The organism is Bartonella sp. AA23NXGY, from assembly GCF_042197165.1.
Lineage (GTDB): Bacteria > Pseudomonadota > Alphaproteobacteria > Rhizobiales > Rhizobiaceae > Bartonella.
This window is the reverse complement of record NZ_JBHIRO010000001.1, coordinates 1-57671: the sequence shown is the minus strand read 5'-3', so window position 1 is coordinate 57671 and position 57671 is coordinate 1. Positions and strand designations below refer to the sequence as shown.

The 57671-nt window shown below is 36.5% G+C and carries 45 protein-coding genes, 1 tRNA gene and 6 pseudogenes (1 of these 52 running past the window's edge); 20 read left to right on the top strand and 32 right to left on the bottom strand.

What is annotated here, in order from left to right; translation table 11 throughout:
* Positions 1 to 7, top strand: partial view of an HlyD family type I secretion periplasmic adaptor subunit gene (locus tag ACFINY_RS00260; protein WP_375637417.1) — the 3' portion only. It extends 1319 nt beyond the left edge of the window; only the last 7 of its 1326 coding nucleotides appear in the window; the start codon falls outside the window, past its left edge; it ends in the stop codon at positions 5 to 7.
* The gene (locus tag ACFINY_RS00255; protein WP_375637418.1) at positions 7 to 471 is read left to right on the top strand and encodes a toxin-activating lysine-acyltransferase; all 465 of its coding nucleotides are present in this window, start codon (positions 7 to 9) and stop codon (positions 469 to 471) included. Before ACFINY_RS00260 ends, ACFINY_RS00255 begins: the two co-directional genes overlap by 1 nt.
* Before the next feature lie 229 nt (positions 472 to 700).
* Here the strand turns inward: ACFINY_RS00255 and ACFINY_RS00250 are convergent.
* Positions 701 to 775: transfer RNA gene (locus tag ACFINY_RS00250), tRNA-Gln, on the bottom strand.
* An 870-nt stretch (positions 776 to 1645) separates the two neighbouring features.
* Here ACFINY_RS00250 and ACFINY_RS00245 point away from each other — a divergent pair.
* Positions 1646 to 2248: a superoxide dismutase gene (locus tag ACFINY_RS00245; RefSeq protein WP_273791618.1), complete on the top strand. Its 603-nt coding sequence runs from the start codon at positions 1646 to 1648 to the stop codon at positions 2246 to 2248.
* A gap of 82 nt (positions 2249 to 2330) precedes the next feature.
* Here ACFINY_RS00245 and ACFINY_RS00240 read toward each other — a convergent pair whose 3' ends face one another.
* Positions 2331 to 4424 (bottom strand): S9 family peptidase, encoded by a 2094-nt coding sequence (locus tag ACFINY_RS00240; RefSeq protein ID WP_375700746.1) that lies wholly within the window; start codon positions 4422 to 4424, stop codon positions 2331 to 2333.
* Positions 4425 to 5279: 855 nt separating this feature from the next.
* On the opposite strand from ACFINY_RS00240, the gene ACFINY_RS00235 reads away from it, so the two are divergent.
* A complete protein-coding gene (locus ACFINY_RS00235) occupies positions 5280 to 5717 on the top strand; it encodes a MucR family transcriptional regulator (RefSeq protein WP_012754848.1) in 438 nt (145 codons plus the stop codon).
* Between the two features lie 98 nt (positions 5718 to 5815).
* Here ACFINY_RS00235 and ACFINY_RS00230 read toward each other — a convergent pair whose 3' ends face one another.
* Both ACFINY_RS00230 and ACFINY_RS00225 read right to left on the bottom strand, forming a co-directional pair.
* Positions 5816 to 6226 (bottom strand): SufE family protein, encoded by a 411-nt coding sequence (locus ACFINY_RS00230; protein WP_375611146.1) that lies wholly within the window; start codon positions 6224 to 6226, stop codon positions 5816 to 5818.
* 108 nt (positions 6227 to 6334) lie between these two features.
* Positions 6335 to 6710: pseudogene (locus ACFINY_RS00225) on the bottom strand (DUF5330 domain-containing protein).
* Between the two features lie 1050 nt (positions 6711 to 7760).
* Between ACFINY_RS00225 and ACFINY_RS00220 the strand changes: the two are divergent.
* Positions 7761 to 8594, top strand: coding sequence for a peptidoglycan-binding domain-containing protein (locus ACFINY_RS00220; protein WP_375611145.1), 834 nt, complete (start codon positions 7761 to 7763; stop codon positions 8592 to 8594).
* 1765 nt (positions 8595 to 10359) lie between these two features.
* Here ACFINY_RS00220 and ppdK read toward each other — a convergent pair.
* From ppdK to ACFINY_RS00205, 3 genes are all read right to left on the bottom strand, one after another.
* A complete protein-coding gene (gene ppdK / locus ACFINY_RS00215; protein ID WP_375611144.1) occupies positions 10360 to 13026 on the bottom strand; it encodes a pyruvate, phosphate dikinase in 2667 nt (888 codons plus the stop codon).
* Positions 13027 to 13200: 174 nt separating this feature from the next.
* Complete coding sequence (locus ACFINY_RS00210; RefSeq protein ID WP_375611143.1) at positions 13201 to 13857, bottom strand: DsbA family protein; 657 nt, start codon at positions 13855 to 13857, stop codon at positions 13201 to 13203.
* An 82-nt stretch (positions 13858 to 13939) separates the two neighbouring features.
* Positions 13940 to 14440, bottom strand: coding sequence for a DUF721 domain-containing protein (locus ACFINY_RS00205; protein ID WP_375611142.1), 501 nt, complete (start codon positions 14438 to 14440; stop codon positions 13940 to 13942).
* 203 nt (positions 14441 to 14643) lie between these two features.
* On the opposite strand from ACFINY_RS00205, the gene mutY reads away from it, so the two are divergent.
* Positions 14644 to 15702 carry an A/G-specific adenine glycosylase gene (gene mutY, locus ACFINY_RS00200; RefSeq protein ID WP_375620664.1) on the top strand — a complete coding sequence of 353 codons (1059 nt, stop codon included), beginning with the start codon at positions 14644 to 14646 and terminating at the stop codon, positions 15700 to 15702.
* A 756-nt stretch (positions 15703 to 16458) separates the two neighbouring features.
* Here mutY and ACFINY_RS00195 read toward each other — a convergent pair.
* Entirely contained in the window at positions 16459 to 17547 is a 1089-nt protein-coding gene (locus ACFINY_RS00195; protein WP_375613050.1) for a site-specific DNA-methyltransferase, read from the bottom strand.
* A 370-nt stretch (positions 17548 to 17917) separates the two neighbouring features.
* On the opposite strand from ACFINY_RS00195, the gene ACFINY_RS00190 reads away from it, so the two are divergent.
* The 7 genes from ACFINY_RS00190 to ACFINY_RS00160 all read left to right on the top strand — a co-directional run bounded on the left by ACFINY_RS00190 (position 17918) and on the right by ACFINY_RS00160 (position 28754).
* A complete protein-coding gene (locus ACFINY_RS00190; RefSeq protein WP_375620663.1) occupies positions 17918 to 18613 on the top strand; it encodes an HAD family hydrolase in 696 nt (231 codons plus the stop codon).
* 1982 nt (positions 18614 to 20595) lie between these two features.
* The gene (locus tag ACFINY_RS00185) at positions 20596 to 20952 is read left to right on the top strand and encodes a hypothetical protein (RefSeq protein ID WP_375611139.1); all 357 of its coding nucleotides are present in this window, start codon (positions 20596 to 20598) and stop codon (positions 20950 to 20952) included.
* Positions 20953 to 21140: 188 nt separating this feature from the next.
* Complete coding sequence (locus ACFINY_RS00180) at positions 21141 to 21506, top strand: hypothetical protein (protein WP_375611138.1); 366 nt, start codon at positions 21141 to 21143, stop codon at positions 21504 to 21506.
* 209 nt (positions 21507 to 21715) lie between these two features.
* Positions 21716 to 22078, top strand: coding sequence for a hypothetical protein (locus tag ACFINY_RS00175; protein ID WP_375611137.1), 363 nt, complete (start codon positions 21716 to 21718; stop codon positions 22076 to 22078).
* 637 nt (positions 22079 to 22715) lie between these two features.
* Positions 22716 to 24113: a threonine synthase gene (gene thrC, locus ACFINY_RS00170; RefSeq protein WP_375611136.1), complete on the top strand. Its 1398-nt coding sequence runs from the start codon at positions 22716 to 22718 to the stop codon at positions 24111 to 24113.
* An 83-nt stretch (positions 24114 to 24196) separates the two neighbouring features.
* Complete coding sequence (locus ACFINY_RS00165; protein ID WP_375611135.1) at positions 24197 to 25471, top strand: M16 family metallopeptidase; 1275 nt, start codon at positions 24197 to 24199, stop codon at positions 25469 to 25471.
* A 397-nt stretch (positions 25472 to 25868) separates the two neighbouring features.
* Positions 25869 to 28754 carry an EAL domain-containing protein gene (locus ACFINY_RS00160; protein ID WP_375678078.1) on the top strand — a complete coding sequence of 962 codons (2886 nt, stop codon included), beginning with the start codon at positions 25869 to 25871 and terminating at the stop codon, positions 28752 to 28754.
* Between the two features lie 42 nt (positions 28755 to 28796).
* Here ACFINY_RS00160 and ACFINY_RS00155 read toward each other — a convergent pair whose 3' ends face one another.
* Complete coding sequence (locus tag ACFINY_RS00155) at positions 28797 to 29381, bottom strand: YqgE/AlgH family protein (protein WP_375611134.1); 585 nt, start codon at positions 29379 to 29381, stop codon at positions 28797 to 28799.
* Positions 29382 to 29452: 71 nt separating this feature from the next.
* Here ACFINY_RS00155 and ACFINY_RS00150 point away from each other — a divergent pair, with 71 nt between their 5' ends.
* Positions 29453 to 30331, top strand: a complete 879-nt coding sequence (locus ACFINY_RS00150) for a protein-disulfide reductase DsbD domain-containing protein (protein WP_375611133.1) — start codon at positions 29453 to 29455, stop codon at positions 30329 to 30331.
* A gap of 26 nt (positions 30332 to 30357) precedes the next feature.
* Here the strand turns inward: ACFINY_RS00150 and rnhA are convergent, their stop codons facing one another.
* From rnhA to cyoE, 4 genes are all read right to left on the bottom strand, one after another.
* A complete protein-coding gene (rnhA, locus tag ACFINY_RS00145; RefSeq protein ID WP_375611132.1) occupies positions 30358 to 30825 on the bottom strand; it encodes a ribonuclease HI in 468 nt (155 codons plus the stop codon).
* A gap of 5 nt (positions 30826 to 30830) precedes the next feature.
* Entirely contained in the window at positions 30831 to 31790 is a 960-nt protein-coding gene (locus tag ACFINY_RS00140; protein WP_375611131.1) for a homoserine kinase, read from the bottom strand.
* The gene (ispH, locus tag ACFINY_RS00135; protein ID WP_375611130.1) at positions 31790 to 32845 is read right to left on the bottom strand and encodes a 4-hydroxy-3-methylbut-2-enyl diphosphate reductase; all 1056 of its coding nucleotides are present in this window, start codon (positions 32843 to 32845) and stop codon (positions 31790 to 31792) included. The genes ACFINY_RS00140 and ispH overlap by 1 nt, the downstream gene beginning before the upstream one ends.
* A gap of 182 nt (positions 32846 to 33027) precedes the next feature.
* Entirely contained in the window at positions 33028 to 33963 is a 936-nt protein-coding gene (gene cyoE, locus ACFINY_RS00130; protein WP_375611129.1) for a heme o synthase, read from the bottom strand.
* A gap of 343 nt (positions 33964 to 34306) precedes the next feature.
* Here cyoE and ACFINY_RS00125 point away from each other — a divergent pair, with 343 nt between their 5' ends.
* A complete protein-coding gene (locus tag ACFINY_RS00125; protein WP_375611128.1) occupies positions 34307 to 34846 on the top strand; it encodes an invasion associated locus B family protein in 540 nt (179 codons plus the stop codon).
* Between the two features lie 110 nt (positions 34847 to 34956).
* On the top strand, positions 34957 to 36381 hold the full coding sequence (gene tldD / locus ACFINY_RS00120) for a metalloprotease TldD (protein WP_375611127.1): 1425 nt from the start codon (positions 34957 to 34959) through the stop codon (positions 36379 to 36381).
* Between the two features lie 558 nt (positions 36382 to 36939).
* On the opposite strand, the gene ACFINY_RS00115 is transcribed toward tldD, so the two are convergent.
* The 8 genes from ACFINY_RS00115 to ACFINY_RS00080 form a co-directional block, all read right to left on the bottom strand.
* Entirely contained in the window at positions 36940 to 38193 is a 1254-nt protein-coding gene (locus tag ACFINY_RS00115) for a class I SAM-dependent RNA methyltransferase (RefSeq protein WP_375611126.1), read from the bottom strand.
* Positions 38190 to 38933, bottom strand: a complete 744-nt coding sequence (locus tag ACFINY_RS00110) for a TlyA family RNA methyltransferase (protein ID WP_375613026.1) — start codon at positions 38931 to 38933, stop codon at positions 38190 to 38192. Before ACFINY_RS00110 ends, ACFINY_RS00115 begins: the two co-directional genes overlap by 4 nt.
* A gap of 16 nt (positions 38934 to 38949) precedes the next feature.
* Positions 38950 to 40857 (bottom strand): 1-deoxy-D-xylulose-5-phosphate synthase, encoded by a 1908-nt coding sequence (gene dxs, locus ACFINY_RS00105; protein WP_375638050.1) that lies wholly within the window; start codon positions 40855 to 40857, stop codon positions 38950 to 38952.
* Between the two features lie 241 nt (positions 40858 to 41098).
* On the bottom strand, positions 41099 to 41353 hold the full coding sequence (locus ACFINY_RS00100; protein WP_375611123.1) for an exodeoxyribonuclease VII small subunit: 255 nt from the start codon (positions 41351 to 41353) through the stop codon (positions 41099 to 41101).
* Between the two features lie 7 nt (positions 41354 to 41360).
* Positions 41361 to 42464, bottom strand: a complete 1104-nt coding sequence (ribB, locus tag ACFINY_RS00095; RefSeq protein ID WP_375688813.1) for a 3,4-dihydroxy-2-butanone-4-phosphate synthase — start codon at positions 42462 to 42464, stop codon at positions 41361 to 41363.
* 15 nt (positions 42465 to 42479) lie between these two features.
* A complete protein-coding gene (aroC, locus tag ACFINY_RS00090; protein ID WP_375652325.1) occupies positions 42480 to 43568 on the bottom strand; it encodes a chorismate synthase in 1089 nt (362 codons plus the stop codon).
* A 147-nt stretch (positions 43569 to 43715) separates the two neighbouring features.
* A complete protein-coding gene (fabI, locus tag ACFINY_RS00085) occupies positions 43716 to 44534 on the bottom strand; it encodes an enoyl-ACP reductase FabI (protein WP_273787904.1) in 819 nt (272 codons plus the stop codon).
* Between the two features lie 127 nt (positions 44535 to 44661).
* Positions 44662 to 45567 carry a DnaJ C-terminal domain-containing protein gene (locus tag ACFINY_RS00080; protein WP_375620646.1) on the bottom strand — a complete coding sequence of 302 codons (906 nt, stop codon included), beginning with the start codon at positions 45565 to 45567 and terminating at the stop codon, positions 44662 to 44664.
* A gap of 325 nt (positions 45568 to 45892) precedes the next feature.
* Here ACFINY_RS00080 and pdxH point away from each other — a divergent pair, with 325 nt between their 5' ends.
* Positions 45893 to 46516, top strand: coding sequence for a pyridoxamine 5'-phosphate oxidase (gene pdxH, locus ACFINY_RS00075; protein ID WP_375700745.1), 624 nt, complete (start codon positions 45893 to 45895; stop codon positions 46514 to 46516).
* Between the two features lie 237 nt (positions 46517 to 46753).
* Here the strand turns inward: pdxH and ubiA are convergent, their stop codons facing one another.
* Positions 46754 to 47758 (bottom strand): 4-hydroxybenzoate octaprenyltransferase, encoded by a 1005-nt coding sequence (gene ubiA, locus ACFINY_RS00070; protein WP_375611118.1) that lies wholly within the window; start codon positions 47756 to 47758, stop codon positions 46754 to 46756.
* Positions 47759 to 47848: 90 nt separating this feature from the next.
* On the opposite strand from ubiA, the gene purD reads away from it, so the two are divergent.
* Positions 47849 to 49123, top strand: a complete 1275-nt coding sequence (gene purD, locus ACFINY_RS00065; RefSeq protein ID WP_375700744.1) for a phosphoribosylamine--glycine ligase — start codon at positions 47849 to 47851, stop codon at positions 49121 to 49123.
* Between the two features lie 1084 nt (positions 49124 to 50207).
* On the opposite strand, the gene ACFINY_RS00060 is transcribed toward purD, so the two are convergent.
* The 3 genes from ACFINY_RS00060 to ACFINY_RS00050 form a co-directional block, all read right to left on the bottom strand.
* On the bottom strand, positions 50208 to 50735 hold the full coding sequence (locus ACFINY_RS00060) for a DUF6101 family protein (protein WP_375628324.1): 528 nt from the start codon (positions 50733 to 50735) through the stop codon (positions 50208 to 50210).
* 144 nt (positions 50736 to 50879) lie between these two features.
* Positions 50880 to 52289: an FAD-binding oxidoreductase gene (locus tag ACFINY_RS00055; protein ID WP_375700743.1), complete on the bottom strand. Its 1410-nt coding sequence runs from the start codon at positions 52287 to 52289 to the stop codon at positions 50880 to 50882.
* Positions 52290 to 52291: 2 nt separating this feature from the next.
* Complete coding sequence (locus ACFINY_RS00050; protein WP_375613034.1) at positions 52292 to 53254, bottom strand: L-threonylcarbamoyladenylate synthase; 963 nt, start codon at positions 53252 to 53254, stop codon at positions 52292 to 52294.
* Positions 53255 to 53532: 278 nt separating this feature from the next.
* On the opposite strand from ACFINY_RS00050, the pseudogene ACFINY_RS00045 reads away from it, so the two are divergent.
* A pseudogene (locus ACFINY_RS00045) lies at positions 53533 to 53813 on the top strand (type II toxin-antitoxin system RelB/DinJ family antitoxin).
* A 9-nt stretch (positions 53814 to 53822) separates the two neighbouring features.
* Entirely contained in the window at positions 53823 to 54095 is a 273-nt protein-coding gene (locus ACFINY_RS00040; protein WP_375700762.1) for a type II toxin-antitoxin system YafQ family toxin, read from the top strand.
* A 61-nt stretch (positions 54096 to 54156) separates the two neighbouring features.
* Here the strand turns inward: ACFINY_RS00040 and ACFINY_RS00035 are convergent, their stop codons facing one another.
* From ACFINY_RS00035 to ACFINY_RS00005, 7 genes and pseudogenes are all read right to left on the bottom strand, one after another.
* Positions 54157 to 54375, bottom strand: coding sequence for a hypothetical protein (locus ACFINY_RS00035; RefSeq protein ID WP_375611113.1), 219 nt, complete (start codon positions 54373 to 54375; stop codon positions 54157 to 54159).
* Positions 54368 to 54574 carry a hypothetical protein gene (locus ACFINY_RS00030; protein ID WP_375611112.1) on the bottom strand — a complete coding sequence of 69 codons (207 nt, stop codon included), beginning with the start codon at positions 54572 to 54574 and terminating at the stop codon, positions 54368 to 54370. The genes ACFINY_RS00035 and ACFINY_RS00030 overlap by 8 nt, the downstream gene beginning before the upstream one ends.
* Positions 54507 to 54733, bottom strand: a pseudogene (locus ACFINY_RS00025) (hypothetical protein). The gene ACFINY_RS00030 and the pseudogene ACFINY_RS00025 overlap by 68 nt, the downstream one beginning before the upstream one ends.
* Positions 54730 to 55084: pseudogene (locus ACFINY_RS00020) on the bottom strand (glycoside hydrolase family protein); the annotation flags it as partial. The pseudogenes ACFINY_RS00020 and ACFINY_RS00025, both read right to left, overlap by 4 nt.
* Positions 55079 to 56091 (bottom strand): annotated as a pseudogene (locus ACFINY_RS00015) (hypothetical protein); the annotation flags it as partial. The pseudogenes ACFINY_RS00015 and ACFINY_RS00020, both read right to left, overlap by 6 nt.
* 727 nt (positions 56092 to 56818) lie before the next feature.
* A complete protein-coding gene (locus tag ACFINY_RS00010; protein ID WP_375611111.1) occupies positions 56819 to 57295 on the bottom strand; it encodes a hypothetical protein in 477 nt (158 codons plus the stop codon).
* A gap of 180 nt (positions 57296 to 57475) precedes the next feature.
* A pseudogene (locus ACFINY_RS00005) lies at positions 57476 to 57671 on the bottom strand (hypothetical protein); the annotation flags it as partial.

Below are 57671 nucleotides of genomic sequence, written 5' to 3'. Positions count from 1 at the left end.
AAGATGATGTCTGTAAATGAAAATCCATCACCATCACTCATAGATCCTCTTACGGCTTTGGGTGCCATGGTTGTTTTAATGCTTACATCTCCCTTATACCGCCGCTGGCGAATCTGGGATATTGAACGCAACATAGGACCCGCCTTACAGACTGGGCAATACAAACTCTATAAAAATGAACGTGGAGAATTTTGTGCCTTTATCACTTGGGCTTTTTTAGATGAGAAAAATCATCAATCTATGCTTGAAAAGGGAGAGCTTTTACCCGATGTCAATTGGCAGAATGGAAAATACGTATGGTTTATTGATTGTGTAGCACCCTATGGCCATACTGCTCATATTGTACGCGATATGCAACGAAATATATTTCCTGATCAGCGTTATTGTTATGCTGTACGACGTAATGAAGATGGTGGAATACGAAAAATTGCACGCTGGTGTTGCTATAGAGCGCAAAATCCAGCCAAATAGTTTTTCTAAAGCAAGTGCGCATAAATCATTTACCCCTCGTCTTATAGAAAAGAATCTTTTAAAAGAGTTCTTTGAGCGATAGCTATAGCAAGAGAACCTTACCATATTTAGAGCTAACCCGCTACAAATAGGTACTTTTCAGCTTACCAGACTTGCTATGAATAGCAATAGATGGTTAAGAGGGCTAATCCACTCTCAAGCTGAACTTTGATTAACATTTTACCAGAATTGGCTGGGGTACCTGGATTCGAACCAGGGAATGCCGGTACCAAAAACCGGTGCCTTACCGCTTGGCTATACCCCAAAAAGACACGCTCTATAGCGACTCTTGCACCTTATAGCGATTCCTGTGATTGGACGCAATATCTGAAAATCAAAGACCTTACTTTTTTATCATAAAATTTCTGAGTCTTGTATGGCATTGCCATCGATACAAATTCGTAGCAGAAACTGATATACAGTTGTGATTTTAACATAAGAAGGAACCATTTATCCATCAATTATTTTGCTCTTTGTATTGATTTTCTAGGAACAGAAAATGAAAATCTTGCAGTTTACTCATTCTAATAAATTTGCATATGATTTACTTTTCTTGATATCTAAAATCTCATCTTGCTCAATTAAGATAAAAGCTGTCACCACATTGGCAACCGGTAAGTGTATGATAGTGCTGCTGTGCTCTTGCATTAAGCATAAAGATGGTAATGTCCACTAATTTTTACATTATATTATTCATGGGTAGCACCATAAAATAAAATCAAGCACATTGAAAAATATTTCCTAAAAAATAACACTTATTATTCTGTTGAAAACATTATGATACACCAATAAACTGGAAGAGTTTTGCAAAAATTAAAAACATTTTATATGGTATTTGAAAAAATAGAGATACAAAAACAAGGAATAATAGCTATTTCCATTTACTTTTTATTCAAACGATAATGATATTTATTACCCACTCATAGATGTAAAAAATCTTCAGAAGCAATCTTGATGTAGACCAATACCCTTTTTGATTGATGAATATACATTTCCTAAAAGCTTCTTTTACAAAAAGAGAGACATTAAAACTATTTCATACAAACTAGGTATTCAACATTTGCTTTTAAATGCGGTAAATGGCAAATTAGGCTTATGAAATAAGCTTAACAATTAGAATCGAGGAGATTTTTAAATGGCTTTTGAATTGCCCCCATTGCCTTATGATTACGATGCCCTTTCGCCTTATATGTCACGCGAAACGCTTGAATATCATCATGATAAGCATCACCTCGCTTATCTTACCAACACCAATAATTTTGTGAAAGAGTTAGGCTTAGAAAATGAAAGCCTTGAAGATATTGTTAAAAAAAGTTTTGGAAAAAATATTGGTTTGTTTAATAATGCAGCGCAGTATTACAATCATAACCACTTTTGGCTTTGGATGAAAAAAAATGGTGGTGGCCAAAAACTTCCTGAAAAGTTAGCAAAAGCTATTGACGCTGATCTAGGTGGTTACGACAAATTCCGCGCTGATTTTATTGCTGCTGCTAGTGCCCAATTTGGTTCTGGATGGGCGTGGGTTGCTGTTAAAAATGGCAAGCTTGAAATTATGAAAACGCCTAATGGCGAAAATCCCTTAGTGCACAATGCTCGACCTATTTTGGGTGTCGATGTGTGGGAACATTCCTATTACATTGATTATCGCAATACTCGACCGAAGTACCTCGAAGCCTTTGTAGACCATTTAATTAATTGGGACTATGTTTTGAAACTTTATGAAGAATGTGAATTTTAAACTGTCTCAATAATTTTTTAGTGTATGAAAGTCCCTATAATCCAATAAATTATCGGAGACTTTCATACAGAGGTATTATGGATTAGCAAAAGTCTTTTCCTGCTATCTTTAGAATATATGCATAGATATAGGCAACTTCTTCTAGCTTTGAAAAACGTCCAGCTGCACCAGCGTGCCCTGAATCCATATTAATACGTAATAAAATTGCATTATCGTCTGTTTTTAGGTCTCGTAATTTTGCCACCCATTTTGCAGGCTCCCAGTAAGTTACACGAGGATCTGTTAATCCTGCCATCACAAGTATAGGGGGATAGTTTTGAGCTTTGACATTATCGTAAGGGGAATAGGAAGCAATAAGCTTATAATCTTCTTCTGATTCAAGAGGATTCCCCCATTCGGCCCATTCTGGAGGAGTGAGTGGCAATGAAGCATCTAACATTGTCGCTAAGACATCAACAAAAGGCACATTTGCTACGATCCCAGCAAAATCCTGTGGAGCTATATTGGCAATGGCTCCCATCAACATCCCCCCTGCTGAACCACCATGAGCAATCAGCCGGTCGTGAGAAGTGAATTTATTGTTTACAAGGTAACGCCCACAAGCAATAAAATCTGTAAATGTATTGTACTTAAAGAGATGTTTTCCTTTCTCATACCATTCTACTCCCTTTTCTTTTCCTCCGCGAATATGAGCAATAGCGTAAATAAAACCTCTGTTTACTAGAGAAAGTACATTACTATTGAAACTGGCAGGTATAGAGATCCCATAAGCACCATAACCGTAAAGCAGACAAGGCGCACCACCATCAAGGGGAGTATTTTTGTGATAAAAAAGTGAAATAGGAATCTTCTCACCATCGTCTGCTATTGCTGTAATACGTCGTGTTATATATGCATCTTTATTATGCCCAGAGGGAATTATTTGCGTTTTTAAAAGCATCCGTTTACAACTTTTCATCTCATAATCAAACACTTGATCAGGTGTTGTCATAGACGAATAGGAAAAACGAATAGTTGGACTGTTATATTCTGCAACTCCTTGCAGACCTAAAGAATAAGCCTCTTCAGTAAAAGCGATGGAATTAACTTGTTTAGTGGTACGTTCCATTACTTTTATACGTGGAAGCCCCTCAAAACGTTCGATCCAGACAAGAAAATCTTGATAAGCATCATGGGATAATATTAGGCACCCAAGCTGATGTGGAACAAACTCAGACCAATTTTCTGATTGTGGAGATGTATATGGCGCTACCATAATTTTGAAATCTTTTGCATTATCTAAATTGGTTAGAATATAAAAGACATCACCACCCTCTGTAAGTAAATATTCAATACCTTTTTGTCGTTTCCGTACACATTGGGGAACAGTAAAAGGCGCCTCAGCAGGAATTAACCAGATCTCGGATGTTTCATGATCATGAATATTAATATAAATAACATCATTAAGCTTAGAACCGCTTACATCTAAGAAAAAACCTGGATTGTCTTCACGAAAAATAAGCTTATCTTGTGATTGATCTGTGTTTAATTGGTGATAATAGAGCTCTGAAGGTCGGTGGTTTTTATCCATCTTAGTATAGAAAAAACCTTCAGATCTAGCATCCCATACAATTTGACCAGATGTATCAGTAATTATGTCCGTACAGTCAGACAATGTCTCAAAATTACGAATTTTAGCTGTATAGAACTCTGATCCTTTGTCATCATAGGTCCATACCACATGTGTATGGTCAGGAGATTCTTGAACTGAACCAAATTTAAAATATTCTTTGCCTTCTGCCAAGACATCACCATTAAGGTACACGTTTTTTTCTCCGCCATTCCTTGGTGTCCGAAAATAATGTGGTTGTTGGCCTCCGGTAACATAAGAGAATCCGTAAGCAAAAGGGCCATGTTTTATAGGAACAGAACTATCATTCTCTTGGATCCTGTTTTTCATTTCGATAAAAAGCAAATCTCGTAATGGTTTTGTATCAGCCATTTGAGCTGATTGATAAGCATTTTCTTTTTCAAGATAATGTCGAATATTGGGATCAAGACAGTTAGGATCTTTAAAAACATCTTGCCAGTTAGACGCACGTAGCCAATGATAGGGATCATCACGAAAAATACCATGATATATTTCCTTATGAGTGATTCTAGATGCTTTGGGAGGAATTGCAAAAGTGCGAGTCATACACAATCCTATATTAAAATATGTTAATAGCTTCGTTTATATGCTAGAATCACAATGATTGATGCAAGTGTAAAAACCTATAAGTTCTATTCACTTGCAAAAATAGCACCATGATAATTTTTAAAACTAATACCTTTCTGTTCATTACATATCACAGCTATTGTTTTCTAGGGATATAACACCACTTTTATAATGAAAGTGACTGGTAAAACAATTAAACTATTAGAAAAAGAATTGATTTTTTTTGAAACAGTATAATCGCATAATTTTACAGAAAGGAATAAATATATCTAAAATATTATTATTACTGTATAAAAAATAAAAATGTCCTATCTCCTTTTAATGAATAGTTTTATATTATAAATAATACTATTATGTCATATTTATAATATATCATGTTTTTTATTATTAAATTTTATAAATATAAATAATAAAAACAAATTTAAAACTTATTAAACATAAACTTACTAAACTATAAGTATTCAAAACAAAATATAATAATTTATATATTATATTTTTATAATTAGTAATTTTATTTTTACGTTCTCAAAAAAAATAAATAAATTTTATCATATATTTTTTTATATTTGTGATGTATTATATATTATGTATGATATGTTATAGGGTAAAAATATATTTTAGCATGTAATAATTTCGTTTTTCTTATTGTATATTATGACAAAAAATAGGTATTTATTTGATTTTTTTGTGTTTTGGCAATTTTATAGAATAATTGAATTGACAAAAAAGATTTTTGTACAATATGAAACTCATGTGCATGAGATCTTTATATCATGAGTATATGCACTATATCTCGATTTTGAATTACTCAATTTTAAATTAAAGGAAACAAGAATGGAACATCGTGCAGTCTTAGAGACTGAAAGCAATTTAGTTATTACATTGGTTGCTGATATTGTTGCTGCCTACGTGAGTAATAATTCTATTCGACCGACTGAAGTGCCAAGTTTAATTGCTGATGTCCATGCTGCTTTTCGTAAAGCAGGGAATCTAGAGTTAACAGAAGTCGAAGTTGAAAAACAAAGGCCTGCCGTTAATCCGAAGCGTTCAGTATTTCCTGATTATCTCATTTGCCTTGAAGATGGAAAGAAGTTTAAATCTCTAAAGCGTCATCTCATGACACATTATGGAATGTTGCCAGAGGAATATCGTGAAAAATGGCAGTTAGATAGTTCTTACCCTATGGTGGCGCCTAATTATGCAAAAACACGATCGGCTTTGGCCAAAGAAATGGGGCTTGGACGCAAAAGCAAACGGAAAAAAACTAAATAATCTTATTTTGCGAAAAAATGGTTTCGTGCATAAAGTTGATTTTAGTATACATGTTTTGTGTGAAGCTTTTGTATATATAGCAATTTCTACCAAGGGGATTACATATAGCTTTCGTTACGAATCCGTTTAATCATTGATTTCAAACCATTTGATCGTTGTGGTGTAAGATTTTCATTTAAACCAAGTTTTTCAAAGAGCTCTTGAGCATCAGAATTGCGAATTTCAGAAGCTTTTTTGCCTGAATAAAAAGCAAGAAGTATGTAAATGAGTCCACGCACAATATGAGCATCGGAATCACCTTGAAACGTCAATATTGGATCTTTTGAGTTATTACGTGAAGATAGAAGCCACACTTGGCTAACACAACCAGGAACTTTGTGAGCATCGTTTCGAGCGCTTTCTGGAAAAGGTGGCAATTCATAGCCAAGCTCGATGACATAACGATAACGATCTTCCCAATTATCCAAAAGCGAAAAGTTCTCTATAATATTACCGATTGTTTCCGCCATTATTTTAGTCCTGTTTCGTTTGAATAATCATTCTTGAATACACTTATAAAAAATAAATATTTATTCTTCCTAACATAAATAACACGAAGAACGTTAAAAATCCTTATTTCAAGATAACATTGCATGGTTTTGTAAGAACTCTTGTATTTCGATTTTGTAAGAAACATTAGGGGAAGTCTCTGATATTATTTTTGTTTCCTAATATGTTCCCTAAATATTCATAAGCAGCTCTTGCACCGTAATATGCGCGCTCACCAAGTGAACTTAAAAAGGATTTTCCTACTTTGCAGGTTTTTATATTACGGTCACAAAATGCGCCTAAGTCATTTAAGGCTTCCTTAAAAGCAACAATCACATCGCTCGTTGTTGTCTCATTATTTTGGGGGCTAGAAGAATGGTTACTGCTTGGATCTGCTACAAAAAATGAAATAATGACAAAAATAAAAAATAAAAAAAATGATAATTTGATTAAAAAACGTATCATGGACAATCAATGTACCGCAGTGGTAAATACAATAAAAGGAGCATTTTATACACTGTTGCTTTATAAACAATTTATAAAATGTGTTTTTTATAAAATTGAGTATTCATGTATTGGATCTATATCATTGGCTTTTTTATAAATATGGCACAATTCCGCTGTATAAAATGGGATACATTGTCTATTCAGTAAAAAAATAACATCAAAATTATACACTTACAAGCTGGTCATGTTAATGAACATACTATGATAAAAAATGAGAGAGATAATCGTGTTGTGTACATAATTATTTTAAATAATAGTCCACCATCTTAGCTTAGTTGAAAAGGCTAAAAAAAGTAAACTCTGTTATTCTGACTCTAGTGTCGATAAAATATTTATATTATCTATAAAATTTTTACTGAAATGTTATGAAAATGGTCAACCTGTCGATAAAAACATCAAAAAACAATTGCATCTCTTACGATTACATCTCAAGCCAGTTTTTTCTATAACATTGTAAACATCAATTTAATTAATACTTATGAAAATTATTTAATAGAAGGAATTTATACCAAAATATAATAATATTAAGAGATAATTATTATTACCAAACCGTTTATGGATAAGTAACCATCTATATGTAAATTATAAAGAATAGATAATGATTGTCATCTTTTTAGCGTTATAGGCAAATATTTTCAATTTTATTTTAAATAATAGGCAAACATATGCCCCAAAATGAAGAATAACGTGGTATTATTGTTTAGATAATTATATGTGATAATGTAGTTTGCAAACACCAAAATGATCTTGAATGCTAATCATTTGGTGCTCTCTTTATACACATTAAAGATTTGTATAAAATAAAATGAATAAACGTTGATAAGAACTCTTGTTGATTTATCAACTTATAAATTGATATAATGAAGCTGCTCATTCTAGGAGTTTGAAAGGAAAAATCAATAATGTCAATGCACTTCTCTCTGGCTGGAAGTAAAAACTGTTTCATATTCGTTTCCTAATTTATATTTGTTTCTTTGTAAAAAATAAACGCAACTGAAAATAAAAGTAATGGCAACAAAACGAAAGACCTACCGAAAAAAAACTGTAAAACACCGTAAATACTATAGTAGTATTGTTATAACACTTCTTCTTATAATTTTTCATTTTATTTTTTGGAGTGCAAAAACTATTTATTTCTATACACGAAAAAATACTTTATTTTTTGTTGGATCTTTTCTTTTTAGCATTAGTTTTTTATTTGTTTCATTTAATGCTTTATTTTCGCAAATGACAACGCATCAAAATATTTTAACTCAAATGAAATTTTCCTCTGTTCAAAGTATAGGTAAGAGCTCTACTTTATCGGAAAAAGAAGAAAAATCACAAGAACTCTCCCGTGTAACTTCTGTACATTCTCAAAGTCATAAGTACACAAATTCACCTTTACCCTCTCAATCAGCAAGCATGCTGGAAAAGCAAAAAGAACTAGCAAAATTAGGACTTTATGATGGACCATTAGATGGACTGGAAGGACCTAAAACACGCCGAGCCATCACTTTGTGGAAACAGCAAACTGCTCAGAGAATGCAAAAGAATGTTCTATCTAATCCCGCAGCAGATGAAATCGCGATATTAATTAAGCAAAGCGAAATAGAAACAAACAATACAAAAAATATGACACACTTAAAAGAAGCTATTTCAGAGCCTTCTGTTGAAGATATTATACAAGTGCAAAAAGCTTTACATATTTTTGGGAATGAGGAGGTTATTGTCACAGGAATAGAAGATCAAAAGACGATAGAAGCCTTAAAACAGTTTCAAAAAATATTTGATCTTCCTGTAACAGGTAAAATTAATCACACAATTTTAATGAAAATGCGTGAAATTGGTTTATTAAATTGAAGCTAATCATAATAATCTCTTAATTTATAATGATAATTCATCTTTCGTTTGTTTAATGCTCCCCTCAAACATTCCTTCATCTCAAGCCCTCTTATTTTCAATCAATCAGAATGGTTTTCTTACACATTACATATTGAGCCGTATAATTTGCTTCAAAAAAACCACAACCGATTGCAGAAAAAAGAATATTGCAAAATAGCAAACGCGCTTGTTCTAGCATTTTTATTGCCTCTGATGATAAAAGGACACGAAATTTTTGTAGTATCACGTAAACCTTTCATATTATCGAACCACGAATTGTCCATATATTATCGTCAATTTGATCTTTATAAATATGATGCAAAGAATTTGTGCAAACACCTGTAAGGATAAGTAGACGTAAAGCTAATTGTGTTATGGTTGTTGTTTTGCAAAGTGTCTGATAAAAAACCGGCCTTCTCTCTAATCTATTGCTGGAAAGTTATGTGTTTTATGACATTGTCTTCTTAAGAGAGCGTGTGCGTTTAGTATTGTCTATAAATCAACATCCAAACTTACCGCAGCAGTATGTTTGAAAAAAATGTTAAGACAGTTTAGTACTTCTCTCAGCTGTTATAGCTTTTATATGCCAAATGGAGGCAAGAATATTGCGCATCTCTGTTTGTATAATCTCTTAAAACAGGAAAACAGCCTAATTTGGGAAGAATATGAAATTTTAAGGTAAACACCATTTTTCATCTTTGCCATTTCCTTTTAATTCAGCTTTACGCCTTTCAAAGACATCTAAAGCAATATCTTTAAAATAACGGAAATTACCTATTGCCTCATGCTCTTACTTTATCACATGTCTTTTTGGTCTCACTCCCCCTCACCTAAAACAAAATGTCCCAAACGGAATATACTTGGATTGCCATTCACGGGCTTTCTTAAAAAACATCTCTAAAGCACCCAAAACCACTTTGCAACAACGCCCGTGAATAATAATAGCAGGCCCCCTCCCACAACAACTGCGCGACAGCGTACATCATCTTTACGCTTGTGAAGAAGCAAGCCGGCACCATTACACACTGTACCTACCTTCAATTTGTGATAGCTCTCACTTGAGACGTTTCATAAGAGGCATATCCTTGCTTTATTTTTTTACCTACAGACGCTCATCCCGCCTGTAACATACAAAAAACATGGTTTTGATTGATTCATTATAAAAGAAGTCGAAATAAGAAGATCTTATGATATTTACAGCTTTCATTCAATATGAGAAATAAAAAATTATCTTTATAAATCAATAGATTGTGTAACTTTGATATTCCTTTATAAATGTAAAGATGGGAGTGCATAATGGAGTTTATAAATTTTGGGAAGATTTTTATAAACTTACGGGGAGTTTTACATAATCCCCATTCCACGAATATCAATGTAAAATGGGGCATCCATTGAGAAATGTCTATCTCAAACAGCATGATGCGCAAAAAAAATGCATTTGTTTGGAGCATTCTATTTTGCGTGAGGAGCTCATTCCCCTATAAAAAAGCAAACGCGTAAATTGACTGCACAATAACACGTTTCTCTCTATCAAGAGGTTCGCCAATAAAAAGTGCATTAATAATACATCTTTGTCTATCCTGTGCTTTATATTTTCTTTCATAAACCTCTAAAAAAACACTTTCTCGCGTAACACAACTTATCGTGCATTTTAGAAGCATTTTTATTCCCTTTATTAAAGAAAATAAAAGAATATATAAAAATTTATTTCAGTAATAACGATACAACAAAAAATATTAACCCATTACATCCTTTTTGCTATTGCGGCCTGAGCTGCTGCTAAACGAGCAATTGGCACTCGAAAAGGAGAACACGAAACATAATCCAAGTTATTTTCTTCGCATAAAGCAATAGAGGCAGGATCGCCTCCATGTTCACCGCAAATTCCCAATTTTATTTTTGCACGCTTTGAGCGTCCACGCTGTGCAGCAATGGTAATAAGTTCCCCTACTCCATCACGGTCAATAGACACAAAAGGATCTTGCTCTAAAAGACCTTTTTGAAAATAGGTTGCCAAAAAAGGAGCTGCATCATCACGGGAAATCCCAAAAGTAGTTTGTGTCAAATCGTTTGTTCCAAATGAAAAAAATTCAGCAGTTTCAGCAATTTCATCTGCTCGAAGCGCCGCTCTTGGAAGTTCAATCATCGTCCCAACCATATATTGAATAGTGCTTCCCTTTTCTTTCATCACTTCCTCAGCAACCTGATCAATACGCGCTTTCACAAAATCGAGTTCAGATTTAAGCGCAACCAGTGGCACCATAATTTCAAGCATAACAGGAGATCCAGATTTTTGGGCAGCTTCTGCTGCTGCTTCAAAAATCGCCCGCGCTTGCATTTCTGCAATTTCAGGATAAGTAATAGCTAAACGGCATCCTCGTAATCCAAGCATAGGATTAAATTCGTGCAACTGCTGAGTGCGTTCAGCAAGCACTTCAGCAGAAACACCCATAGCTGTTGCAACATCAAGAATTTCTGCTTTCGTTTTAGGCAAAAATTCATGTAATGGTGGATCTAGCAAGCGGATAGTAACAGGTAAACCACACATAATTTCAAATAATTCACTAAAATCTGAACGCTGCATTGGCAAAAGCTTATCTAGTGCTTTACGACGACCACTTTCATCATGACTTAAAATCATTTCACGCATGGCAACGATACGTTCATCAGAAAAAAACATATGCTCCGTACGGCAAAGACCTATACCTTCAGCCCCAAAAGAGCGCCCCATACGGGCATCAGATGGTGTATCAGCATTAGCGCGAACTCTTATACGTCGCATCCCATCAGCCCATTCCATTAATTTTGCAAAGTCTCCGCAAAGCTGAGGCTGCAACATTGCAACTTTCCCTTTGAAAATTTCTCCACTTCCACCATCAATTGTGATAACATCACCTTTTTTTAGGCTTTCTCCTGAGGCAAACAACGTATTTGTGTTATAATCAATCCGCACACTGCCAGCACCAGAAATACATGGTTTTCCCATCCCCCGCGCAACAACAGCAGCATGACTTGTCATACCGCCACGCGTTGTTAAAATTCCTTCTGCAGCATGCATACCATGAATATCTTCTGGGCTTGTTTCTACTCGGACCAAAATAACTTTGCGACCTTCCGCCGACACAGTTTCTGCCTCTTCTGAAGTAAAAACAATTTCACCAGTTGCGGCTCCAGGAGAAGCAGGTAAACCACGTCCTATAACAAAACGTTCTGCTTTGGGATCAAGTGTTGGATGCAAAAGTTGGTCAAGCGACTTTGCATCAATACGCATCACAGCCTCTTCACGGTTTATTAACCCCTCCTCAACCATTTCAATCGCCATCTTGAGAGCCGCACGAGCCGTGCGTTTTCCTGAACGAGTCTGAAGCATCCATAATTTACCTTTTTCAATGGTAAATTCGAGATCTTGCATATCCCGATAATGCTGCTCAAGATTCTGCGCAATCTGACATAATTTCAAAAAAGCCTCAGGCATAATTTTTTCTAACGACGGTCTATTTGAACCAGCAACAATACGCGCATTTTCTGTAATATTTTGAGGTGTTCGAATGCCCGCCACAACATCTTCCCCTTGCGCATTAACTAAAAACTCACCATAAAGTTCTTTTTTCCCTGTCGATGGATTTCGTGTAAAAGCAACGCCCGTTGCCGAATCTTCTCCCATGTTACCAAAAACCATAGCTTGCACATTAACTGCCGTTCCCCAACTTTCAGGAATGCTATGTAAACGGCGATAAGTAACTGCACGTGCTGTCATCCAACTTGAAAAAACGGCTCCAATCGCCCCCCATAACTGTTGTTCAGGATCTTGTGGAAAAGGGGTTCCTAATTTTTCTTCAACATAGGCTTTATAAGAAATAATAACATTCTTCCAATCATCTGCTGTCATTTCTGTATCAATAGTGTAACCATTGCATGCTTTTACTTCATCAAGAATCTCTTCAAAATACGAATGGTCTAGCCCCAAAACAACGTTAGAATACATTTGGATAAAACGCCGATAACTATCATAAGCAAAACGTTCATTATTGGCTTGTAAAGCAATTGCTTTTACAGTTTTATCATTCATGCCAAGGTTTAGCACTGTATCCATCATCCCTGGCATAGAAGCCCTAGCCCCTGAACGAACAGACAGCAAAAGTGGTCTTTGTTCATTCCCAAATTCACGTCCTGTTTGTTCAGCAACGTATCTTAGTGCTTGCTTAACAGATTCCTGTAGCTCTTCTGGATATGATTTGTCATGGGCATAATAAAAATTACAAACTTCTGTTGTCAGGGTAAATCCGGGTGGTACGGGCAAACCAAGATTACTCATTTCTGCCAAATTAGCCCCTTTACCTCCAAGAAGGTTACGCTCACTTGCACTTCCTTCTGCCTTTCCATCTCCAAAACTATAAACCCATTTTTTCACTGTACAAATCCTCCCATATCAGCTTCAAAACATCATTCAACCCAGGCTCACTTAAAAGCAATGATTTGATTCAAAATTGGCTCAACGATATCGCTTCATAAATGCATAATATTAATCCTTCCAAAAGAGATAATGACCAAAAGTATCACTATCCATCTTCTGGAAGATTAAGATTCAGTTTTTTAGAAAACTATCAATCACCGAAAAAAATTCTTCTACTTTCATGGCACCTTCATATTTACTACCATTAATAAAGAAAGTAGGTGTTGCTGTGACACCAAGCTCTTTACCGCGTTCAAAAGATGCATTTACTTCATCTAAAATGGACTGATTTTTCAAACACGCAGTAAAACTTTCATCTGTAAAACCAGCCATTAAGCCAATTTTCTTCAATGGTGTTAGAGCATTTTTTCCGAAAGCCCATTCATTTTGTTTTTGAAATAAAACTTCTATCAAAGGAAAATAGCGATCTTCCGGTGCACACCGTGCCAACATAAAACCTGCTGTTGCCCGAGGATCAAAAGCATATTCTCGGAAAATAAGTTTTACTTTTCCTGTTTTGATATATTTTTTACGAATTTGGGGAAGTATATCATTATAAAAATGCGCACAATGGGTACATGTCAACGAAGCATACTCAACAATGACGACTGGTGCATCCGCCTCTCCCTCAAAGCGATCCTTTACTTTACCCGATTGGAGAAGCTCTGCCATATCAACAGTTGCCACTGATTTGGGATCACGCGCTAAAGCAACTGTTACACTGTTTTGTACAATCGTTATGAAGAGAAAAATTATCCCGAAAGATAAAAAAGAACGATATTTTACCATAAATAATACTTTTCTGTTGTTATTAACGAATAGGAATCCAATGCTTTCTCATATATTAAAGAAAAATATATAAAATATCTTTCTATTTATTATTTTTTTCCAAAAAAATGCAACAGCCAAGTTGGTAAAGTGCTTGGTGCAAACTTTTATCTTCAATTCCTTCAAGCATTTTTTCCACGTATTTTTTGTCTTGTTCACTCAAAGGCGGTTTTAGAGGCAAGTGATTCATAAAAACCGACATACTCCTTTGCTCAATCTTGATGCGATCAATAGCAATATAGCCAAAAAATCCGTTAATTCTATGAAGTAATTCCTCTGTTTCATGCATCAATTTTAACGCAGCAAATCCTTCACATGCGACAACAAGTGTTGCTGGCTGAAAAACTTCATCTTGATCTGCACGACGTTTCCAAATAATTTTAAGCGGCATTGTATGTTCACTGATATCATAGCCTGCAATCTGTGGCCAATGTTCTATAAGCGCTACATTAAGCCCTGTCCGTTTGCGTAAAACTGGATCAAGTATTTTGTATACCGCCTCAGAAAGAGAATAAAAGATACGTTTTTTAAGTTGTTTTCTCATTTTTAGATCATTGTTCAAGCGCTTACTAAATTAAAATCATTTGTTTCATCTAAAAATTGTTGCCTCCTCAATTTATGAAATATCAACAAAATAAAAAGCCTTTTCTCACCAGAGCCTTGACAATAAAAGAGCAAAAAACATGAATTACAAAATAAATAATTTTTTCTTTTGCATTTTATATCTCCCTATGCTTGAAAGCAATCATGTATGAAATTTCTTCGCACCTCCTTGCTTGGTACGATCAAAATCACAGACATCTTCCATGGCGGATTACCCCCGAAAAGCAAAAACAAGGTATCCGTCCTGATCCTTATCAAGTTTGGCTTTCTGAAATCATGCTTCAACAAACAACCGTTGAAACAGTTAAGCCTTATTTTAAAAAGTTTCTAAAACTATGGCCTGATCTTTCCTCTTTAGCAAAAGCCTCCCAAGATGATATCATGAAAGCATGGGCTGGACTTGGTTATTATTCACGCGCACGTAATCTTAAAAAATGTGCGCGACAGCTTGTTGAAAACTACGCGGGACAATTTCCACAATCTGTAAAAGAATTGCGAACTCTAGCCGGTATTGGAGATTATACTGCCGCAGCCATTGCTGCGATTGCTTTTAACCACCCTGTAGCAGTGGTTGATGGTAATGTCGAACGTGTGGTAGCGCGACTTTTTGCTATCACTTCAATACTGCAAAAAGCAAAAGTTGAAATTAAAGAAAAAACACAAAAAATTACTGCTTTAAATCGTCCTGGTGACTTTGCTCAAGCAATGATGGATTTGGGAGCAACAATTTGTACTCCACGCAAACCATCTTGTTATACCTGCCCTCTTCAATGTTTATGCAAAGCAGAAAAGATGCAACAACCGGAGTCTTTTCCAGTTAAAGCCCCTAAAAAAGAACGCCCTTCAAAAACAGGTATTGCTTTTGTGGTCCTTAATAAAAAGAAACAAATTTATTTGGAAAAACGACAGACGCAAAAGCTCCTTGGTGGAATGACCCAAATTCCTAACAATATTGGCATAAACAACGAAAATGGGCTACAAAACGCACCCTTTACTGCCAATTGGCAATTCAAAGGACAAATTACGCATGTTTTTACTCACTTTTCTCTAAAACTTGATGTTTACTATACCGAAGATGTTCATGAAATGAATTGTGAAAATGGTTGGTGGTGTAACATTCAACATCTTGCCGAAGAAGCATTACCTACTGTTATGAAAAAAGCCATTTCCGTAGCACTTCCCAATTCTTTTAGATTTAAATAACCTTCCCTATTCATAAAAATGTTTTCTAATGGAGACTTTTGTATCTCTAGCGATCATTTACTAATCTGTAAAAGAAAAATTTTAAAAAATGAAATAACCAATTTTTTCTACAGACAAAAATTAAAGAGGGATAGAAACGCTTAGAAGCTTTAGATTTAAATTTCAGGATCTATCCTTTTTTCGCTTATGACGGAGCAAGTTAGCACCATCGTTATATTTACCAGCCCCCTGAACATCCCTTGGTACGTGAAACGGATTATAAGAGGTACTTTTAGTTCTTTCGTTAACAATTTTTATTCACACGCCAACCCCGTTTATGACATGCAAGAAAGTAATTTTCATCGATTCAATATGGAACAAATTTGAAATAAGAAAACTTGACGATATTCCGAGGGCAATTCGATATGAGTTGCGCTAAATTATATTTATAATCAATATATTATATGCACTTTACAGATGTACGTATTCAAAAAAGCACTTAATTTTGAACTTCTGAATGAACCTTTTAATTCTGATATTTCATTTTTATAAGCTTATATTGAAATTTTACTGTTTTGGAACTAAAACGAGAACATAGAGTGAAAATTTCTCATTTTAATTTCTTCTAAAAGCAGCATAAAAATACTCGCTTGTCGCTTACAAGCGAGATTAGTGTGTCAATAAAAAACATCTAATAAAGGCATAAAACGCCCTCACGTCCATCTCAATCAAGATCAGGTACATTGGTGGTCAATAGAATGAAGCGATCAGCTTAGTTCATAAAACACCCGTTTTTAACATTTGTGAACGTATGATCATTCTTAAATGATCTATGGACTTCAACCGTCCATTTTCCTCATAATACCAAAAGGTCCAACCATTACAACTCTGCGAATCTTGAGCCTTTCTTCCCATTGCGTGAATTGAGCCCGCTTCACCACCATGCATAATCGTACCATCAGCTCTTACAATAGCAGATACTTGCTTCTTACGATCATACAGAACTTCTCCAGGATAGAGTAAACCTGCTTCAAGCAAACTGTTGAATGCTACGCGCGGTTCTGCTTTTTTTCTATCCAAAATCGCTAGTTCTGGTTGCGCTAAAGGTTGAACCGCCGCAATTCTCTCACATGCTGCATCGATGTAATCTTGCTCGCGTTCAATCCCAACAAAATCACGCCCTAAAAGCTTGGCAACAGCACCTGTTGTTCCCGAACCAAAAAACGGATCGAGAATAACATCACCAGGTTTACTAGAAGCCATAATAATACGCGCTAATAACGCTTGCGGTTTTTGTGTTGGATGTAATTTACGCCCCGAATCATCCTTTAAACGTTCAGCTCCAGTGCAGAGAGGGAAAAGCCAATCTGAACGCATTTGTAGATCTTCATTTGCCGCTTTTAAGGCATCATAATTAAATGTGTACTTTTTATCTTTTTGATCTCGCACGGCCCAAATAAGCGTCTCATGAGCATTTTGAAAACGGCGCCCTCGAAAATTAGGCATCGGATTATTCTTGCGCCAAATAATATCATTAAGCATCCAAAAACCTAAATCTTGTAATGCCGTCCCAACCCGAAAAATATTATGGTAAGATCCGATAACCCAAAGTGTTCCGTTGGGTTTTAATACACGACGACAAGCAAGCAACCATGCACGAGTAAAAGCATCATAAGCAGCAAAACTCTCAAACTGATCCCATGCATCATCAACCGCATCAACAAGCGAATGATCTGGACGGTATAAAGCTCCATCCAATTGCAAATTATAGGGTGGATCCGCAAAAATCATATCAACAGAATGTTTTGGAAGTTTTTCTAAAACGGAAACACAATCTCCTTTAAAAATTTTATTGCGCCATGGCATTTGTGAGGGAGTACGAAGGAAATCTTTTTGAAGCTGAATAACTGTCATGAAAAACCCAACAAAATTAACTGAATTTGCCCTATAATCAACCAAAATAGTTTATAGGCCCGCATTACCCATCTATATTTACAAAATAGCGTAAACGTATCGTTAAAGTTCTACAAAATTGATAATTGTTTTTGTTTTTTTAGTAAAAAAACTTTCATATGAATGAAACCTTAATTTTCTTTTTTTCAATGTACTGTTCCCATATCTTTTATTTCGTAAAAGAATTAAGAATCATTTTCAAAGCGTATTTTTATGAAATAAGATCTTCTCAATATCGTTTTCATGAAAGTTGTCCATCTCGTAACATGTAAAGGAGTATCTTATGCCTCAGATAGATCTTATTATTTTTGATTGTGACGGAGTTCTCGTCGACTCTGAATATCTTGCAGCAAAAATTGGATCTCAATTGCTCAAACAAACAGGATATGAAATATCACCCGAAGAATTGAGTGAGCGTTTTGCAGGGCTTATCTTTCGCGATATTCTTAAACACGTTGAACAGGAAACAGAAAAACCTATTTCTGCTCATCTCATAGATCAAATGACTAATATTTTTCGTACACAAATAAAAACTAAATTACGGGCGATTGATGATGTAAGAGAAGCTGTAGAAATTATCCAAACACGCTATCCCTACTGTATCTGCTCTAATGCAAAAAGCGTAGATATAAAAGAGATGCTCACCACGGTTGATCTCTATGACCTTTTTGAAGGTAAAATATTTTCAGCACCTGAAGTTGGAACAAAAAGAACGAAACCGGCCCCTGATGTTTTCCTTTTTGCCGCACAACAATTACAGGCAGAGCCCCAAAACACTATCGTTATAGAAGATTCACTTCATGGTGTACACGCAGCCATAGCAGCAGGTATGCGTGTCATCGGCTTTACGGGAGGATCACATAGCTATCTTGGCCACTCTAATGCACTTGCAGAAGCTGGTGCAGAAACAGTTATTGCAAAACATGCTCATTTAGGAGAAGTCTTAGAAGCAATGGCAGTATGGCGAGATCTATTATAAAAAACCTCTTGAATATATCAATTTGTAAACTCTTGTAAGAAGCATTTTTATTCAAATGTCCTGCCCTTCTCGCTGCTCCTTTTATAATAACTTCAATAAATGCGCAATTCACGACACGGGTGAATTGCATCTCAATGTGAAGGAAAAATATAGCACCTCATTGAGATCATAAGTCTGTTAACCATTGCACGTACTTAAAAAAAAGCAAAAAACAGGGGTGCAAACTCATAAAAATTAAACCCTGCTTATCTATCTCAAATCCAATATCCCACTCCCAACCACAGCAGCCTATCCTGATAAATTATTATATTTGTCAAAAAAGAAATATTACGATGCCTTGCTCGATAAGATGTGAAAATTGCTAACCTCTTTCATCTGATCAAAAAAACACACACTATGGTAAAATTGTAAGGGATGTGCATATTGATCATGGAAAAAATATTAAAATTCGCGGAATCTATGGAACACAAGACTTTATTGAAAATGACAAATGCGTCCTTGTTGAGTTACAAAGGCTTATATTTACTCAATCCAAATCTCATAAACTTGTTGAAGGCTTATTTACTTTGCTGCTTAAATAGTATTTTAACAGCATCAATTAGTACAACCTCCCTAAGATTACAAAAAACAAAAAGAATACACTCTTATGAAGATGTGCATTTTATCAAAAACATTTCATACCAAGTAATTTACAGACAATATATTGATTTATAATCATAATTTATCATTATTCAAATTAAGCAAAAAAACCGAATATTGTAAGATTCTCTCATTTCAAACCTGGATATGCTGAATTAAATAAATAAAGAAATAAAAATGCCTTTTAATGAATCATCTCAAAAGGCAAAAATTGTAGCAACATTAGGAGCGAGAAAAGTGTATGGCAATGCCATCTTTCTTCTTTATAAACGTCAAAAATTCTGATGCCCTAAGAATTTTATATTATGGGGGCTTTATCATCATATCTATCATTGCAAAATAGGCTTGAGTACCTTGAGAACGGTTTCTTTAAAAAAGCACATAAATATGAAACATATAATCATGTTAAACAAGCGACAGAGATACCAATAGTTGCTTAAAATTTTCCGAAAGCACTTAATAGACTTTTTAAATAAGCAATGAAATCAGATCTTTTCAAAAGTAATCCACTTTCTAAAAATAAAAGCGGCTTTTCAGTTTGGAAAGAAGAAAGTGTTGAAAATATTATCTAATGCTGATCTTTCGGCACTCATAAATATGTCTAAATTATATTCTTCTATACACTGCCTTGTATCATAGTAATATGCCGTTCACATTAGCGATAAAAAGATAATATCATTTATCTCTATCCAATTCGAGCTCTACTTTACACTATGAGAAAATTGTACATTTTTTAGTATCTATAACATATTATTATCTATAAGATAAATGTATATATTTAATAGTAAATTAAGAATTATTATTCTGCTATCACGATGCAATTAAATAACCATTGAATAATATCTATATAACACACATTATACAATAATGACTATCTATAATAAATACTATAAATAATAAAATTTTATCGTGTCCATTCATATTTTAATTGTTAATAATATTTTTATAACTACATCATAATTTTCATGTTTTCTATTATACTATCGATAATAAATAAATTTTTATATATTTAATAAGTAAAAATTTTGATCAATTTTATTATCTATAAATGTATTTAAAAAATATATTAATATCGTTTTATAAAAATTATACGATAAACATATGTTGTTTTATATATAACACATAATAAAATATTGTATAAATTTTTTAAAAATATAATTTGTAATTATTACTGTTACTTTTTTACAATAATGTTTATAAAAAATTATAGGTATATTTTTATATGTATTTTTATTATTGACTAAAAATACATATTGAACTATATGACTTGTATATAGTGTGAGATACATAAACATTATGTATATTTATTACATATATAAATTAAAAATATTTGAGGTAAAGTTATGGTGAAAATATTTAAAAATTATATTTTAAGCATTTTTATAGCGAGCACTTTTTTTATTTCACAAACTGTAAATGTTAATGCAAACTATTTGAAAAACGATACTCCAAAAGAGGAACTTTCTGTTTTCCCAATGGAACAAGTAAAATATGCGAAATCCGATGTAGTTTCTACGACTGCTTTCTATGCTCCGTCTGTAAATTATCAAACAGAACATAGAACAATAGGTGAAGGAAAATTAGAAAAGGTCTTTGAGCCTATGACTGTAAGAGGGGGACTATTGTACGCTGGATATGCAATAAGTTTTATAGGATCGATAATAAATTGGATAAATGACATAGTATTGATGTTCAAGTAATTCAATATATTGTAGAAATATAGAATACATAGCTTCATTATGTTATTATTAATTATTATAAATTTATTACATAATGAAGCTTCTATTACTATAACTATAAATTCTGTAAATTACATCCAAAAATCCAAAGTATAATTTATATATACACACACACATATATATTGAATACTATAAAGTATTTGAGGTAAATGATGATTAATTTTTTTAACAATAATATGTTAATTATTTCTATGATATCTGTTTTTTACATTTCACAGACTGTAAGTGTACATGCCAACTATTTGCAAAACAATATTCATCGTGAGAATATTTTTATTTCTGTAACAGAACAGAACAGAAAGGATGCAATCAGTACGATTGCTCTCTATACACAAAATCTAAATCGTTGTATGGAAAATGAAATTACCGTCGAAGGAAAATTTGAAAAGGTTGTTGAACCTCTTACACTCGGGGCTTTTGGTATGGGGATGGCACTTGGATATGCATCAAGTACGATAGGCATGTTTTTAGGATGGCTAATAAGTAAAATAATATTGTATTTTAAATCTCGTTAAAATTGAACTTTCATCAGAATAAGACCTTCTCATATGAAATATAAACTATGAACATATTCTGTGTTTATCTATTGTTGATGATAAAAACTAATGAATTATCACACTAAGAGTGAAAAAAGCTTTAAATGCTTCTGTTTCTCTCAATGTGCACTAATTCTGCCGATGCATCTATTCAATTCAGATTAAAATAAAAGTATTGGTGGTAAACTATGATTAAAGTATTGAAAACTTACATATTAAATATTTTTATAGCAGTTGCTTTTTTGCTTTCACAAGTTATAAATGTTCATGCCAATCATTTGAAAAATGATACTCAATGGGAAACTGTCTCTCTAATAGAACAAGGAAAGAAAAAAGCTATCGATATAGCTGCTCTTTATGTCCCAAGTTTCACTCATAGAGCAAAAAGTGAATCTGCCTTTGAAGGAAAATTTGAGAAAGTGTTTGAACCAATTACGCTAGGAGTTTTTTCTACAGTAGGAGCTTTGGGTTTTGGATTCTTGACTGGATCTGTTATGGCCATATTTAGTGGGATAATCGGATGGGCAATAGGAAAAATTAAAGGCAAATAATTCAAAGATACTTAGTTATTTTTTTCTATTTAAAATGAAAATACTTTACAGCCTGCTTCCCATCATTTAGCAGGCTGTTGTATGTTTTCTATGGATAACCTTTAGGTTACCATACTGTATAGCACAAATATAATATCTATTATTATACAAAGTAATAAATTAAGCTAAAAAAGATTATTCAAAGTATAGATTTGCGCACGAAATGCCATAAAATTACCTTATAAATCTTCCAATGTGAGTCTTGGGATGTATCATTTTAACATTTCGTTTAGCAGATTTAATTTTTACAGAGTATTAAGAGTATAAAATAACTATGAATGATTGATTTTTATACAAAAGTTCTTCAGTAAATACTATTCTATCTATTTAATTTTATTATTTAAGAAGGTGTACAAGTGAAGATACGTTTTAAAATCTAAGTGAATGAATAATAGAGAGAAATTTTTGACTGTAACAGATTTTCTGTGAACATTTGGCGTTTATATCTCAAAAATAAAAATGCTTAAGGCTATTTCCTTTCATTATTGAGTTAAAAAGAAGAAAAGAAGCTCTATCCATTTAATAATTTAAATATTATGAAAAACGTGAAATAAATAACTTCACCAATTTGCCAGAAATAAAAAAAAGGATAAGACTTATGGAATATATCAGCACGAGAGGTGAAGCTCCTGCTTTAAGCTTTACGGAAACAATCATGACAGGGTTGGCAAGTGATGGGGGACTTTATTTGCCAGATAAATTTCCTCAGCTATCATTTGATGCGTTACGAGCACTTCGTGGTCAGTCCTATACAACAATTGCTAAAACTATTCTGTGGCCCTTTGTGAATAACGAAATCGAATATACAGCTTTTGAAAATATGATCGCTGAATCTTATGCAACCTTTCACCATCCAGCAATCTGTCCGTTACGACAAACTGGAGCAGATGAATTTATCCTTGAACTCTTTCATGGTCCTACTTTAGCTTTTAAAGATGTAGCAATGCAGTTTCTTTCTCGACTGATGGATTATGTTTTGACTGAAAAAAATAGATGTGCAACGATTATTGCTGCAACATCAGGTGATACAGGAGGAGCTGCGATACAAGCTTTTGCTGGAAAAGAACACTCAGATATTTTTATTTTATTTCCTAAAGGACGTGTATCGCCTGTTCAACAACGGCAAATGACAACCAATCATTGTTCCAATGTTCATGCCATTGCCATTGAAGGAAATTTTGATGATTGCCAAGCTCTTGTCAAAGCAATGTTTAATGACCACAATTTTCGTAAAAAAAGAGCACTTTCAGGTGTTAATTCTATAAATTGGGCGCGTATCATGGCGCAAATTGTTTACTATTTTTCATCTGCACTTTCTTTAGGAGCACCTGATAGAGCTGTTTCATTTACTGTTCCTACTGGAAATTTTGGTGATATTTTTGCAGGTTATGTCGCAGCCCGTATGGGATTGCCCATTGCTCAACTGGTCATCGCAACGAATGATAACGACATCCTTGTACGTACATTGACCAGTGGTACTTACGAAACACAACCAATAGTCCATACAACATCACCTTCTATGGATATTCAGGTCTCTTCTAATTTTGAACGTTTGCTCTTTGAAAGTGGCAATCGTGATCCAATGTGGATTCGCAATGCAATGGAAAACTTGAAAAAAACGGGGCTCTTTACTCTTGATGAAAAGCAACTCAAAAATATTCGTTCCCTATTTTCCGCTGGAAAAAGCAACATGGCTGCAACAGCTCAAACAATTGATAGTGTCTATAAGGAAAGTGGCTATCTTGTTGATCCACATACAGCGGTCGCTCTTCAAGTAGCGCGTGAAAACAAAAAACCGCATATTCCAATGATCGTTCTTGCCACGGCTCATCCAGCTAAATTTCCTGATACTATTAAAAGCGCTTGTGGCCTTCATGCTCCATGGCCATCTCATCTCAATGATGTAATGAAACACGAAGAACATTTTATAAATCTTGCTAATGATGAAAAAATAGTCAAAGATTATATTTCTTTAAAATCGCGTGCATCTTATTAAAGTTAGCTGCATTAATTTAAATCAAGAATATTCTGATACCCTTACAATGAGGTGTTTAGCTTATTTAATGGAGTTGTAGATACATGGATGTAGATATATGTCGCCTTAGTAATGGTTTGACTATCGCCACACATACAATGCAACAAATTGATAGTGTTGCCCTCGGAATATGGGTTAAAGTGGGCTCACGCAATGAAACCTCCACACAGCATGGTATTGCTCATCTTCTTGAGCATATGGCTTTTAAAGGAACCGAAAACCGTACTGCTTTTCAAATTGCAACCGATATTGAAGATGTTGGCGGTGAAATCAATGCTACAACCAGTATTGAAACAACAGCTTACTTTGCACGTGTTCTTAAAAGCGATATCCCACTTGCTATAGATATTTTAGCCGATATTTTAATGCATTCAAAATTTGACGACGATGAACTAGAACGAGAAAAACAAGTAATCTTTCAGGAAATTGGTGCTGCCCATGACACTCCTGATGATATTGTTTTTGATCACTTTACAGAAACAGCCTTTCGTCATCAATCCCTTGGACGCTCTATTTTAGGAACAGCTAAAACTATTCAATCATTTACATCTACTGATCTCCATGATTTCATCAATAAACAATATAGTGCAGATCGTATGATTGTCGTTGCTGCAGGAGCTGTAAAGCACGAAAGTTTCTTGCGAGAAGTTGAAAGTCGTCTTGGTACTTTTCGCTCCCATTCAACCGCACCTCTTACTAATCTTGCAAATTATGTCGGTGGCGACTTTCGTGAATATCGCGATTTAATGGATACACAAGTTGTTCTAGGGTTTGAAGGGCGTGCTTATCACGCGCGTGATTTTTATGCAGCTCAAATTCTTTCAATCATTCTTGGTGGTGGTATGTCTTCACGTCTTTTTCAAGAGGTAAGAGAGAAACGTGGATTATGCTATTCTATTTATGCTTTTCATTGGGGATTTTCAGATACTGGGCTTTTTGGTGTTCACGCAGCTACCGGACAAGAAGGGCTCAAAGAACTCATTCCTGTGATTCTTGATGAACTTTCCAAGGTCAGCAAAAATATTCACGCCAACGAACTGCAACGAGCACAAACGCAATATCGTGCAAATCTGACAATGTCACAGGAAAATCCCTCTAGTCAAGCACATCTCATTGCTCGCCAAATACTCCTTTATGGTCGACCAATTCCAATATCGGAAACAATTGAACGCCTCAATCTCATCACTCCTAAAAGATTAACTGATTTAGCACATCGTCTTTTTACAAACTCCACTCCAACACTAACTGCTGTCGGACCTGTAGGACCCCTTATAAATTTTGATGATTTAACGTCAACTCTTTCATACAAGCTAAAGTAAAAACTTCTTTTCAATGCAACATCACAATAACGTCACATATTTTATCATAAAATTTACCACAAAAGCTCTCCTCATTAAATAAGTTTTGGAAATATTGGGCAAATAGGCGTACAAAACTACCCAATTCATACTTCATGTGATAAAGATTCTAATAAGTGAAGGTATATCCGTGAAATCTGAAAATTCATGGTTTAACTTTGCCCTTTTAAAATATAAAACTTCATTCGCTTCAGGTTCCATTGAAGCAAATGGGTGTATGGTCTATTTGTATATAAAATCACATAACTTAAGAAAAGTGATAACAATTTATTATGTAAATAAATTATAAAAGGTGGACGTTTTTTCTCAAAAGTCGAAATGAAAATTAAACATCCTAAAATATTGAGAGTGGGACATTGTGAAGAGTTTGCGTAAAATAATTGACATCATTTTCATTGTAGTCGTTAGTTCTTTTGTCCATCTTACATCAGCACAAGCAATTGAACCAGTTAAAATTTCTTCTCAAGATGCTGCTCTTGATCTCTCAAAAGCAATTGAAATTCACCATACAAACAACTCTATTTTTCAAACAAGTACAGCACCAGGACCAGATGGTATTGTATGGCGTATTGAAGTGCAGGCAAAAAATGAAAAATTTTCCGGAAATTGGGCAGTTTTTTCTCTTGCAAATCCAACAGATGAACAAGTTGATCGTCTCATCGTTGCCCCCCATTACCGCATGGCACGTTCTGGATTTTTTTGGCCAGACCTTGGATCATCAAGGATTCAATCCATAACGCCAAGCGAAGGTTTTTCCCTCGATCGTCAACTTAGTGCAAACTCTGATATCTTTCGTATTACCCTTAACCCTGGTGCTGTTATTACATTTGTGGCCGAACTTAACTCTGCAAATCTACCGCAAATCTATTTATGGCAACCTGAAGCTTATAAAGATGCAATTAATTCTTATACGCTTTATCATGGTATTCTTCTTGGGATATCAGGTCTCTTAGCGCTTTTGTTAACTGTTCTCTTCGTCGTCCGTGGAACAGGGCTGTTTCCTGCAACAGCGGCAGTTGCTTGGGCAGTGCTTTTTTATATTGGTATTGACTTCAACTTTTTAAATAAATTCTTTGCAGTTACACTCACAACCCAACCAATCTGGCGTGCTGGTACAGAAGTAGCACTTACTGCTACACTCTTCATTTTTCTTTTTACCTATCTCAGCCTTAACCGCTGGCATTATCATTTTAGTTACGGTGCTATCGCTTGGACCATTGCGTTTTGCAGTCTAGGAGCCTTTGCTATTTATGATCCCATCAGAGCATCTGGAATTGCGCGTTTGTCTTTTGGCCTTACCGCTGTGCTTGGTATAATATTAATCATCTATTTCTCAATCAGAAGCTATGACCGCGCCATTATGCTTATTCCAACATGGTTGCTCATTAGCTTTTGGTGTGTTGGAGCCTATGCCTGCATAGCTGGACATTTAAACAATGATATTATCCAGCCAGCATTAGCGGGAGGATTAGTGCTCATTGTTCTTCTCATTAGCTTTACTGTCCTGCAACAAACTTTTTCTAATGACGCTTTCCATGAAGGAATATTTTCCGACCTTGAACAACAAGTACTCGCAGCAAAGGGAGCTGGAAATATTATTTGGGATTGGAATATTGAGCGTGACCGTATTGTTGTACATCCAAACATGGCAACCCTTTTTGGTACTGAAATTCATAACCTCAATGGACCTATGCGCAACTGGATTTCAGCCTTGCACCATGATGATCGTGAACGCTTTCAAGCCGTATTAGATATCATTCTTAAAAATAAAAAAGGGCGCATTGATCAAATTTTTCGGCTTTCTTCCGGTGGTGGTTATTATCATTGGTTTTCTCTTCGTGCACGTCCGGCTATGCAAAAAGATGGAAAAATCACACGTGTCATTGGAACCATTGTCAATATTACTAACCATAAAAAATCCGAAGAACGCTTATTGCATGATGCAATCCACGACAGCTTAACTGGACTTCCTAACCAACAAATTTTCTTTGATAGACTACAAAATTATACCTCTTTAGCGAAAGCAAATATCAAAATTAGACCGACTGTCTTTATGATTGATTTTGACAATTTTCGCCAAATTAATCGCAAATTAGGCATAGCAGTTGGGGATACTGTACTGCTTATAATCGCACGTCGTTTAAATCGTCTCATTAACTTTCAAGACACCTTATCGCGTCTTTCAGCAGACCGCTTTGCAATTATTTTACTCAGTGAAACCGAACCACAAAAAATTGCAGCATTTGCAGATCATTTGCACAAAACAATTTCAGCACCTATTTCACTTTCAGAAAATAAAATAATCCTTTCAACCTCTATTGGATTGGTTACATGGAGTGAAAGCCGATCGACGGCTAAAGATATTTTTAATGATAGTGAGTTAGCGATGATTCGCGCAAAACAAATGGGTGGGAACCATATTGAACCTTTTCGTCCTAATTTTCGCACTTTGGGTCTCGAACATAATACTCTGGAGAAAGATGTTCATTATGCCATAAAACGTAATGAGATGAAAATCCTCTACCATCCTATTCTTAATTTATCAGACGGACATATTATTGGTTTTGAAACAATTGTAGAATGGCATCATCCCACTTATGGAAATTTAAATGTCTCTGATTTCATAAAAATCGTAGAAAATGAACAAATTGTTATGGATTTGTCACAATTTATCATTGATAATGCCATTATCGATCTTATAAATGTACAAGAAAAGTTTTCCCAACAATCTTTCTTTATTTCAATTAATTTACCAAGCGCAGAAATGATTCATCCTCGTTTTATCAGTCAATTGCGTGCCGCTTTGCTTCGGCATCCGCTCCACAAAGGACGCTTAATGATTGAAATATCTGAATTTGTCTTAAGAAATAATCCTGAACAATCAGCGCACTTTCTTGAACAAATTAAAACACTTGGAATGAATCTCGCACTCGATAATTTTGGAACAGGTTATTCGTCTCTGACCTATCTCGTACGTTATCCATTTGATATGGTTAAACTTGATCGTTCACTTATCTCAATCGACTCTCTTAAGAAGAAAATTGTTCTCAAGTCTATCATTAATATGGCAACAGATCTTAATTTGCAAATTATCGCAGAAGGTGTTGAAAATGAAAAAGAAGCAATCTTCCTCCGTCAAGAAGGTTGTAAATATGTTCAAAGTACACTTGTGACGAAACCGATTGCCATAGAAGAATTAATTACGCTCGTTCAGAGCCATTTCCCTTATAAGATAAAAACATAAGGGATAAAATAACGTGTAAAGTTAAAAAGCTTAGAAAAAACTCTACGCGTGTCCCATTTCAGAAGCAAGATAAGTTGGATCGATACCCATGCGTGTTAAACTTTTATCATACTTGCAGCTTAAATCGCTTTCAAAAAGAAAACTAGGTGATGTAGAACTGATTAGCCACCCATTTGTAGAAATTTCTGCCTCAAGTTGCCCCGCTTTCCATCCAGCATAGCCTAATGCGACCAGTGCATGTTGCGGACCTTGTTCGCAACTGATCGCTTTTAATATATCAATTGTCGCAGTAAAACAGATCTTATCTGCAATAAAAACAGTTTCTTCACAAGCATAATCATCTGAATGAAGGACAAAACCACGCGAAGGATCAACAGGACCACCATAGCGAACTGGAAACTGTTTTATTGGTTCAGAAAGACTTTTTTTTTGGCCACTGTCTATGACTCCCAAATGAAGCAAAAGCTCTGGAAAATCAATATGATGCAATTGATTAAGAATGATGCCCATCGCACCGGCATCAGAATGCGCACAAATATAAATAACAGAACGAATAAAGCGTTTGTCATTCATCCCAGGCATTGCTATGAGTAATTGTCCACCTAAAAAGCCATTACACCGCTTCATTAATCTGTTATTCTCCATAATTTACATGATAAAAGTTTGTTCATTTAGCACACTAGGAAAATAAAACTCCAATGAAAAAAAGTCGTATATTTACAAATTTACAAAATATCGCAACTTTCTTTTATAAAAAGCTTTTAGTTACTTTAAGCTTAACATTCATAGTTTTAGAATTACTTAACATTCCTGTAAATGCTCAAACAGAACAAAAACTCCAGCTTTTCGCAACATCTTGGTATGAATCAGATGGTGGTCGTATCCGATTAGCGATCACTGAACCTTCTCTTTCTGGAATAAGAGAAGGTATTATTGAAATTGTGCTTAAACCAGGATGGAAAACTTACTGGCGTAATCCAGGTAATTCTGGCATGGCACCATTTTTTAATTTCAACCAACAGATTTCTTATGAAATCTTTTATCCTACTCCACAGCTTTTTGAAACAGAAAATGATTGGTCATTAGGTTATAAAGATAAAGTAATATTGCCCTTCAATCTTTCTGGTTCAAGCAAAAATTTAAGTGGTGCTTTCACTCTTGGATTATGTAATAAAATCTGTCTTCCATTTACTGTTAACTTTGATTTTTCGCCATCTGCTCTTAAAAATAAACAGCTTCCTGCTTCCTTCTTAAAAAAGGCGCAAAATTCTTTGCCCCGCATGACGCAGAATGCACTAAAAATAAGTGCTGAAAAAAATAATAGTACCCTTCTTATAAAAATACAAAATAACAACAAAACCACTCCTTCCTCTCTCTTTTTAGATGGAGGAGAAATGCAAATTGGAGCAGCAAGAAAAGTCAGTGATAACGCAGAATATACACTCTTCAGTGCTCCACTCTATTTCACACCAGAAGAAATAAACCAAAAAATTTTTTATACAGTTGCTTTTAAAGATCACGCCTTAAGTGGAACATTCATATTCCATACGCAGCCAACCCCTCTTGCGTCTCCGTGATAAAAGAAAAAGCTCTCAAAAAGCAATTATGCTGGAAAACGTCCATTTTCACGATATTGAGTAATTGCTTTGCGAGCAAGGGCATCTGCGCGTTCATTTTCTGGATGTCCCGCATGCCCTTTTACCCAGTGCCATCTAACTGTATGACAAGAACTAGCATCCTCAAGAGCTTGCCATAGCTCCATATTTTTAACAGGATTTTTTGATGCAGTGCGCCAATTATTCTTTTTCCAATCTTCAATCCACTTAGATATACCGTTACGTACATAAACTGAGTCTGTATAAAGATCGACCAAACAGGGCTCTTTAAGCGCCTTTAATGCACAAATTGCCGCCATGAGTTCCATTTGATTGTTTGTCGTATGGACCTTACCGCCATAAAGCTCCCGTTCATGACCATTCCAGCGTAAAATTGCTCCCCATCCTCCAACTCCAGGATTCCCTGAGCAAGCACCATCTGTATAAATTTCAACGACTTTTTGTTGAGTTGCCATAAAATTTAAAAACCTAATTCACTTAGCGAATTTACATTACTGAAAAAACAAAGCTTGTGCCAATACTCCCATGGATCTTTCTTAATAACAAAGCTATTAGGCGGTGTATTAAACCAATCATATAGACGTGTGAGTAAGAAACGTAGAGATGCACCACGAGCTAATAAGACCATCTTGTCCAATTCTAAAGGGATCAATGGTCTTATTTTTTGATAATTTTCCAATAACTTACGTGCTTTGGTAAGATTATAGGAATGATCAGGCTCAAAGCACCAAGCATTTAAACAGATCGCTAAATCATAAGCAAAAAAGTCATTACAAGCAAAATAGAAATCTATCATCCCAGAAAGACGATGATTCACAAAAAAAACGTTATCATTAAATAAATCTGCATGAATAATGCCTATTGGTAAATTACATGGCCAATTTTCCTGTAAAAAAGCCAATTCCAACTCAATTTTTTGTCCAAATTCTTTTAACAATGCATCTTCTTTGGTTTGACAACGTTGCCACAATACCTTCCAATCCATAACAGAAAGAGTATTTTTACGACTGAGTGTAAAATCCTGTCCTGCTAAATGTAATTGTGCTAACCCCGTCCCCACTTCGCCACAATGATCTATATTGGGCTGGCGGATCCACTCTCCTTCCAGAAAAGTAATAATAGCAGCAGGACGTCCTGCTAGTTCACAGATCATCATTCCATCATTTTGAATAACAGGTTGAGGACAAGGAACTCCACGCTGTCCTAAATGCTGCATCAAGCGACAAAAAAAAGGTAAATCATCTTTTGAAATACGCTTTTCATAAAGTGTTAAAATAAATCGCCCTTGTGTTGTCTCTAACATAAAATTAGAATTTTCAATCCCCTCTTCTATACCTTGATAAGACAAAAGTGATCCTATTGCATAACGTGTTAAAAACACTTTTAAATCATTTGGGTGAATATCTGTATAAACGGCCATTATTCTGCTTTCGTTGTAGACATGTCTGTATTCTGATTTTCATTTTTTGCATTATTTGCTTGACCATTAACGAAAGCCATATCTTGAGACGTTAAAATGACGTCGCGTAATTCGCGACTCACTAAAAATTTTTCCGTTTCTACCACTGTTTCAGCTAATTCTATTGTGACATCATAACGCTCACGAAATGCTGAAATAATTTCATCAATAATAATTTCAGGAGCCGAAGCCCCTGCTGAAAGACTGACTATAGAAAGAGATTTTAGGTTTTCAAAATTAATTTCATCAGCGCGCTGAACTAAAATAGCTTGCCGCGCACCAGACTTTTCGGCAACCTCTACTAAACGTCGTGAATTAGAAGAGTTTGGTGCTCCAACAATCAAAAACAAATCACTCCCCTTTGCCGCTGCTTTAACCGCATCTTGTCGATTCGTTGTAGCATAGCAAATTGATTCAGCCGCTGGTGCTGCTAATGTAGGAAAACGTTGTTGTAATATATCGATAATTCCTGCAGTATCTTCAACAGAAAGCGTTGTTTGTGTAACAAATCCTAATTTATCTGGATCATTGGGTTGATAATGCAAAGCATCTTCTATCGTTTCAATAAGCGTTACAACCCCTTCTTCAAGCTGTCCCATTGTCCCTATCACCTCAGGATGACCAGCATGACCAATCAATATAACATGACGACCATGACGTTGATGTCGTATCGCTTGTTTATGAACTTTCGAGACCAACGGACATGTTGCGTCGAGATAAAACAAATTATAGTATCGTGCTTCTTCTGAAACAGATTTTGGTACACCATGAGCAGAAAAAACAACTGGTTGATTGCGATGTTCTTCTGGAATCTCATTAAGTTCTTCGACAAAAACAGCACCCCGTTGCTGTAATCCCTCAACTACGTAGCGGTTGTGTACAATTTCATGACGAACATATACTGGAACACCATATTTTTTTAATGCAAGCAGAACAATCTGGATAGCACGATCAACCCCTGCACAAAATCCACGTGGACCACAAAGACGTATCGTTAAAGGGGGAAGTCCAGACATAAATCATCCTTAATCTCTATAGTTTTAGCTATATATTCAAACAACCTATTATTATACATGAATAAGCAATGTAAAAAAACGTGCAATATCATCTTTTGCATAAGAACACACTCTATCGTGTTTTCTTACAGCATTTTCTTGAAGAAAAGCTCTTTTAAAATTTGCTCTTTCATTTTACGCAACTAAAGAGCGATAAAATACCAAACAAGAGATTCAATCAAAAGAATTCCAAAGATAGCTGCCAAATAAAGTAACGAAAAGAAAAACGTTTTTTTGGCCATCAAAATAGTTTCATTATGTGTATCAGCTTTCCATAAACGATAGGCAAAATGAATAAAGATAATGCTTAAAATTGTTGAAAAAATACCATAAAAAATTCCGCCAAGACCAGTAAAGCAAGGAGCAGCAGCACACAATGCCATCAAAACAGTATAAAATAAAATCTGTTTTTTTGTTGAATGTTCACCTCGTACATTAGGCATCATAGGGATACCTGCAGCCTCATAATCAAGAGATGAAAATAAAGAAAGAGCCCAAAAGTGAGGGGGGGTCCACATAAAAATGATTAAAAATAATAAAAAGCTATCAATACTCACTGTCCCTGTTGTCACAGCCCATCCAATCATTGGTGGAAAAGCCCCAGAAGCACCACCAATAACAATATTTTGTGGTGTGATACGCTTTAACCAAATTGTATAGATAACGACATAAAAGAAAATCGTAAACGCAAGAAAAAATGCCGCAAACCAATTAATGAAGCTCCCCATAACCAATACCGAGAGCATAGAAAGAACCATGCCAAAAATAAATGCCTTTTGGGAGCTGATTTTACCCATGGGAATAGGACGCTTTTTAGTCCGTTCCATCACAGCATCAATGTCAGCATCATACCACATGTTCAGTGCTCCCGCACCACCGCCACCAGCAGCAATACATAAAATTGCTAAAAAACCATACCACGGATTGATAGGAACAGGCGATACAAGCAAACCAACCAGAGCCGTAAAGACCACAAGAGACATAACACGTGGCTTTAATAATGTGATGTAATCACCAATACCGGATTTTGGTGGCGTTGATTTACCATTCACAACCGATAACTCTTCTGAAACTGACATTCCACTCAAAGCCCTTTTCCATTTCTGTCATTCACAAACCCAATATTATCTGACAAATATTATCTAGCGTATGGAAATAACCCATTAAGACCAATCGTATTTTTGAGAAAATATGAAATATCTCTTTCGCACGTATCCCCTAAAAGTAAATGGAAATATTGGCAATAAAAATACATTTTTTCAATCAACGTTCTCTCCACATTACAAATGTATCATAAAAATATATCATATGAATTAATATATTTGGGTAAATACTGATTTTGTGTTATAGTTTTTTATGGGGAATTCATTTTTTATGTAAATCTATGCACGGTTGTGGGTGTTGAGTCGGATAGGATGTTCTGTGATACTTTATAAATTACTCAAAAAAACTTTTTTTATTGGTGCTGTTCTTTACACACTTTATAGTAGTTTTATCAGTCATGCATTTGCACAAACACCCTATGCACAAGATGTCCCTGCTCCGCAAACCTATGGTGCATGGACAAAAGTGTGTTCTCTACCACCAGGTACACCTAACATGCAGTGTGAAGTTGTACAAAACGTTCACACACAAGGGCGTCAAGATATTACCTTGCGCGTTACATTTTATAAACTTCCTCAAAAGCAAGGTGCTTTGATGCGTGTTTTTGTTCCGATTCGCGTTGAATTACGTCCTGGCGTTGGAATTAAAATTGACGATAAAAATATGGGCAGAATGGAATATCGTCGTTGTCTTGGTGATAATTGTGTTGCTGAAGCCTTTCTTAAAGAAGACATATTGCAGCTCTTTTTAAAAGGAAAAATGGCAACCTATTTTATCTTTACAACTCCTGAACAAGGGATTGGAGGTTTTGTTGACCTTCATGGTCTTGGCGACGCCTATGCAACCTTACCGACATGAATGAAATCAATACATTTTAAACAATCAAAATCTCATCGTATATTTTGAAAGATTCTTAAAATTAGATTGATAAAAATCTTCTGAGCCCCCATAAAAATAGGATAATTCTTATGAAATCGCTGATTGATCATTTTGATATTGCTTCCTCTAAAGTGCAATCACTTATACAGGAAACACTTCATCATGCTGATGATGGTGAGCTTTACCTTGAGTACACAGAAAGCGAAGCTCTTTTATTTGATAATGGACAGCTTAAAAACGGCTCATTTCATCAAGATATGGGATTTGGACTACGCGTTGTTGCTGGAGAGGCTACTGGATATGCTCACTCTAGTGAGTTATCAGCTGCTGCACTCAAACGTGCCAGTGAAGCTGCTAAAGCTGTTACCTATAATAATCATGCAGGGACTTATAGCATAGCACCTCAACAAACAAACAAAAGGCTTTATCAACCGCATAATCCCCTTGATGCTCCATCATTTGAAGAAAAAAGTGCTCTTTTGCAAAAAATTGATGCCTATTTACGTGCTAAAAATGATAAATTGCATCAGGTGACTGTTTCTCTTTCCGGCTCGCTACAACATGTTGAAATTTTACGTGCAGATGGTTATTTGGTTCGTGATATTCGTCCCCTTGTGCGACTTTCTATATCTGTGGTCGCAGCTGAAGGCAATCGTCGTGAAAATGGTTTTTATGGATGTGGAGGGAGACAAGCATTTAACCAATTTATTCATGAAGACAATTGGAAAAAAGCCGCGGATGAAGCCTTACGTATGGCTTTAACAAATTTAGAAGCAGAAGCAGCACCTGCTGGATCTTTTGATGTTGTCTTAGCTAACGGATGGCCTGGTGTTATGCTCCATGAAGCCGTAGGTCATGGTTTAGAAGGTGACTTTAACCGTAAAAAAACATCGGCTTTTGCTGGACTTTTAGGACAACAAGTTGCAGCAAAAGGTGTTACAGTTGTTGATGATGGAACAATTCCACAATGCCGTGGCTCTCTCACTGTCGATGATGAGGGGACCCCTTCAGGATATAACGTTCTCATTGAAGATGGAAAACTCGTTGGTTTTATGCAAGACAGACTTAATGCACGGCTTATGGGAGGTAAATCAACTGGAAATGGACGGCGTGAATCTTATGCTTATGCACCAATGCCACGAATGACCAATACAATCATGCTAGGAGGAGATAAAACACCTGAAGAAATCCTTTCTTCACTTAAAAGTGGTATCTATGCTGTTTCATTTGGTGGAGGACAAGTTGATATTACTTCCGGAAAATTCGTCTTTGAATGTACTGAAGCATACCGAGTAGAAAATGGCAAAATTTGTGCACCAATCAAAGGTGCAACTCTTATTGGAAATGGACCGGATGCTATGAAACGTATCACAATGATTGGTAATGATAGTAAACTAGATAATGGTATTGGTATGTGCGGAAAAGCAGGGCAAAATGTCCCTGTTGGTGTTGGTCAACCTCATCTTCGAATCAATAATATGACAATCGGTGGAACTGCGCTTATAGAGGAATAAGCTTGCTCATTCCTTCCCAGTATTGCCTCCTTCTCGTCTATTATGACCATTTTGTGAGGGGGAGATTACAATGAATTGATTTATAAAGATAATCTAGCGTTATTCATATTGTATTAGAACCTTGAATACCGCAAGATTCTCTCATTTTAAATCTGTGTCTGTTGGATCAATCAAAATCATTCGTTTATACGTTACAGGCGGGGAGAGTTATATGGATAAAAACTGTACAAGAAAAGACTAAAGATTCCTCTTATGGGCCGTCTCAAGTACCAAGAGTTTTAAGAAACATTAGGGGATGGCAAATATAACGACGGCACAGGCTTATTCAGACACATCTTTTTCGTAAGATATTAGTCTTTTGTGTGGTTTTTTTGTGTGGGGTAACTTGTCTTTTATATTTCATAATAAAAAAGCTTAAAAGAAAAAAGCACTTTCTACATTCAGTGCTCTTAGCTCAACGAGAAAAAGGTTATTATTATAGATAAATTTTGGAGAAATTTTATAATAATACACAGGTCAACTTTTAAAAAATCTTCATAGTATTAAAAAACTTTCAGGCTAAAGTTTCCAACCTTTCTTTTTTTTCTTTTTGCTCAAAACAGCAACAACTTCGACATGTGGTGACCATAAAAATTGATCAATCGGTATGATTTTTTCTACTGTATACCCCCCTGCAACAAGAAGAGATAAATCACGAGCAAATGTAGTAGGATTACAAGAAATTGCCACAACACGTGATACTGTTGTCTTCGCTAATTCACGTACTTGTTGCTCTGCACCAGCACGGGGAGGATCAAAAACAACACTCTCAAAACATTCAAGTTCCTTTACAGAAAGGGGTTGTCGGAAAAGATCACGTTTTTCACAAGTGACCGTTTTTAAACCAGTCGCAAAACGTGCTGCTGTATTTAGATTTCTTAATGCATCTTCATTATTTTCTACTGCATGAACATTCATCTTTTTTGCCATACGCAAGGTAAATGTTCCTGCCCCTGAAAACAAATCAACAGCATTCTTTGCTTTTTTTAAATGAGTCAAAATAATATTGCCCATTATATTTTCAGCTTCACAAGTTGCTTGCAGAAAACCACCAGAAGGAAATTCAACACGGACATCTCCAAAGTAAATCTCTGGTTTTTCTCGTTCAACCAAAATTTCACCGTCAACAGATAAACGTATAATCCCATATGAAAGAGCAGCACTGATCATTCTCTGACGAAGTGATTCATAGTGTATAATGCAACCGCTTAAAGCAACATCTAAACCATTTTCAACACATGTTATCGTAACATGAAACCGTTTGGCAGAGCTCTTTAGAAAAGCACAGAGCTCTCTGATATTATGCAACTGAGAAATAAGCTCTGGACGGCTTACTGGGCATTCCTCAAGAGCTACAATCTCATGAGAGAGATAACGGTTAAAACCAACTTTTTGCCCCTGTGGGGTCATGGATGCTGTTAGAGTAATCCGCCGTCGGCTATAAGGTTTACATTCTATTAAAGGCGCAACAACATTATTAAGTCCATACTTTTTAAGCGCCTCAACAACCAATTGTTGTTTCCATACGCGATAAGCATCCATATGCCAATGCTGAAGAGTACACCCTCCACATTCTCCAAAATGCTGACAAAGAGTATCAATGCGTTCTGATGATTTTTCTTTTAATGTTATATATGTTGCATATTTTCCATGAACAGTAATTTCAGCACACTCTCCTGGTAAAGTAAAAGGAACAGAAACGAAGCCGTGAGACGTCTTAGCAATACCATAACCATTTGCTCCGATATGATCGATTATGACATTGTCATTCACTCTTGTTTTTCTCCGAATAGTAAATATTCCACGTTGCCATCACCACCTGTAATAGGGGAAGAAATTAAACCTTTTGCACTCCACCCTGTTTGTGTATTTAACCAAACAAAAAGCGCCTCAGCAGTTTCTTTAGCACTTGATGGACTTAATATTCCTCCCTTACTAAAGTGTTTACGACCAACCTCAAACTGAGGCTTTACCAGTAAAACAGCTTGGGCACCCTTCTTGGCTAAAGACAACACGGGAGGCAACGCAAGTTTGAGCGAAATAAAGCTAACATCTGAAACGATAAGATCAATTTCTCGCCCACCTAAATGTTCCTGTTTAAAATCTCTGACATTCAAGCCTTCTAATAACGTTATAGCACTGTTGCCCAATAAACGTTTATCAAATTGATGATGCCCAACATCAACGGCAATGACATGATCTGCTCCACGCTCTAAGAGAACTTGCGTAAAACCACCTGTTGATGCACCAACATCAATGGCTGTCACTTTGTCCGTTACAATTGGAAATGCATCAAGTGCAGCAATCAATTTTAACGCTGCCCGAGAAACATAATTCTGCGCTGGATCACAAACGGTAATCTCTGCATCATCAAAAACGATTTGCCCAGCTTTAAAAACGATTTCTCCGTTAACTTTAACAGTTTGGCGCATAATTGCATCACGTGCGCGTGAACGTGTCGTAAAAAAGTTTTTTTCAACTAAAAAAATATCGAGTCTTTTTCTGGAAGCCATCTCATACTCGAATTTTCTATCCTGTTCGAATCTCGCGTCCCAAAACAGCAAAAACCGTGTTTAAAATACCCATAGCGTCAAGTCCGACACGTGAAAGAATTTTTTCTGGTGAACCATGATTCAAATATTCATCAGGAAATTTTAGTGTACGAACTTTCAAACCATGCTCTAAGAGCCCTTCTTGCGCTAAAAATTGTAATATGTGCGCTCCAAATCCACCGATTGCCCCTTCTTCAATTGTCACCAATACCTCATGCTCACGTGCCAAACGACGCATCAAATCTTTATCTAAAGGTTTTGCAAACCGTGCATCTGCAACCGTTGTAGACAATTCTTCAGCCTCCAACGCATCAGCAGCTTGCAACACTTCTGACATCCGCGTTCCAAAACAAACCAAAGCGATTCTATTTCCTTCACGCAGAACGCGCCCTTTTCCAATTTCTAATAACTCACCACGTTGCGGTAAATCTATACCAATCCCCTCACCACGCGGATAACGAAAAGAAATTGGTCCCTGATCATAAGCTGCAGCTGTACGCACCATATGCATCAGTTCAAGCTCATCAGAAGGTGCCATAACAACAAACTCAGGAAGAGTGGCCAAAAAAACAATATCAAAACTTCCAGCATGTGTTGCACCATCTGCCCCCACAAAACCTGCTCGGTCAATAGCAAAACGTACCGGTAATTTTTGAATTGATACATCATGAATAATTTGATCATAAGCACGCTGTAAAAAAGTAGAATAAATTGCAACAAAAGGCTTATACCCTTCACAAGCAAGTCCTGCCGCAAAAGTTACGGCATGTTGCTCAGCGATACCAACATCAAACATTTTTTCAGGAAATTTTTTCGCAAAAGAATCAAGGCCTGTCCCTGTTGGCATCGCTGCTGTTATGCCAACAATCTTATCATCATGGCGAGCTTCTTCTATTAAAGCTTTAGAAAATACCTTGGTATAGGGTAGAATATTACTTGATGCTTTTACCTGTTTTCCTGTCGTGACATCAAAACGATTAACACCATGATATTTATCAGACGAGGCCTCTGCAGGTGGATATCCCTTTCCCTTATGGGTTACAACATGCACCAAAACAGGACCATTAGGATATTCACGAACATTTTTAAAAACAGGCAATAAATGCCCCAAATTGTGCCCATCTATGGGTCCAACATAATAAAAGCCAAGCTCATCAAATAAAGTTCCCCCAACCAAAAGGCCACGCGCAAATTCCTCTGAACGACGAGCTTTATCCAAAAAAAACTTTGGCAATTTTTCGCTCAACATCTTTACGCGTTCACGCAAATGACGATAAGAAGGACGAGACACTAATCGTGCAAGATGTGCACTCATAGCACCTGTAGGTGGTGCTATAGACATATCGTTATCATTAAGAACAACAATCAAGCGTGCATTCAAAGCACCAGCGTTGTTCATTGCTTCATAAGCCATGCCCGCAGACATTGCACCATCACCAATGACAGTTATGATATTGCGTCTTGTCTCTGCTTTCAAAGCACTTGCCACTGCCATACCAAGCCCCGCTGAAATAGAAGTAGACGAATGCCCCGCCCCAAATGGATCATACACACTTTCTGAACGTTTTGTAAAACCAGATAATCCGCCCTCTTGACGTAATGTGCGAATTTTTTCTCTACGCCCCGTTAAAATCTTGTGTGGATAGGTTTGATGACCAACATCCCAAATAATCCTATCCTCTGGTGTATCAAAAATATAATGTAATGCAACAGTGAGCTCAACAACACCAAGTCCCGCCCCAAGATGACCACCTGTTACAGAAACCGCATCAATTGTTGCGGTCCGCAACTCATCAGCCAACTGTACCAAATCAGACTCAGGTAATGCCCGCAAATCTTGCGGAAAACAAACACGGTCAAGCAATGGTGTTAAGACCTGAGACAAAAAAAATCCTTTCTATTATCTTAACTCAAGAAAACACAATGATAAAAATATATCTTCTCTACTCTTTTATTTACAGTTTTGCATCTTTTTTACTGAAAAATGCTCTTTTCTATTTGAGATGAGCTATAATTTCCTCATTTTTAACTTATTTTATAAAAAAGAAATCAATAAAACTTTCTGTTTATAAACTAAGGTTATTGCTTCTCTTAAGTCCCACAATAAATATCCAAAAAGATTTAAATTATTTAGCATCAAGTGGTTCCACTCCTTCTGGAAAACCTTCTTCTGAAAGCTGGATTTTTTCAACTTTAGCTTCAGCAACTCTTAAGAGTTTTTCACAATGCTTTTTAAGCGCTTCACCGCGTTCATAAATATCAATGGATTGTTCCAAAGGCACATCGCCACGTTCCAAATTTTCGACAATAACTTCAAGTTGCTTAAGCGCTTGCTCAAAGCTTAAGGTCGTAATATCCCCCTCTTGTATCTCTTTTTTCATATGAACCTCAAAAAATATCTGTTCTGGATATACGAACTCCAAAACCTTCCAAACCTACATAATGATGCTCTTTAGAAGCATAAACAATAACAGAGCCTATCCCTAAATATTTTAAAATTTGTGATCCTAAACCAATTTTGCGCCATTCTTCTTCGCGTTCAATCGCCTGCACATGGTTTTCTGAACTGTTTCTTGTCATGTTTTGAATACCAACAGTTGATTGTATAACAGATCCTTCACGCAAATAAATAAATACGCCACGTTTTTCTTTTTCCATCATACGCCGCATCATCACCATAATATCTGAAGTTTGACAAAAAACGTCACTTATAATGTTTTCATGATGTAAATGCACAGGAATATTCTCACCCTCACGGACATCACCAAAAACAATTGCAATATGCTGAACGACTTCCCAAGGGAGTTGATAACTTTGAACAATAGCGGGACCTACGAATGTTTCAATAGGCATTTCTCCAACATGCTTGATCAATATTTCCTTACGTTGGCGGTAAGCAATTAAATCTGCAACCGTTATAATATGCAACCGATGTTCTTGCGCAAATTTCATAATCTGATCGCCATGTTTAACGCTTCCATCATCATTAACTAACTCACCGATAACACCAACCGGCGGCAAATTAGCTAATTTACATAAATCAACAGCAGCCTCCGTGTGACCTGAACGCATGAGCACTCCCCCTTCATGCGCAATTAAAGGAAAAACATGCCCTGGACGAACAAAATCATCCGCACTTGCATTTGAATTCGCAAGATTACGTACAGCTAATGTACGGTCATGCGCTGAAATTCCTGTTGTTATGCCGTGTTTAAAATCAACAGTAACCGTAAACTGCGTCCCATGTGCAGAGTTATTATCTGGTACCATAGGAGAAAGATTAAACCGTTTTGCTTCTTTTTTTGGCATAGGTGTGCACACAATACCTGTTGTGTGACGAAGAATAAACGCCATCTTTTCTTCTGTACAATGCGCTGCAGCAACAGTTAAATCACCCTCATTTTCACGGTCATCATCATCTGTCACCACAACAATTTCACCGCGTTCAAAAGCTTTAAGTGCAGAAACAATTTTTTTTTCATCATACGCCATTGTTCACCTTTTCAATCACCCAACTTGACCGCGATGTCTTAGATAATGGTCAGCAATAGCACAAGCAACCATCGCTTCACCAACAGGAACGGCACGAATCCCAACACATGGATCATGACGTCCCTTTGTTATAACGTCTATATCATGACCATCAACATCAATGGAACGACGAGGTGTTAAAATTGATGAAGTAGGCTTTACAGCAAAACGCGCAACAATTGGCTGTCCACTCGATATTCCCCCTAAAATACCTCCCGCATGATTTGATAAAAAAAGCGGTTTTCCATCATTTCCCATTCGCATTTCATCCGCATTTTCTTCTCCCCTCAAGCGGGCTGCCGCAAAACCATCACCAATTTCCACACCTTTTACCGCATTAATCGACATAAGTAACGAGGCAATATCTTGATCAAGCTTTGCGTAAATAGGGGCTCCTAAACCTGCCGGAACATTTTCTGCAACGATCTCAACAACCGCACCAACAGATGTCCCCTCTTTACGGAGTTTACTGATATAGTCACTAAAAATGTGAACCATCTCTGCATCAGCTGTAAAAAAAGGATTATTATTAACCTCTGACCAATCCCAACGATCACGATTAATATTATGAGGACCAATTGCTATCACTGCTCCTCGTACAATCAAACCAGGAACGATTTTACGAGCAAATGCACCTGCTGCAACACGTGCTGCCGTCTCCCGTGCCGAAGCACGTCCCCCGCCTCGAAAATCACGAATGCCATATTTAATATCATAAGTATAATCCGCATGTCCTGGACGATACTGATGAGCAATTGCTCCATAATCTTGAGAGCGTTGATCTGTATTTCGAATCAACAGAGAAATTGGTGTACCTGTTGTCACCAATGTCGTTCCATCGTCTTGAACAACAACTCCTGAAAGGACCTCTACTTCATCTGGTTCTCGGCGCTGCGTTGTGTATTTTGATTGTCCTGGCTTGCGTTTATCAAGATAAGCTTGAACTTCTGCAAGAGTAAAAATAATTCCAGGTGGACAACCATCAATGACACAACCAAGAGCAGCACCATGACTTTCACCCCATGTTGTTACACGAAACAAATGACCAAATGTATTATGCGACATGAAAAAAGATCCATTTCTCTGTCAAATATATACAACGATAACGTATGTTGTGTGCTATACCAAAACAGCTCTTTTCTCCCAAATACTCTTGGACACCTTAAATTTGGTCAAATTACTGCTGTCTAATAAAATCTTATAAACCAAACTTTATTCTTTAACGACAGAAATGTCTGGTGCATCAACTGCTTTCATACCTATGATATTATAACCCGAATCGACATGATGGACTTCACCGGTAACAGAACGAGACAAATCTGAAAGAAAATAAAGCGCAGAATCACCAACCTCTTCAATTGTTACCGTACGACGTAATGGAGCATTATATTCATTCCATTTTAAAATATAACGAAAATCACCAATACCAGAAGCCGCTAACGTTTTAATTGGTCCAGCAGATATAGCATTAACACGAATATTTTGGGGACCTAAATCTACCGCTAAATATTTCACGCTCGCTTCAAGAGCGGCTTTGGCAACCCCCATTACATTATAATTGGGAACAACCTTTTCTGCACCATAATAGGTTAGTGTCAAGATTGAACCACCATCTGGCATCAATTTTTCTGCACGCTTCGTTAGAGCTGTTAGGGAATAAACGGAAATATTCATGGTCATCATAAAATTTGATTCGCTGATATCAATATAACGACCACTTAATTCATCTTTATCAGAAAAACCAATAGCATGAACTAAAAAATCAAGTTTTCCCCATTTCTTCTCTATTTCTCTAAAGACCGTATCAATAGAGACACTGTCAGAAACATCACAATGTCCACAAACAAATCCCTTTAATTCTTCAGCCAAAGGCTCGACACGCTTTTTCATTGCTTCACCCTGATAGGTAAAAGCAAGCTCTGCCCCTGCGCTACTTGCCGCTTTAGCGATTCCCCAAGCGATGGAGCGATTATTGGCCAACCCCAAAATTAAACCACGCTTACCGTACAATAAACCATTACCCTTAGCCATCAGCACTGCCCCATTGTTACTTAAAATTAGTATTATTCACCTGCCTATGACACAGGTCAACTTTTTCTTCAAGCAATTGGTTTAAAATCAAACAAAAACTACGCTTTTATATATAAAATTTTTAAAATTAATCTTGTTGCATTTGCAAAAACTGTTCTAGTGCGGCGGCATTTTCATCTCCCGGCAACATAATGCGAACATGCACATAAAGATCATCTCTTGTACCATTTTTTAAACGAAGCCCTTTCCCTTTCAACCGTAAAACGCGATCAGAACTTGACCACGCAGGAATCGTTAAAACCACACGCCCCTCCAACGTCTCAACTTCTTCTTTTGCTCCCAAAACAGCATGTTTGAGAGAAACTGGTAAATCAAGATGGAGTGCTCTTCCTTCAACCCGAAAACGGGGATGTTTTTGAATCTGAATGGTTATTAACGCATCTCCTGCTTGCCCGTGAGGTACCTCTTCTCCCTGACCTTTTAAACGAATAGTCTGTCCGTCTTCAATATAATCTGGCAGTTTAATTTTTAACTTTTTTCCATTTGGAAAAACAGCTTCCACCTTTTCTGCGCCAACCATCTGCTCTAATGTTATGGCAAGATTAGCACGAACATGTGCTCCTTGTTGGGGACGGTTATAGTGTGTAGAATTCGAAAAGCTACCTCCTCCTCCAAACAGATCCCGAAAAATATCACTCGCATCAAAACTTGCACCACCTGAAGAGGAAAAATCAAATCCCTTTGCTCTTCCTGAAAAGGGATTTTGTTTATTGCTAAAATTTTCACCAGCACCATAGGCTTGATAAAGCGGTTTTCCTTCCATATCAATTTCACCGCGGTCAAATTGTGCCTTTTTATCTTTATCACCTATAATTTCATAGGCTTGATTAATTTCAGCAAATTTCTCTTTAGCCTTTGTATCATCTTTATTATGGTCTGGATGATATTTCTTCGCTAATCTTCTAAATGCCGATTTAATCTCTTGCGATTTTGCGGTACGTGCCACACCCAGAATCGTGTAGGGATCACGCATATTGCCCTCTTTTCAATTTCTTCGTTTTCAAAATATCAACTGATACGTTGTTCAATATCCCTTATAGCTTCATCAGTCTATTCTAAAGAATAATTTCTTCTTTTCTCTTTATATGTCTATCAATAAACTAAAATACCAGATAAAATGAGATATTTATTTAATATAGCTCCTTGTAGTCTATGCTAAAGTAAAAATAATTAAACTACCATAGAAATACACGATAGCATTGGCTTTTTGAAAATAAGAAAAAATGGTACTGTGACTTCTTGATGATAAAGTAAATGAGAAAATGCCTCACCCATGCTCACTGATATTTGGAGAAACTATGAGCAAAAAAATACCAACAGATGATCATTTTATGAAAATGCAAAAACCTTTTGAACTTTTCGCAAAGTGGCTTGAAGAGGCAACGATAAGTGAAATAAATGATCCGAATGCTATGGCATTAGCAACAGTTGACGAAACAGGACTCCCTAATGTTCGTATGGTTCTCCTCAAAGACTACAATCCCCAAGGCTTTGTCTTCTATACCAATTATGAAAGCTGTAAAGGACAAGAAATTTTAAAATCAATGAAAGCATCCTTAGGTTTTCATTGGAAATCACTCCGTCGTCAAGTCAGAATTAGAGGAATCGTTGAAAAAGTAAGTCAACAGGAAGCCGATGCCTATTTCCAATCGCGACCACGTGGTAGTCGAATTGGTGCATGGGCCTCTAAACAATCTCAACCTTTAGACAATCGTTTTGTGCTCGAAAAAGCAATTGCTCAATATACTGCGCGTTATGCTCTAGGCAATATTCCACGACCACCTTATTGGTCTGGGTTTCGTGTTAAACCCCTTTCTATAGAGTTCTGGTGCGATCGCCCATTTCGTTTACATGATCGTCTGCTTTTTACACGGGATTGTGTTGAACACAGCGATTGGAAAAGACAAAAACTTTATCCCTAATCCTTCAAGCTTCATCGTTATGAAGATTTTTTCTTCGCAACAATTAAACAAATATTTTTTATTCGAAAAATTCTAAAAGAAGATGATTTATTTTATTTAAATAGAAGAATTTTATTTTCACTGTAAAGGTTAATTGGTGATATTTTCTACTGTATTGCTTAAAAGTAGATTAGCAACAAGCTTATTAAAAAAAACATACTGTATTCAGTAGAAACTATGATTTTAGCTAACTTATTTTTAGACCGCAGGATAAAATATCATCCATATACCCCCACATACTAAACCAGCAAAAATCACAAAACCAATAAGCGAATTAGATTTGAAAAGCCTAAGGCATTGTGAACTATCATCTATATCAATGACTTTAATTTGAATAAACATATGGATGCTTGCCACAAAAATCCCCAAAAAACTAAGAACAGGAACTCCAGCTAAATAAAATGCTAGACTAACGAACATCACAAAACCACCATACAAAAATACTAAAGCACGCTTGGTTGCTTTACCAAAAAGAAGAGCCGTAGAACGGACACCAACAGTAATGTCATCTTCTTTATCTTGATGTGCGTAGATTGTGTCGTATCCTATGGTCCACAAAATTGATCCCACATAAAGCAAGATTGGTGCCCAGCTTAAACTTCCAAAGACAACAGCCCACCCCATTAATGCCCCCCAATTAAATGCAACGCCTAAAAAAAACTGCGGCCAATATGTTACGCGTTTCATAAAAGGATAAAATGCAACAGCTATCAATGACGAAATACCTAGAAAAAAACTAAACCTATTAAATTGTGATAAAACAACTAAACCAACTAAACATTGCACAAGTATAAAAACTCTTGCTTGCAACCGACTCACATGACCTGTCGGCAATGGGCGAGAACGTGTCCTTTCTACCTGAGCATCAATTTTATGGTCAATAAGATCATTCCAAGTACATCCTGCCCCTCGCATAGCAATAGACCCCAGAAAAAAAAGAAAAAGATACCAAACCCAATGAAGAAACATTGATAAAAGAGTATCGTAATGCATGTTATAAGAGAAAAAAGCCATTGTTGTTGACCAAAAACAAGGCCACATCAACAATTGCCAACCGATAGGCCGATCCCAACGCGCCAATTGCGCATAAAACCATAAAGAACGGGGAAGGAAGCTGTAGACCCATTGTTTGGAAGATGCATCCATAACCCGTCCTTGGCTATCATAGGACTGAACATGCGCGATATTTTTATTTTTTTTCATCAAATGATTTACCTTTGGTCTTGCGATAGAGACATTTCATTCTTATGAGAAGGGGATGAGATTAATTATCTTTTATGAGAGGAGCAAGCAATGAATATTCTTCTTATTGGCTCAGGTGGACGAGAACATGCTTTAGCATGGAAAATAGCAGCATCACCACTGCTAACAAAGTTATATTGTGCTCCTGGAAATCCTGCAACAACAGAATTTGGTGAAAATATTAATTTGAACATTGATGACCATCCCCTTGTTATTGATTTTTGTAAAGCACATTCTATTGATCTTGTAATTGTAGGACCAGAAGCACCCTTGGTGGCGGGTATAACAGACTCTCTTAATAGCGCTAACATCTGTGTATTTGGTCCTACTCAAAAAGCTGCTCAACTAGAAGGTTCAAAAGCCTTTACAAAAGATTTATGTCGGAAGAATAACATTCCTACAGGAAGTTACCAATGCTTTAATGATGCCTCTAAAGCTAAAGCTTACATTCAGCAACAAGGTGTTCCCATTGTTATTAAAGCTGATGGCTTAGCAGCTGGCAAAGGTGTCGTGGTTGCAACAACTATGGAAGAAGCGTTTAACGCAGTTGATGCCTGCTTCAAAAGTACATTTGGAGATGCAGGAAACAAAATTGTTGTAGAATCTTTTCTTGAAGGTGAAGAAGCAAGCTTCTTCTGCCTTTGTGATGGTAAACTTGCTCTTCCTTTTGGATCTGCTCAAGATCATAAACGTGTAGGTGATGGGGATACTGGAGCAAACACCGGTGGTATGGGTGCTTATTCACCAGCGCCCATCATGACCCAAGAAATAGTGAATCGTACTCTCAAAGAAATTGTTGAACCAGCTTTAATAAGCATGAAAGAAATGGGCGCCCCCTTTAAAGGTATTCTCTTTGTCGGATTAATGATAACGCAAAAAGGACCCGAATTAATTGAATTTAACGTACGATTCGGTGATCCTGAATGTCAAGTTTTAATGATGCGCCTCAAAGATGATATTTTGCCAATTTTTCTTGCTGCAGCTCAAGGAAAACTCGAAAATAAGCCTCTTCGGTGGTCTGAAAAAACAGCTCTCACCGTTGTTATGGCTGCTAATGGTTATCCAGACTCCCCCCAAAAAGGTACTGTTATCCGTAACGTTGATCAAGTAAACACTCTTCCCGATGTGAAAGTTTTTCAAGCTGGTACAGTGTTGCATGATGGAGAACTCATTGCAAATGGTGGACGTGTACTCAATATAACTGCAACAGGAAAAACGATTACGCATGCACAAAAACGTGCTTATGAAGCTGTTGATTTTATTGATTGGCCAGAAGGTTTTGTTCGTCGAGATATCGGATGGAGAGCCGTTGCGCGAGAAAATTAAATCCTTTGAATATTCTTTTTTTACGATTTTCTTATTTTATATAAGAGCATGACACACAAATTTTCTCACTGTTTTACGTTGACCATAATTTTGAAAAAATAAGTGTGCTTTCCTTTGAACAATCAAATATTGTAAATAGGATATCTACTCATGATAAAATAGGAAAATTTTCTGAATCTGAAGATGTAATATAAAATAATCATTTTACTGTTGTCTTTACTTTAAACGCATTTTCTCATCATTTTTATAAACACTTTCTTTCTTATAAAATCCTGAGGAAAAACGTATATACTATCATTTCTTTTATTTATCGCGTTTTTAGTGAAACTCCGCTTTTACGAAAAATAAAATGCCCAAAAAAGATAGTTATGTTATTCACATACAAATTCTTAAACAATATCTCTCATGCTTATCATTCCCATTTTACGACACTACCTGCAAATAGTATAAATCCATTCTGCCAGCTTTCTGGAATAAAAATAAAAACCTATACCATCATTGTATTTTCCAATTCTCAATATTACGATAACCCTTTCTATCTAAATGATTTTGATTATAAAAGAGAGATGAAATAAGAATATTCTGAAATATTCAAAGCTTTCATTCAACATGGAGAAATGATTTATAAAAAAAATTCAAAAACACTTCCAGTAATCTTCTGGTGTTTTTAATAATGTGGCAAAAACCCAAAATTATACCGCAAAAAAACAGTTTCTATTGTTATGAAAACCGTTTTTACCTCTCTGAAAAAAGCATTCTACATCATCGATTCCTGCTGCCAATGTATGGTGTCAAAAAACTCTCATTTACAATCATTGACTTTCTCTTTGTTTTCAAGAACCAAAAGTCACACCAAATCCCGTCTGTAAAGGTCTGAATTCTCATTAAGCGGGTTCCTCTTGCTTCCCACTCATATGCTGCACTTACACAAAGACCTACAAGCAAACTTAGAATATTCGCCATATCTTCTAAAAACACTTCATGTGTGAAGTTTACATGCCTTATGTTACCTCCCCAAACAACGATGTTTTACAGCACAACAAGATAAATGCTGACGGTCGTACAAAAATGAATGCATGTTAATTTACTGGAGTGCAATTCGATTCGCAATCACCAAACGCAAGCCTAACGGATTGCTATAACGAAGTAAAAAATGCTTTTGTTTAGAATGTGCTGTTGTACCAAAAAATCGATGTAAATCAGAACGATCTTTTACAACCAGAATGCGATTATCTTCATTGATCATAAGCATGGGAAGGCCATAAGTATCCGCCCATAACCGCCAATCCAGAAGAACATTATTCAAATCTCTGGAAACCAAAAGCGGTATACAAGCTTCCTCATCGGCATGAAGTAATTCTAATGCAACAGCTCTTTCTCCTGAACGCGTTTTTACGGTACGTGCTGCAATTCCTTGAAAATGATAAGGGGGTATTAAATGCGATAAGCTTGAAGGCATATCCGTTTTAAAAGAAACACCACGCTCATTTAACGAACAAATAACCTGATTACCCGTTTTGGATGAAAAATATGTCGTCGTTTGTGGCAAATGGCACGGATCTAACCGAAATTCAAGCACCGCTTTTGCCTGATTAAAGCATTGATTAGCCATATACATTATCCCAATTTATCTTAAATAACATACACCCTTTAGCAGCTTTTTCTCATTGGATTATTAAAAGTTTGAATAAAAAACAACTGGTTTCTTTTTTGGTTATTAAAATCTAAACAAAAATGCATGATCACCATTCTTGAATTATAATACTTTTCCAGGATTCATTATCCCTAAAGGATCGAGTGTTTTTTTAATCCCTTGCATAATATCCAATGCGACAGGCGATTTAAAAGAACGAAGTTCTTCGCGCTTAAGCTGACCAATTCCATGCTCAGCAGAAAATGCACCTCTATAGTCCACCACTAAACTATGAATGCGATGATTCATTGTTGACCATAATTGCAAAAACACTGTCGTATCAGCTCCTACAGGTTGTGTAATATTATAATGTAAATTTCCATCGCCCATGTGTCCAAAACAAATCACCCGTGCTCCTGGAGCAATATCTTCAACAATAAGCGCTGCCTCAGCAATAAAATCAGGAATAGAAGCAAGTGGGATTGCAATATCATGCTTAATGGACCCTCCTGCTAACTTTTGTGCTGATGATATACTTTCTCGTAATTGCCAAAAAAAATCTTGCTGTTTTAAAGATTGCGCAACAACTGCATCTTCTATCACCGCATTCTTTAAAGCTTCTTCTAAAATAGTACTCAATACCGATAACGCCTCATCATTGCCTTGCAACGATGAAATGTTTATTAATACATACCATTCATGTTTCCGCTGAAGAGGAGGTTTCTCACACATCTTATAATCTAAAGCCATTTGCAAACTGAGATTTCCCATGAGCTCAAAACCTGTCAACATCCCTCCTCCATATTCTTGAGCCAGAGATAAAAACTCTAAAGCCTTCGCCGGACTATATAATCCCACCAAAGCAACAGCTTTTCCTTTTATTTTTGGAAACATCTTCAAAACGGCTGCGGTTATAACTCCCAATGTGCCTTCTGCACCAATAAAAAGATCTTTTAAATCGTAACCGCTATTGTCTTTTTTAACAAAACGCAAATCATCTAAAATACGCCCATCCGGTAAAACAACTTCTAAACCAAGACAAAGATCACGCATATTGCCATAAGCTAAAACAGCTGTCCCTCCAGCATTCGACGAAAGATTGCCTCCTACTTGGCAAGAACCTTCAGATGCCAAAGAAAGAGGGAAAAAACGACCTGATTCATCCACTTTTTTCTGTAAATTCTGTAAAATAACACCAGCCTCTACAACAACAAAATTTCCCTCAAGATTTATAGCTCTAATCTTATTTAATCGCTCCATGGATAAAAGAACGCTCCCTCCTCCTTCATCTGGTTGTTGTCCCCCCACAAGCCCTGTATTTCCACCCTGTGGCACAATCGGTGTGCGCGTTTTGCTCGCTAACTGCATAATCGATGAGACCTCTGCGCAAGAAGATGGACGTAAAAGTAAAGGTGTTTTTCCATGAAAAAGCCCACGCTCTTCAAGCAAATACGGTGCAATCAAAGCTTGATCCGTTATAGCATGCTTAGCACCAACAATTTCCCTAAACCCTTCAATTAATTCCTGCTCCATGTTCATTTCTCCTTTGGAGCCGCAGCCCGTATAAGACGATCATTGATAGCCTCTCCTAATCCGTATGATGGAATAGGTTCTACTGCGATACATCTCACTTTAAATGAATCTAATTCCTTCATATATTGAAATAAATGAGAGGCTGCCTCTTCCAACTTTCCATCTTCGCTAAGGTTTAAAATAGAAACGGCATTTTCAGCCCCCATAACACGCTTTGAACCAAATGCTAAAAGCGCTTCACCATTTTCCACCTTTTCTACATTCAAACGAACCGTAGCATTGGGAGCATAATGTGATTTTAACATCCCAGGAGCTTCAATCGCCGCCCTTTGATCTATCCGTTTTAAAGGCTTCCCCACAACCTCTTCAATTTCATCAGCCGCAAGCCCCCCTGGACGCAAAAGATAAATATTTTCACCACAAATTTTAATAATCGTTGATTCCAGCCCTATTTTAGCAGGCCCTCCGTCCAATATCAAAGGAACAGATTCCCCCAAAGATGCAAAAACAGCCTCAGCTGAAGTAGGGCTAAGACGCCCCGATTGATTCGCACTAGGAGCAGCAAGTGGACGGCCAAAATGTTGTACCACTTCCGCAAAACGACTGTCTGGAAAACGAACAGCCAAGGTATTCAAACCAGAGGTTGTTAAAGGATGGATATTATGCTGTTCCTTTAAAGGCAAAACCAATGTCAAAGGCCCTGGCCAAAATTCCTCTATTAATTGGCGTGAAAGAAAGTCAATTTTAACATAACGTTCCGCCATTTCGATGCCGCTAACATGCGCAATAAGAGGATTAATTTGTGGACGACCCTTTGTAGAGTAAATAGAAGAAATTGCCCTCCCATTGGTTGCATCGCCCGCTAATCCATAAACAGTTTCTGTTGGTAACGCTACTAACTTCCCTTGTTCAAGAAGCGCTATTGCCTCTCTTATCGAAGCACTATCGAGTGGTAGAATCGTCATGACACATCATTTCTATAACACTCTTTTAGTGATATTATGCTCTTTTTTATTCATATATCACATTGATTTATATGTTTTTTTAAAGTATGGGGTTCATAAATAAAGGTTAGGGAATAGGATTTTCCAATATTCTTCTACAAAACATATCTTATTCTTCTAACTTTCTCTAATAATTTTTTGAATTTTGCTAAGTTCTCTTGTGAAAAGCTATTGTTGAAACTCTTGACATAGACTTAACGTGCAGTACATTGTACTACAATTGAATAGGGGATTTAGAAATGGGAAAAATTCAAGCCCGCATACCTGATCAAGTTCAAGAAATTGCAAGTGCAGTTATTAAGTCTACGGGTTTAACTGTATCGGATGCAGTACGCATGTTTATGACCCGCATTGCTAGAGATCGAACATTACCGCTTGGATCTTTCAACCAAATCCGGAAACATTACGAGCTATCGAGGATGCCGAAATGGGATGCGTCGAACGTACATCATTAGACAGCTTAAGGACCATGATACGCGAAGATAGAACCGAAATGCGTAAATCTGAAAAGAAAACCTAAGCTTGCTATATTGTCTATACGTGTTCATTCCGGTCTGACCTTAAACGTGAAAGAAAAGGTAGGTATGCTAATACACTAGAGAAGGATTTGCTGCTTGTGGTCAAAGCGTTAGCGGAGAATGAACCGCTAAAAGCGCATTGGAGAGATCATGCGCTAACAGGTCAATGGCGCAATTGTCGTGATTGTCATATCAAGCCAGATTTAGTTTTGATCTATCGAAAGCCGAATACCAAAACACTAGAGCTCTTACGATTTGGTTTGCATTCTGAACTACGCTTATGATTAGATCTCCAATTCATAGTAAAAAGAATTTTTCGAAGTTTTTGCTTGTATGACAGTTTTTCTAATTCTTTGAGAACCACTGCTTCAAATGAGCGAAGATGTTGTCTATCGCATCCATGAGGCGTGCAAAATCAAGAATAAGCAAAAAAAGAAAAAATGCTATCCACTTCATCAAGCGAGACATCATTTTCACGCTTTGATAGGTGATGATCATTTCTTGAAGCATTTCTTTTTCTGATTCTGTAAGCTCTGTGTGTTTTTTGGATTTTTTTCTAACCATGTTTCCACCCACACAAGCGTTCACCTAGATTATTGTGCTTTAAGATCTCTCTTGCTAAATTGGAACTGATGGCGTTCAGATCTTTCTTGTCTAAATAAATTGGCAACCAGCCAACACAAGAAGAAGCATATTTATTTGTCGTGCAACCAGTCAGAGAGAGCAGCACGCATATCAGCATCACTTTTTTGATTAACTTCACTTTCCACCTCCAGCCGTGTTGTGGCTGCTTTTAAAGCTTTTTCTGTTTGCTTTTGTTGCTCTGCTTTTTTCCCAAGAGTAAAAGCTCTTGCTAAGGCAATAAAAAAGCCGCTAAAGCCGCACCTGTTACCATCAAGTTTCTTTTCATCCATAAGATCATAGGCGGTACTCCTGAAAGCGTTTAGCTACAAAGAAAATACCAGTACATGCGGCTAAAACCATAATGGCGGCTAAAGCCCATTGAATGGGGCCATTGCCCACTAAAAATCCACCAAGCCCAAAAAAAGAACCAATAATCGGTGCCAATGCTTCCGCTTTGAACCCCCCGTTGGTGCTTGCGTTTCTACTGTTTGATAATTGGAAGAAACATAAGCCCCTTTCGCCCATAGCCCTGCCTCTTCTACACGCCGGTGTACAAGACCTTGTAAACGTTTGCCTCCCGCTTTGGTCCATTTCTGCAATTCGGTTGGTACAAATTCATAATCCCCCGATTAAGCCTTTTAAGTAGTGTTCTATAGCCTTCTTGAGAGCTTAACGTGCTGCCTATGATTTTCATGGCAAGATCTGGATATTGCGTGAGTGCTTGTGCATCTTCATCGCTATACCCTTTAGAGCGTAAAAATTGCAAAGTTTGTTTATGTTGTGCGCGTTCCTTGTTGCCCTGCCGCATAAGGATAGATGCATTTGAAAAACTTTCTTGTGGTGTCTTTCCTAATGCAAGCCCTGCAAAAAAATCCATTAAATGCTCGGAAAATTCTGATTTTCTAAAACGCTCCCATAAGCTACTTGGATTTGCTCCTGTCTGAACAAAGTTATCAAGTGACTTGATATAATCTGTTTTTTGTTCAAGATCACCACTTGCTTTTAAATGCTCCTCTTCTGGTAAGTGTGCATTCAAATGTTTTTCTTCTCCTATAGGTGCATCAAAAAGCTTTTCCTCATCATTTCCAGAATCGTTTTTCAAAGAGTTTTCCGCTATAGATTTCTCATTAAGTTGAGCAATATAATCCATCACATCTTTTTGCTGTCGCCCAGCTTCATCCCCACTAGACTGATCAATGTTCCCAACAAGTGGAGATTGAGAAATCATTGATGCAACACCTCTCTGCTCTGAAAAGTCATGTTTTTGTTGCTCTGGTACCTCTTGTATCTTAACAGTATCCTTTGAAACATCCGGCAATGGAGGCATTTGGCGTTTTAAATCATCCATAGACATAATCAATTCTGCTGGCGTTTTTTCCCAGCTTGTTCTGTCCCTGCTTGAGAACCGCGAATAAGCTCTGTAGGACTCAATTTTTGTGGAGTATTATCCCCATTGCTCGCATCAAAAGGGTCTGTGCGACAAGCAGCCCGTTCTAAAAAACTTGGCTTGTATCGTCCTTCCAACGGCGTGCTTGGAGGCATCGAGCGTTATTGCAATAAATATCTAGGTAACTGCGGTATAACCTGATACATTAAAGGACGCAAAAATTTTGGATCAAACAACTTTAAAAGAGAATTTGTGTTTTCTTGTTCCATCACTGCACCCTTTCCATCTCACAGCCACGCTTGCTATAATCTACATGCAAAAAACCTATCGCCTTATGCAAGAAAACAGCTTCAGGTTTTGACTTCAAAACATCTTGTGCCATCACCCCGCGATAACGCTCTGGATAGCCCCTGTAGTTATACTCATAGAGTTTGTATCCATCTCGCTGCCCTACTCGTACGATATTTTCTTTCGCTCTGATGTTGCTAAGCCCAGCAAAAGTACCAAGGATAGTTCCAACATTTCCAACAATCTCCTACGGATTAGTTTTTTTATATAACAAAATATTGATTTATAATAATAATCTAGCGTTATTTATATTGAATTAGCCTCCCGAATAACGTAGGATTCTCTCATTTCAAATCTGTTTATCTTGAATCAATCAAAATCACTTGCTTGCACATCATAAGCGGGGCTGATGTGTGGATAAAAACTATAGAAGAAAGGAGTAAAAATGATTCTTATGAATCGTCTTAAGAGCCAAGGGCTGTAGCAACACCCACGAGCTGGTTTTGTACACTTTCAAAAATGATATCTTTACCTTCTCCCAAGGTGATATTCCCGCTCTGCTCACCATTTGCATAAACAGGATTGGTCCCAGCGATAATATCAGCGCCAACACCATGAATGCTGCCTTATTTAAAGTGCCACCCGCTTGAATAAAGAAGGAGACGGCTTTGATCCCCTACTTCATTCGTGATTTTATCCAACGACCTTTTAACGATGGGGAGGACGCTTTGGTGATCGCTTTTGTAAAGCTTTTTGCTTTTGCTGACGTTTTCTTTCATCCTCAAAATGCGTTAGTAAAGCCCGTTCCTGTTTCGTTTTGTTGGTCACACCAAAGGTGTCATTGTCCATAAATTGCTGATATCCTGCTATCATTAAATTGCTTAGGAATGAGCCACTTTTGGGAGGTTGTGTAAAATAGAGCCCTTTTGAATCTTGCAATTTATACCGGAAACCTGCTTTTTTCATGCACTCATAAACTGAGGCAAATTCACTCGCATACGAATTCATATCACTAGAAGAAGCATAAACCGGTTTCCAACCACATTTTGATAAGGATTGTTGGATCATCGCTTTATCGACACCTGGTTTTTCCCATAATGCTAAAGTTGATGGAGGAGGTTGGTTAACACATCCAGCTGTATTTAAGAGAGCTATGCAACTCAATAGTTTTAAGATTTTCTTCATTCTTCCCCTCTTTCAATGGATTTATTTACAATAAAAAAGCTCGTAAGCCTGTTGATATTTTCTGTCATCGCTGCTTAAAACAACGGTGAACAATATTGAGATGATTGGTTGAGAAAACAATCGCGCCATTCCAAGTGAAGGCAAGGATAGCGGATTGTTGATCATCACAAACAGCAAAACTTAAGGATAACATTCATATTGTTCTGGATGCTTTTTACAAAAAGGGCTGTTCAAGCGCTTCTTGACACTGCGCTGTGGTATGACAGCACCTGGACGACATATGGGTAAGTTTTCGGCTCTATGATTCTCGCACCAAGTCCCTCCCCCCACTTTATCACGGAAACCTGATTGAACCATGCAAGCATAAATTGTTGCT

Bases quoted from the DNA above. Each gene is read 5' to 3' on its own strand.
- ACFINY_RS00255 (WP_375637418.1), top strand. From the start codon at position 7: ATGTCTGTAAATGAAAATCCATCACCATCACTCATAGATCCTCTTACG.
- ACFINY_RS00245 (WP_273791618.1), top strand. From the start codon at position 1,646: ATGGCTTTTGAATTGCCCCCATTGCCTTATGATTACGATGCCCTTTCG.
- ACFINY_RS00240 (WP_375700746.1), bottom strand. From the start codon at position 4,424: ATGACTCGCACTTTTGCAATTCCTCCCAAAGCATCTAGAATCACTCAT.
- ACFINY_RS00235 (WP_012754848.1), top strand. From the start codon at position 5,280: ATGGAACATCGTGCAGTCTTAGAGACTGAAAGCAATTTAGTTATTACA.
- ACFINY_RS00230 (WP_375611146.1), bottom strand. From the start codon at position 6,226: ATGGCGGAAACAATCGGTAATATTATAGAGAACTTTTCGCTTTTGGAT.
- ACFINY_RS00220 (WP_375611145.1), top strand. From the start codon at position 7,761: ATGGCAACAAAACGAAAGACCTACCGAAAAAAAACTGTAAAACACCGT.
- ACFINY_RS00210 (WP_375611143.1), bottom strand. From the start codon at position 13,857: ATGGTAAAATATCGTTCTTTTTTATCTTTCGGGATAATTTTTCTCTTC.
- ACFINY_RS00205 (WP_375611142.1), bottom strand. From the start codon at position 14,440: ATGAGAAAACAACTTAAAAAACGTATCTTTTATTCTCTTTCTGAGGCG.
- mutY (WP_375620664.1), top strand. From the start codon at position 14,644: ATGTATGAAATTTCTTCGCACCTCCTTGCTTGGTACGATCAAAATCAC.
- ACFINY_RS00195 (WP_375613050.1), bottom strand. From the start codon at position 17,547: ATGCCATGGCGCAATAAAATTTTTAAAGGAGATTGTGTTTCCGTTTTA.
- ACFINY_RS00190 (WP_375620663.1), top strand. From the start codon at position 17,918: ATGCCTCAGATAGATCTTATTATTTTTGATTGTGACGGAGTTCTCGTC.
- ACFINY_RS00185 (WP_375611139.1), top strand. From the start codon at position 20,596: ATGGTGAAAATATTTAAAAATTATATTTTAAGCATTTTTATAGCGAGC.
- ACFINY_RS00180 (WP_375611138.1), top strand. From the start codon at position 21,141: ATGATGATTAATTTTTTTAACAATAATATGTTAATTATTTCTATGATA.
- ACFINY_RS00175 (WP_375611137.1), top strand. From the start codon at position 21,716: ATGATTAAAGTATTGAAAACTTACATATTAAATATTTTTATAGCAGTT.
- thrC (WP_375611136.1), top strand. From the start codon at position 22,716: ATGGAATATATCAGCACGAGAGGTGAAGCTCCTGCTTTAAGCTTTACG.
- ACFINY_RS00165 (WP_375611135.1), top strand. From the start codon at position 24,197: ATGGATGTAGATATATGTCGCCTTAGTAATGGTTTGACTATCGCCACA.
- ACFINY_RS00155 (WP_375611134.1), bottom strand. From the start codon at position 29,381: ATGAAGCGGTGTAATGGCTTTTTAGGTGGACAATTACTCATAGCAATG.
- ACFINY_RS00150 (WP_375611133.1), top strand. From the start codon at position 29,453: ATGAAAAAAAGTCGTATATTTACAAATTTACAAAATATCGCAACTTTC.
- rnhA (WP_375611132.1), bottom strand. From the start codon at position 30,825: ATGGCAACTCAACAAAAAGTCGTTGAAATTTATACAGATGGTGCTTGC.
- ACFINY_RS00140 (WP_375611131.1), bottom strand. From the start codon at position 31,790: ATGGCCGTTTATACAGATATTCACCCAAATGATTTAAAAGTGTTTTTA.
- ispH (WP_375611130.1), bottom strand. From the start codon at position 32,845: ATGTCTGGACTTCCCCCTTTAACGATACGTCTTTGTGGTCCACGTGGA.
- cyoE (WP_375611129.1), bottom strand. From the start codon at position 33,963: ATGTCAGTTTCAGAAGAGTTATCGGTTGTGAATGGTAAATCAACGCCA.
- tldD (WP_375611127.1), top strand. From the start codon at position 34,957: ATGAAATCGCTGATTGATCATTTTGATATTGCTTCCTCTAAAGTGCAA.
- ACFINY_RS00110 (WP_375613026.1), bottom strand. From the start codon at position 38,933: ATGGCTTCCAGAAAAAGACTCGATATTTTTTTAGTTGAAAAAAACTTT.
- ACFINY_RS00100 (WP_375611123.1), bottom strand. From the start codon at position 41,353: ATGAAAAAAGAGATACAAGAGGGGGATATTACGACCTTAAGCTTTGAG.
- ribB (WP_375688813.1), bottom strand. From the start codon at position 42,464: ATGGCGTATGATGAAAAAAAAATTGTTTCTGCACTTAAAGCTTTTGAA.
- aroC (WP_375652325.1), bottom strand. From the start codon at position 43,568: ATGTCGCATAATACATTTGGTCATTTGTTTCGTGTAACAACATGGGGT.
- fabI (WP_273787904.1), bottom strand. From the start codon at position 44,534: ATGGCTAAGGGTAATGGTTTATTGTACGGTAAGCGTGGTTTAATTTTG.
- ACFINY_RS00080 (WP_375620646.1), bottom strand. From the start codon at position 45,567: ATGCGTGATCCCTACACGATTCTGGGTGTGGCACGTACCGCAAAATCG.
- pdxH (WP_375700745.1), top strand. From the start codon at position 45,893: ATGAGCAAAAAAATACCAACAGATGATCATTTTATGAAAATGCAAAAA.
- ubiA (WP_375611118.1), bottom strand. From the start codon at position 47,758: ATGAAAAAAAATAAAAATATCGCGCATGTTCAGTCCTATGATAGCCAA.
- purD (WP_375700744.1), top strand. From the start codon at position 47,849: ATGAATATTCTTCTTATTGGCTCAGGTGGACGAGAACATGCTTTAGCA.
- ACFINY_RS00060 (WP_375628324.1), bottom strand. From the start codon at position 50,735: ATGGCTAATCAATGCTTTAATCAGGCAAAAGCGGTGCTTGAATTTCGG.
- ACFINY_RS00055 (WP_375700743.1), bottom strand. From the start codon at position 52,289: ATGGAGCAGGAATTAATTGAAGGGTTTAGGGAAATTGTTGGTGCTAAG.
- ACFINY_RS00050 (WP_375613034.1), bottom strand. From the start codon at position 53,254: ATGACGATTCTACCACTCGATAGTGCTTCGATAAGAGAGGCAATAGCG.
- ACFINY_RS00035 (WP_375611113.1), bottom strand. From the start codon at position 54,375: ATGGTTAGAAAAAAATCCAAAAAACACACAGAGCTTACAGAATCAGAA.
- ACFINY_RS00010 (WP_375611111.1), bottom strand. From the start codon at position 57,295: ATGAAGAAAATCTTAAAACTATTGAGTTGCATAGCTCTCTTAAATACA.